This window comes from Mojavia sp., from assembly GCF_059505145.1.
Window position 1 is genome coordinate 1 of the sequence record NZ_JCACKA010000094.1, and the last position, 41,614, is coordinate 41,614.

The 41,614-nt window shown below is 44.6% G+C and carries 37 protein-coding genes and 3 pseudogenes; 16 read left to right on the forward strand and 24 right to left on the reverse strand.

Annotated elements, in window-relative coordinates; all coding sequences use genetic code 11:
• Positions 1-255: 255 nt before the first annotated feature.
• Entirely contained in the window at positions 256-780 is a 525-nt protein-coding gene (locus AC5JL8_RS26900) for a plasmid pRiA4b ORF-3 family protein (protein ID WP_495882746.1), read from the reverse strand.
• A gap of 283 nt (positions 781-1,063) precedes the next feature.
• On the opposite strand from AC5JL8_RS26900, the gene AC5JL8_RS26905 reads away from it, so the two are divergent.
• On the forward strand, positions 1,064-1,549 hold the full coding sequence (locus tag AC5JL8_RS26905; protein ID WP_495882747.1) for a cupin domain-containing protein: 486 nt from the start codon (positions 1,064-1,066) through the stop codon (positions 1,547-1,549).
• A 203-nt stretch (positions 1,550-1,752) separates the two neighbouring features.
• On the opposite strand, the gene AC5JL8_RS26910 is transcribed toward AC5JL8_RS26905, so the two are convergent.
• Positions 1,753-1,938 carry a hypothetical protein gene (locus AC5JL8_RS26910; RefSeq protein ID WP_495882748.1) on the reverse strand — a complete coding sequence of 62 codons (186 nt, stop codon included), beginning with the start codon at positions 1,936-1,938 and terminating at the stop codon, positions 1,753-1,755.
• A gap of 186 nt (positions 1,939-2,124) precedes the next feature.
• Between AC5JL8_RS26910 and AC5JL8_RS26915 the strand changes: the two genes are divergently transcribed.
• Complete coding sequence (locus tag AC5JL8_RS26915; RefSeq protein ID WP_495882749.1) at positions 2,125-3,720, forward strand: gamma-glutamyltransferase family protein; 1,596 nt, start codon at positions 2,125-2,127, stop codon at positions 3,718-3,720.
• Positions 3,721-4,139: 419 nt separating this feature from the next.
• On the opposite strand, the gene AC5JL8_RS26920 is transcribed toward AC5JL8_RS26915, so the two are convergent.
• Positions 4,140-4,595, reverse strand: a complete 456-nt coding sequence (locus AC5JL8_RS26920) for a hypothetical protein (protein ID WP_495882750.1) — start codon at positions 4,593-4,595, stop codon at positions 4,140-4,142.
• Positions 4,579-5,475: a hypothetical protein gene (locus AC5JL8_RS26925; RefSeq protein WP_495882751.1), complete on the reverse strand. Its 897-nt coding sequence runs from the start codon at positions 5,473-5,475 to the stop codon at positions 4,579-4,581. The genes AC5JL8_RS26920 and AC5JL8_RS26925 overlap by 17 nt, the downstream gene beginning before the upstream one ends.
• A gap of 178 nt (positions 5,476-5,653) precedes the next feature.
• On the opposite strand from AC5JL8_RS26925, the gene AC5JL8_RS26930 reads away from it, so the two are divergent.
• The 5 genes and pseudogenes from AC5JL8_RS26930 (at position 5,654) to AC5JL8_RS26950 (ending at position 11,450) form a co-directional block, all read left to right on the forward strand.
• On the forward strand, positions 5,654-7,360 hold the full coding sequence (locus AC5JL8_RS26930) for a PEP-utilizing enzyme (protein ID WP_495882752.1): 1,707 nt from the start codon (positions 5,654-5,656) through the stop codon (positions 7,358-7,360).
• Positions 7,360-8,175 (forward strand): PEP/pyruvate-binding domain-containing protein, encoded by an 816-nt coding sequence (locus AC5JL8_RS26935; RefSeq protein WP_495882781.1) that lies wholly within the window; start codon positions 7,360-7,362, stop codon positions 8,173-8,175. Before AC5JL8_RS26930 ends, AC5JL8_RS26935 begins: the two co-directional genes overlap by 1 nt.
• A 144-nt stretch (positions 8,176-8,319) precedes the next feature.
• Positions 8,320-9,723, forward strand: a complete 1,404-nt coding sequence (locus tag AC5JL8_RS26940) for a DHA2 family efflux MFS transporter permease subunit (protein WP_495882753.1) — start codon at positions 8,320-8,322, stop codon at positions 9,721-9,723.
• 431 nt (positions 9,724-10,154) lie between these two features.
• Positions 10,155-10,421, forward strand: a complete 267-nt coding sequence (locus AC5JL8_RS26945; RefSeq protein ID WP_495882754.1) for a hypothetical protein — start codon at positions 10,155-10,157, stop codon at positions 10,419-10,421.
• Positions 10,422-10,507: 86 nt separating this feature from the next.
• Positions 10,508-11,450: pseudogene (locus AC5JL8_RS26950) on the forward strand (IS5 family transposase).
• A gap of 110 nt (positions 11,451-11,560) precedes the next feature.
• Here the strand turns inward: AC5JL8_RS26950 and AC5JL8_RS26955 are convergent.
• Positions 11,561-12,607 (reverse strand): annotated as a pseudogene (locus tag AC5JL8_RS26955) (J domain-containing protein).
• A gap of 230 nt (positions 12,608-12,837) precedes the next feature.
• On the opposite strand from AC5JL8_RS26955, the pseudogene AC5JL8_RS26960 reads away from it, so the two are divergent.
• Both AC5JL8_RS26960 and AC5JL8_RS26965 read left to right on the forward strand, forming a co-directional pair.
• Positions 12,838-13,278: pseudogene (locus AC5JL8_RS26960) on the forward strand (sigma-70 family RNA polymerase sigma factor); the annotation flags it as partial.
• Between the two features lie 46 nt (positions 13,279-13,324).
• A complete protein-coding gene (locus tag AC5JL8_RS26965; protein ID WP_495882755.1) occupies positions 13,325-13,786 on the forward strand; it encodes a GNAT family N-acetyltransferase in 462 nt (153 codons plus the stop codon).
• Between the two features lie 312 nt (positions 13,787-14,098).
• Here the strand turns inward: AC5JL8_RS26965 and AC5JL8_RS26970 are convergent, their stop codons facing one another.
• The 3 genes from AC5JL8_RS26970 to AC5JL8_RS26980 all read right to left on the reverse strand — a co-directional run bounded on the left by AC5JL8_RS26970 (position 14,099) and on the right by AC5JL8_RS26980 (position 16,943).
• Positions 14,099-15,361, reverse strand: a complete 1,263-nt coding sequence (locus AC5JL8_RS26970) for a flavin monoamine oxidase family protein (protein WP_495882756.1) — start codon at positions 15,359-15,361, stop codon at positions 14,099-14,101.
• Positions 15,362-15,725: 364 nt separating this feature from the next.
• A complete protein-coding gene (locus tag AC5JL8_RS26975; protein ID WP_495882757.1) occupies positions 15,726-15,878 on the reverse strand; it encodes a hypothetical protein in 153 nt (50 codons plus the stop codon).
• Between the two features lie 90 nt (positions 15,879-15,968).
• Entirely contained in the window at positions 15,969-16,943 is a 975-nt protein-coding gene (locus AC5JL8_RS26980; protein ID WP_495882758.1) for a glutathione S-transferase family protein, read from the reverse strand.
• Between the two features lie 115 nt (positions 16,944-17,058).
• On the opposite strand from AC5JL8_RS26980, the gene AC5JL8_RS26985 reads away from it, so the two are divergent.
• Both AC5JL8_RS26985 and AC5JL8_RS26990 read left to right on the forward strand, forming a co-directional pair.
• The gene (locus AC5JL8_RS26985) at positions 17,059-17,217 is read left to right on the forward strand and encodes a hypothetical protein (RefSeq protein ID WP_495882759.1); all 159 of its coding nucleotides are present in this window, start codon (positions 17,059-17,061) and stop codon (positions 17,215-17,217) included.
• A 151-nt stretch (positions 17,218-17,368) separates the two neighbouring features.
• Positions 17,369-17,821 (forward strand): cupin domain-containing protein, encoded by a 453-nt coding sequence (locus tag AC5JL8_RS26990; protein WP_495882760.1) that lies wholly within the window; start codon positions 17,369-17,371, stop codon positions 17,819-17,821.
• 84 nt (positions 17,822-17,905) lie between these two features.
• Here AC5JL8_RS26990 and AC5JL8_RS26995 read toward each other — a convergent pair whose 3' ends face one another.
• Positions 17,906-18,817, reverse strand: a complete 912-nt coding sequence (locus AC5JL8_RS26995; protein ID WP_495882761.1) for a hypothetical protein — start codon at positions 18,815-18,817, stop codon at positions 17,906-17,908.
• Between the two features lie 671 nt (positions 18,818-19,488).
• Here AC5JL8_RS26995 and AC5JL8_RS27000 point away from each other — a divergent pair.
• Both AC5JL8_RS27000 and AC5JL8_RS27005 read left to right on the forward strand, forming a co-directional pair.
• On the forward strand, positions 19,489-19,653 hold the full coding sequence (locus AC5JL8_RS27000) for a hypothetical protein (protein ID WP_495882762.1): 165 nt from the start codon (positions 19,489-19,491) through the stop codon (positions 19,651-19,653).
• 147 nt (positions 19,654-19,800) lie between these two features.
• Complete coding sequence (locus tag AC5JL8_RS27005; RefSeq protein ID WP_495882782.1) at positions 19,801-21,684, forward strand: cytochrome-c peroxidase; 1,884 nt, start codon at positions 19,801-19,803, stop codon at positions 21,682-21,684.
• 508 nt (positions 21,685-22,192) lie between these two features.
• Here the strand turns inward: AC5JL8_RS27005 and AC5JL8_RS27010 are convergent.
• Complete coding sequence (locus AC5JL8_RS27010) at positions 22,193-22,363, reverse strand: hypothetical protein (protein WP_495882763.1); 171 nt, start codon at positions 22,361-22,363, stop codon at positions 22,193-22,195.
• A 129-nt stretch (positions 22,364-22,492) separates the two neighbouring features.
• Positions 22,493-24,091, reverse strand: a complete 1,599-nt coding sequence (locus tag AC5JL8_RS27015; protein WP_495882764.1) for a TrbI/VirB10 family protein — start codon at positions 24,089-24,091, stop codon at positions 22,493-22,495.
• Positions 24,092-24,359: 268 nt separating this feature from the next.
• Here AC5JL8_RS27015 and AC5JL8_RS27020 point away from each other — a divergent pair, with 268 nt between their 5' ends.
• On the forward strand, positions 24,360-24,527 hold the full coding sequence (locus AC5JL8_RS27020) for a transposase (protein WP_495882765.1): 168 nt from the start codon (positions 24,360-24,362) through the stop codon (positions 24,525-24,527).
• A gap of 1,057 nt (positions 24,528-25,584) precedes the next feature.
• On the opposite strand, the gene AC5JL8_RS27025 is transcribed toward AC5JL8_RS27020, so the two are convergent.
• From AC5JL8_RS27025 to AC5JL8_RS27080, 12 genes are all read right to left on the reverse strand, one after another.
• Complete coding sequence (locus AC5JL8_RS27025; protein WP_495882766.1) at positions 25,585-26,184, reverse strand: hypothetical protein; 600 nt, start codon at positions 26,182-26,184, stop codon at positions 25,585-25,587.
• 1,573 nt (positions 26,185-27,757) lie between these two features.
• On the reverse strand, positions 27,758-28,912 hold the full coding sequence (locus tag AC5JL8_RS27030; RefSeq protein ID WP_495882767.1) for an FAD-dependent oxidoreductase: 1,155 nt from the start codon (positions 28,910-28,912) through the stop codon (positions 27,758-27,760).
• Positions 28,906-29,043 (reverse strand): hypothetical protein, encoded by a 138-nt coding sequence (locus AC5JL8_RS27035; protein ID WP_495882768.1) that lies wholly within the window; start codon positions 29,041-29,043, stop codon positions 28,906-28,908. The genes AC5JL8_RS27030 and AC5JL8_RS27035 overlap by 7 nt, the downstream gene beginning before the upstream one ends.
• Positions 29,044-29,056: 13 nt before the next feature.
• Complete coding sequence (locus AC5JL8_RS27040) at positions 29,057-30,061, reverse strand: SDR family oxidoreductase (RefSeq protein WP_495882769.1); 1,005 nt, start codon at positions 30,059-30,061, stop codon at positions 29,057-29,059.
• Positions 30,062-30,222: 161 nt separating this feature from the next.
• Positions 30,223-30,366, reverse strand: a complete 144-nt coding sequence (locus tag AC5JL8_RS27045; RefSeq protein ID WP_495882770.1) for a hypothetical protein — start codon at positions 30,364-30,366, stop codon at positions 30,223-30,225.
• 42 nt (positions 30,367-30,408) lie between these two features.
• Entirely contained in the window at positions 30,409-31,158 is a 750-nt protein-coding gene (locus tag AC5JL8_RS27050; protein ID WP_495882771.1) for an SDR family oxidoreductase, read from the reverse strand.
• A gap of 2 nt (positions 31,159-31,160) precedes the next feature.
• Positions 31,161-31,295: a hypothetical protein gene (locus AC5JL8_RS27055; protein ID WP_495882772.1), complete on the reverse strand. Its 135-nt coding sequence runs from the start codon at positions 31,293-31,295 to the stop codon at positions 31,161-31,163.
• Between the two features lie 36 nt (positions 31,296-31,331).
• Positions 31,332-32,156 (reverse strand): alpha/beta fold hydrolase, encoded by an 825-nt coding sequence (locus AC5JL8_RS27060; RefSeq protein WP_495882773.1) that lies wholly within the window; start codon positions 32,154-32,156, stop codon positions 31,332-31,334.
• Positions 32,157-32,488: 332 nt separating this feature from the next.
• Positions 32,489-33,361 carry an NmrA/HSCARG family protein gene (locus AC5JL8_RS27065; protein ID WP_495882774.1) on the reverse strand — a complete coding sequence of 291 codons (873 nt, stop codon included), beginning with the start codon at positions 33,359-33,361 and terminating at the stop codon, positions 32,489-32,491.
• A 611-nt stretch (positions 33,362-33,972) separates the two neighbouring features.
• Positions 33,973-34,116: a hypothetical protein gene (locus AC5JL8_RS27070; protein WP_495882775.1), complete on the reverse strand. Its 144-nt coding sequence runs from the start codon at positions 34,114-34,116 to the stop codon at positions 33,973-33,975.
• Positions 34,117-34,175: 59 nt separating this feature from the next.
• A complete protein-coding gene (locus AC5JL8_RS27075; RefSeq protein ID WP_495882776.1) occupies positions 34,176-34,799 on the reverse strand; it encodes an NAD(P)-dependent oxidoreductase in 624 nt (207 codons plus the stop codon).
• Between the two features lie 235 nt (positions 34,800-35,034).
• Positions 35,035-35,547 carry a cupin domain-containing protein gene (locus AC5JL8_RS27080; protein WP_495882777.1) on the reverse strand — a complete coding sequence of 171 codons (513 nt, stop codon included), beginning with the start codon at positions 35,545-35,547 and terminating at the stop codon, positions 35,035-35,037.
• A 372-nt stretch (positions 35,548-35,919) separates the two neighbouring features.
• On the opposite strand from AC5JL8_RS27080, the gene AC5JL8_RS27085 reads away from it, so the two are divergent.
• Together AC5JL8_RS27085 and AC5JL8_RS27090 are read left to right on the forward strand one after the other, a co-directional pair.
• Positions 35,920-39,612 carry a WD40 repeat domain-containing protein gene (locus tag AC5JL8_RS27085; RefSeq protein ID WP_495882778.1) on the forward strand — a complete coding sequence of 1,231 codons (3,693 nt, stop codon included), beginning with the start codon at positions 35,920-35,922 and terminating at the stop codon, positions 39,610-39,612.
• Between the two features lie 259 nt (positions 39,613-39,871).
• Positions 39,872-40,834, forward strand: a complete 963-nt coding sequence (locus AC5JL8_RS27090) for an MBL fold metallo-hydrolase (protein ID WP_495882779.1) — start codon at positions 39,872-39,874, stop codon at positions 40,832-40,834.
• 488 nt (positions 40,835-41,322) lie between these two features.
• Here AC5JL8_RS27090 and AC5JL8_RS27095 read toward each other — a convergent pair.
• Positions 41,323-41,614: hypothetical protein (locus tag AC5JL8_RS27095; RefSeq protein WP_495882780.1), on the reverse strand; the 292-nt coding region annotated here is incomplete at its 5' end.

The window sequence follows — 41,614 nt, forward strand, 5'->3', positions numbered from 1 at the left end:
TCAGCACACATCCGTGATTCAAATTAATCTGCTTGCTAGTTGTCATAACTATTTATAATTCTTTGATTTCAAATGGCATACTGACTAATTAAACAACCCAGAGTTAGCTATGTAATGGCGAAAAGTTTCTTAACCAATATTTGGGTATTTTAGCGATTGATTATGATGTAGCGTCAGTGATTGCTGTCATTATATTTATATAATTAGTGCCTGACATTAATTCACAATTTTATTTTTCAAATAGCGCATTTTCTGTTATTCAAAATCAGCGTACTGAGGTGGACTAGCCCCGACTCGCTCTCGTATTTTAGGATATTTGCCTGATGGAACTGCGTCTGCAATGCTTTGGACATCAATCTGGTGCCACCAATCATCACCAAAATCAAACCAGTAACCAAAAGCATCATCAATCGATAAACCCAACGACGCAATTGTAGTACTGGCAACATCTCCTGTAGGTGCTGGTGACAAGTCGGAACTGGAAAATGCTGCTTTTAAGCAGTAACGTCTGGCATTTGGATCTTGTGGCCCCCTGCCCCCAACTTGAAATTCGTACATATGTTCATCTTGTCGGTCAAATGCTTTGAAGATGATTTTATGCAGTTGGGCTAAAGTATTGCTGCCCTTAATCTCAATTGTGCGAGACACCACAGGATTGTCTGCGGCAAATTCTTCTGTAATTGGCCCTTCAACTAAAAACACCTCTAGCACGTATAGCGCATCTGGAGAGGAGCTAACTGCTTTTTGGGAAATACTTTCTGATTTTTTCGTTTTAGCCATACTCATTAATTGGTGATAACTGACATAGAACAAGTTTTGTAGACAGATAATATTTCATAAGTTAACAAAACCATGCTAGTTAAACAAAAATCCAGTAAAATTCCTAAAAATTAACTATTTCCGACCGTAGTGTTCTTAATGCACCACATCTATTTTTTGTGACTGCTGTTCAGAACAATGAACATTTTGAGCTATTTACTACTCAATTACCAAGAAAAATATTCTGGAGCTTTAACAACCCAGAATTTATCTAACAAACTTGTTAAATCAATCCGATTTTTTGATGAAAAAACTGACAATCATTCTTCCATTAGCTGCGCTATCTTTTGGCAGTGTAGTTGCTAACAGCCAGATAACTCCTCCCTCACCCAATACTTACACTCAATCGGTGAAGCGTGAAGTTTTGGCTAGCGGTTATCCAACAGGAAATCAAAAGCAGATTCTTGAGCTTGTGCGCTATACCATCGCACCAAGAACAAAACTACCTACTCATACTCATCCAGGAATGCAGATTGAACGAGTAGAAGCGGGAACTCTAACTTATACTGTTGTTCAGGGAGAAGCTAAAGTAACTAAAGCTAATGGCAGTCAATTAATTCTGAAGACAGGAAAAACTATACATCTGACAGTGGGAGATTCTCTAGTTGAACCGGGTGGAATGGTTCACTATGGAGAAAACCAGACTCACAAACCAGTTATTCTCTTGTCGGCTTCTTTATTTGATGCTAATCAGCCAAAAACTATCTTAACTAATCCAGAAAAAAGATGAATGTGGTCATAAATTTTGGCTTAAAGTGCCATTCGCTTTGGAATCGGTTAATCAGTGTAGAAAATCCTGAACATTTAGACCAAACCAGCAAAACTTAAACAAAACCCAACCCTTCACTCCATCCATTCCACCTAATCGGGAGCCTGTGCCACCAATTGACCGAACATCTGCGGCTCTTGTTCTTCCACCTGCACCATCACACCCTATCGCTCACCACCCGTTAGGGTACTCAAAAACTCCTTGACCGCATCAACTCCAATTTCTACCTGTTCCATTAACCTCACAGTATAGGATTGAAACTGCTTCCACCATGAATGGGGTTTTCTTATCCGTCCATACCCCCCCCAATTATTACTTCCCTCCTTATTAATGGAGGTTGGACGAGGCAAAGGCTACATCCTTTTCTTTGAGTCGATAGTGCCGAATCCGTATGCCAATCTCAAAGGGCCGATGAGATCCTTAAATAATTCGGCATTGGGCCTATGTATATTTGTTCGTTAACACAACAGGATTTGGGAAAATGCTGTATTTTCTTACATAGACAGCCAAAATTTTGTCAAGTATTATCCACGAAAATGAGTTTTGGAAATCTTACCAACTATCCTTACCCTAGTAGCAGACGAGTGATTATGGGTAGTCGCGGAGCCGTCGCAGCTAGTCAACCGTTGGCAACTATAGCTGGTATGGAAATGTTATGGGCAGGAGGTAGTGCGGTTGATGCTGCTATAGCGACGGCGATCGCACTAACTGTAGTCGAACCTACGGCTAATGGCATTGGTGCTGATGCTTTTGCTTTAGTTTGGGATGGGAAATTGCATGGTTTAAATGGCTCTGGTAAAAGTCCACAAAAACTGAGTGTAGAAAAGTTTGCCGGATTAAATGCTGTACCAAAATACGATTGGCGTGCTGTAACTGTACCAGGTGCAGTTTGTGGATGGCGAAGTTTGTGGGAACGTTGGGGACGTTTACCTTTTGAGCAGTTGTTTGCCCCGGCAATTCGCTATGCCGAGTCAGGGTTCCCTGTATCACCGATGGTTTCACTAGCTTGGAAACGGCTGGAACAAAATTATCTTTCGCTTGTAGGTAAAGAATTTGACTTTTTTAAAGAGGTATTTTTCCCAAATCACAGAGCGCCGAATGCAGGAGAAATTTGGCATTCTCCTGCACACGCCCAAACCCTGCGAGAAATTGCAGCAACTGGTGGTGAAAGCTTTTATCGTGGGAACATCGCTCAACGTATCGCCGACTTTGCCGCAGATACTGGTGGATACCTAACTCTAGATGACTTGGCAGCTCATCAAGCCCAATGGGTACAACCAATATCCACGAACTATCGGGATTTGACAGTGTGGGAAATTCCACCTAACACCCAAGGGATTGCAACTTTAATCGGCTTAAATATCCTATCCGGCTTTGAATTGTCCCGTTATCAGCGAGAATCCGCACAAAGTTACCATTTACAAATCGAGGCGATGAAACTAGCTTTTGCTGACGTGCATAGGTACATCGCCGACGAGCCTTTTTTACAAGTACCGACAAAGGATCTTCTGTCCTTAGATTATGCGGACATGCGCCGTGCTTTGATTACAGAACAAGCACTAGCTGTAGCTCTGCCTGGATTACCAAAAGGTGGAACAGTGTATCTCGCCGCCGCCGATGGCGAATTAATAGTATCTTTGATTCAGTCTAATTTTACAGGCTTTGGTAGTGGCATTCTTCCCGCAGGTACTGGCATAGCTTTACAAAATAGAGGCTACGGATTTACCCTTGATTTACAGCATCCGAACCATTACGCCCCAAATAAGCGCCCTTTTCATACGATTATTCCTGGCTTCTTGACTCAAGCTCATCAACCAATTGGGGCATTTGGCGTGATGGGAGGAGCGATGCAACCACAAGGACATCTGCAAATAGTGGTGAATTTGGCTGATTATGGTTTAAATCCCCAAGCCGCTTTGGATGCTCCCCGATGGCAATTTGTTTCTGATTCTACAGTGTTATTAGAGCAAACTATATCCCAAAATATAGCTCAAGGACTAGCTCAACGCGGTCATCATGTACTACAAAATCCTGATGATTTCTTTGGTCGCGGTCAAATTATTTACAAGCAAAATCAAGTCTTAATTGCTGGTTCTGAGTCTCGTGCTGATGGTTTGGCTTTGGCTTGGTGAATTCTGCCCATCTCAAGCAATGCCATTGAGCTAAACTACTGACTTACACCCGTCCGCAAAGTGAACAGCTAAGAGCCATTGACCTATATATCCATGGAAACTTTCCTGCTTCCCTCTCGCCCCTAACCCCCTAATTGTCTAATTAGTATGCAAAGCAGATAAACTAAAAAAGGAATCTACGAGCAGCAAAAACAAGCGTGATAGTAAAGAAGCCACGTCATCGTCCACAAAGGAGTTTTCCTAACGCTCAACGTATAATTGTGGAATGTGAGCTTACTGAATGTATCCATTGTGGAACTCGCTGTCGCCGCGCCCATTCAAATCACGCACTGACATTGGTTGTCACGGTGTTGTTGCTCTTGCGCCAATAAACGCACAAGTTATTGCATCAATCCGGTGCGATCGCCCCAAACCCAAAACTAAGTCATCCATTCCACCCAATCGGGAGCTTCGGCCACCAACTGCCCAAACATCATAGGCTCCATCTCCTCAAAAGCCACCATCACCCCCCAACGCTCATCACTTGTGAGGGTGGAGAGCAACTCTTTGACTGATTCCACACCATCTTTCACTCGTTCCAAAGCCAACACCGCGTAAGATTTAACCTGCTGCCACCATGAATGGGTGGAGTTTTCTTGTCCGTCCAGACCCCTGCAATTATCATCTGTGGGGAATGTGGACAGTAATGTTGTGTCACTTACTTGTTTTTGTAATCCTATATTATTATTGACTGACACCAATTCCCGATTTAACCACCTAGAGAAAATCGTATCCCGCCCATCATCAGTCCCAACAAACTTATAAACGCACTCCCGCTTACCTCTCGGCCCCAACCGACCAACATACGACAAGCGCAAATCAATCTTGTCCAACAATTTCTGTGCGATTGCCTTCGGCAGTGCGCTCAAGCGCAATCGCCACAGGGGTCAGTTTCTCCGAAATAGTCACATGAAGATAATTCTTGATCAGAAACCGATGCTGTAGTGCAATCGCCTTAAACTCCTGCATCCGTTCATCCGAAGAACGCAACTTCTCGCCAGATGTGAGCAACTGCAACAGATTCAGTTCTTCTAACAACAACACAGAAGACATCATCTGCCCTTTGTTGAAGTCGGGTTTCCAAATGGCATTCTCCCCAGCTTCAGCCTGCGCCTTCGCCCGTTTGCCATCACGCTTAGTCAAGAATTCCCGCCCCAGCGTCAGATAGTAGTGCAGCCGCAGTTGGGGATACCAAGAGTCGTCATCTTTCTCGACCAAATCAGGTGTCACTTCAACTTCATAGCGTCGAGATAATTCAGCTTTACGCTGCTGATGTCGTTCGGCTGGGGTTTTCGAGCGTTGGTTTTGCAGTTTCTTCAGCTGGGCATCAGATATATCTTCAGAATTGGCGATTGCCTCCGGCAGTGCGCTCCGCGCAATCGCTTGAAGTTCTTGTGCATACAACTCCTTTGATGCAGCTTTTACTTCTTTGACAATTTCCCCACCCTCATCAGAATCTGCATCATCCGCATCGATAATGGTATACCCATCAGCCACCAATCCTTTCAGCACAAACTCCTGATAGCGCTTCATTTCGACGTTAATCACACAAGCGCGTTTACCCCAAGCTTGTAAAGATTCGGGTTGGAAATCCTGATCAATGTAGCTGTAATCCTGATTATCAGCCGCAGACAAAAGAGCAATGTTAGCCTGTGTCGCAACGTGCTGACTCCGCAATAATCCACCAATAGAAGTTGAACCATTCCCCAGCTTCAAGAGTTTATCCGAAGTTATTGAGAGGATATTGGTTAAAATAAGATTAACCTTTAACTAAGATTAGTTAAAGCGCTAAAAGATAAGGTACTTAACATTCGTCTATAGCAAAGCAATTAACTAAGTGAAATAGAAATCAAATCAATTTCACTAATTTTGCCAATTTTATTCACTCAAAGAAATGAACCAGCAGATAACAGTTGAATTAGAAAAATTTGTACCTCCGAGTCCTGGGGCGTGGGAATTGGAAAGTACTCATGTCCCTCGTCCGATCAGTCGTTGGTTAGCACCAATTTTTGTACCTGCTTATATGCGTGGTTTTAAGGCCACTGGCGCTGAATATGGGTCATTGGTGGACTATATAGAGGTAGTCACGATTAATGGCTTTATGTACATTTGTCCCCGGATTGTGGGAGTACCCAAAGGAGCCAAAGGAACGCCACCCTACTTGATTTATAAGCTGAGTAATTGGCTCAATCCAGAAGTTCGCAAGCGGATCAAAAGAGCTGGTGAAGTGTTTGAGAAAAAGCTGTGGCGGGAAGATGTCAAACTCTGGGATCAAGAATGTAAGCCTGCTTTGGCGAAGAAAAATTTAGCTCTGCAAGCAGTAGATCCTGAAAAACTGTCAACTGAAGACTTGATTAGCCATCTCAATGCTTGTAAACAGGCGATGAGTGAGGCGATTTATTACCACCATCGCTTTAATAACTGCGCTCTGACACCGCTAGGAGATTTTCTAGTTCATGCTCAAGAGTGGACAGGATTGCCCACTCACAAGTTGTTAGAGTTAATGCAAGGCTATAGTCCTGTCTCAGCTGGAGCGATGGCAGAATTAGAGCGATTAGCCCAAGTTGTTTGCCAGCACCCTGAAGCACTCGCTCAACTAAAGTCTGATCTGCAACCTGGGGAAATTTTGCGAACGCTACAACAATCATCATCAGAAATCGCCTCTGCTACTAATGATTATCTGGACTTAGCAGGAATGCGGGTGATTACAGGTTATGACGTAGCTGATTTGCGAGCAATCGAAGTGCCCGAAGTGCTGGTGAGAGCAATTCAAGAAGCGGTAGCCAGCGTGGATCATCATCAACAAGTTGCTCAAATGATTGCTGAAAAAACCAATCAAGTCCGCACGGCTGTTCCAGAACAACATCGTCAAGGCTTTGATGATCTTTTAGCAGAAGCTCGATATACCTACCGCATTCGGGATGAACGTGTTTATTTTAACGATGCTTGGACAACTGGGATTGCTCGTCAAGCAATTCTCGCTGCTGGGAAACGTTTAGCTGAAGCAGGAAAAATTTTTGCTCTTGATCATGCAGTAGATTTCACTAATGAAGAATTAACTGCCGCATTATTGGGTAAAGATGCCCCCTCTGCCGAACAAATTGCTCAATATGTCGAATACCGCACGACCAAAACCGTCGCCGATGTCCCCACTCACCTTGGTCATCCTCCCTCCCCACCACCACCACCGGAATGGCTACCACCGGATGGTGCGAGGATGACGCGGGCTGCCAATGCAGTTTTATCGAATATATTTGCTCCTCCCGCCCAACAAACACAAGTGCGAACTCTTAAAGGATTACCAGCTAGTCCTGGTCAATATGAGGGCATTGCTAGGTTGGTGCTAAATCCAGATGATATGGCAAAGGTACAACCTGGCGAGGTGGTAGTCGCGCGGATGACTGCCCCTGCTTATAATGTACTGTTGCCGATTATTAAAGGAATTATCACGGATCGGGGTGGTTTACTTTCCCATGCGGCAATCGTGGCGCGAGAGTATGGACTGCCGGCGGTAGTAGGCTGCATGGATGCGACGAAAATGATTCCGAATGGTGCACGCATCCAAATTGATGGGGCAAAAGGTGAGGTGAAAATTCTTTGATGATACCTGTTCCCTTAGTTGAAGCCTTTGAGCAAGCTTGGTTAGGTGGTAAAGCGGTACAACTAGGGGCGGCACTCCGTGGCGGTTTGCCTGTTCCCCCTGGTTTTGCTTTATCGGTGGATTTAGTAGATGCAATCGCTTCTGGCGACGAGTCAACTTATCAATTGGTGCTACCTTTATTACCGGAACTTGGCGGGGTGGTGGCTGTTCGTTCTTCGGCAGTAGGAGAAGATTCTGCTAGTGCCAGTTTTGCAGGCCAGCATTTAACTTGTTTAAATGTGCGATCTGACAGCCAATTACTCATAGCTATTAGGAAAGTTTGGGCATCTGGACGCAGTGAATCAGCTTTGGCTTACCGTCAACATTTAGGTATTTCCGAACCGCCCCAAGTCGCGGTTGTTGTTCAGCAATTAGTTCACCCTGATTGTGCAGGGGTGATGTTCACTCGCAATCCTGTGACCAATGCTGATGAAATAGTCATCGAGGCTGCGTGGGGATTAGGGGAAGCGATTGTCGCAGGATTAATTACACCCGATCGCTACCGCTTAAATCGTAATGGCCAAGTGTTAGAACAAACGCCTGGGTTTAAAGATTTAGCTATCCAACCATCTGCGGAAGGAGGAACTATCGAAGTTGAGGTAGATCCTGCCCAAATTGAGCAGTTGTGTTTGGATCAAGTTAATTTGCAAAAATTAGTAACTTTAGCTACTCAATGCGAACAGTATTTTCAGAAATCTTGGGATATTGAGTGGGCTTTTAAGGACGAAACTTTGTATTTATTACAATGTCGTCCGATTACTCGAAGTTTTGCTTAAATTCCTAATTTTGGGAGAGACCGGAAATACCTGTCTTTTTACTGAAATTTATATTCATTTTGCTCCTAACACCAATTTAAAAAAAGAATGCGACAGATACGCACTGCCAATCCTTGTTATATCTGGCTTCCTTAATTTTGAATTTTGAATTGTAATAACACTGTGGAAGAATTAAACCAAAAACAATCATGGGCTGAACGGGCATTACTACTAACAATCGGTCTAGGGGCGATGCTAGCACCCTTAAACTCGACCATGATTGCGGTAGCTTTACCTCGTTTAATTGCCACCTTTGATACTACTGTGACGGCGGCTAGTTGGCTGGTAACTACTTATTTAATTGCGATGGCTGCGCTACAACCAGTAGCAGGTAAATTAGGCGATCGCATCGGTAGGCGCGGCTTAATTTTAGGTGGTTTTATTTGCTTTGGGGTGGTATCAATCGGCGCGGCGGTAGCACCAAATTTACCGACATTAATTTTCTTTCGGTTGTTGCAAGCAATTTCTGGAGCGATCGCTATTCCTAATGGTACTGCTTTAGTGCGGGAAGTTGTTCCCGCCCATCGTCGGGCTACGAGTTTTGGGTTAATCAGTGCGTTGATATCTTTAGCTGCTGCAATTGGCCCTCCCTTGGGTGGTTTATTAGTGCAATTAGCTGGCTGGCAAGCGATTTTCTATATCAACATTCCCCTAGTTGTAGCCGCAGTTAGCTTAGGTTGGTGGACAATTCCGGCACATGGGGTAGAAAGTAGCAGGCAATCATTTGACTTCATCGGTGCGCTATTACTAGCAATGGCATTATCGGGAATTGCTGCCATTTTTACCCAAAGTCGCCATAGCTCTACCTTAGTGCCAAACTCGATTAACTTAATTTTAGTAGTAGGATTGATTATTGTATTCTTGTGGCATGAATTACGCCATCGCGATCCGGTGATTCAAATTCGTTTCTTCCGGCATCGAGTCTTTGCTGCGGCGAATGGGGCAGTTGGTTTAAGTAACTTAGCAATGTATGTCACTATTCTTGCCTTACCTCAGCTATTAACTCAACAGGGTGGTTGGAATGACTTTCAAGTGGGATTGGTACTTTCTGCTCTCTCTGGAACCTTAATCATCAGTTCACCTTTTGGTGGCCGCTTGGCAGATCAATTTGGTCGTCGTTGGCCGACAGTTGCCGGTTTAGCTTTATTAACTATTGGTTTTGTACCATTAGCTATTACTGCCGGAAAAATCAGCCTTTTACCTTTAATTGTTTGCTTGGCAATAGCTGGGACGGGGCTAGGTGTTTCTATGACTGGGTTGCAAACATCGGCTATTGAAGCATTACCACCACAAGAAGCTGGGGTTGCGGCTGGAGTATTCTCAACAAGTCGTTACTTGGGTAGTATTGTGGGATCGAGTTTACTTGCTAGTTTACTTAAGTCAGCCTCAGGTGAAGATAGTAGATTTGGGGCGGTATTTTTATTAGTAGCGAGCGCTGCTTTCGTTTCATTTTTAGTTAGTTTTGGTTTACAAAGCAGAGTAGTTCTAGCTAATCACCAAGAAAGCTAAACTTTGCCTAAACCTTAAAAGGGTGGTTACCAAGTTACGGTTACTGTTGGCGAATGTAGTATATGACTGTAACTTCAAGTATTACGTAGTCAAAATCCTACAATTAAAATCGTTTGAATTTCCTCATACTTGTAGTTTCCTCATACTTGTAGCTTTGATAAACCAGTTTCGCAGAATAGCGCTTTCCGCCCCTCACGGGGATCTGGGCGATTATCTATAAATTTTTGTAGTTCTGTAGTTCTGCGATTGCCCTTGTAAATGCTGGTTTATCATTGTTAGCTCTTAGACAGATTTTACCTCCGTATTATCTCTTAGGCTTTTTCAAAAATTAAATATGATTCTATAAAATCTTATGTTATGTCTTTAACACTAAGCTCTTCCAACTAAAGAGAACACTCGGTCATCTAGAACCCAAGAAGCAAGGTGGGACAATGAAAGGTAAATTGGATGAGTACGGTAGTGAATTAGCCGAAATGGTTAAAAGCCATCCAGACGCAACTTTATCAGAATACTGCGAGTATTTTGGAGAAAAGAATAAAGTTGTTGTGGCAGCACTTAACCCAGAAGAATCTATCGCATACCTTCGCTTAACTAGCATCAAGGACGAATCAGTTTTAGTGGTCACACACTTGAAAGACCCAATCATGGATGAGGTCGTCAATGTCCATAACAACGATGATATAACCCTTTTTAGGTAGTCAACAGCCAAGAGGCGTTGTTGCGTGAATAGGCAAAATGGTAAATTTTACCTATCACCAATGTTTTCTAGCCGCCTAGCCCAACGATGAAGACGAAAGCCCAGTATAAAGTTAAAAATTGGAACGCTTACGATGCAGCATTAAAGCTTCGAGGCAGTATAACCTTCTGGGTAAACGAAGAGATAATAGAGCAGTGGCGCAACCAGCAGAAAACTGGGAAAAAAGGAGCATCGAATTATTATAGTGACGTGGCGATCGCCACTATGGGAACAGTTCAATCGGTGTTTCATTTACCAGGGCGACAAGCAGAGGGGTTTTTAGAATCGCTGTTCACGCTCATGGGAATTGAGCTAGAAGTCCCAGACCATTCAACGCTATCTCGTCATTTAAGCAAGTTGTCGGTGAAACTACCTGTAGTGCCAAAAGATGAGGCTGTCCATGTAGTAGTGGATTCAACGCTTTGTGAAAGTGTATGGTGAAGGTGAATGGAAAGTCCGCACACATGGAGTAGGTAAAAGACGCACATGGCGCAAGTTGCATTTAGGAGTTGATGAGGGGAGTGGCGAAATCCTGGGTGCAGTGGTGACTACTAATGATATGGCTGATTGCGAGGTACTGCCTGACATATTGGAGCAGATTGATCAACCGATAGAGCAAGTGTCCGGGGATGGTGGCTATGACACAAAAGGTTGTTATGACACCATTTCACAACACGGGGCGAGAGCGATAATTCCACCACGCAGCAACGCCAAAATTCAACTTCCCTCAAACACTCAAGCACTGCCGTATCCCAGGGATGAGAATCTGCGTCGAATACATCAAGTTGGACGCAAGCAATGGAAACTTGAGAGCGGGTATCATCGCCGTTCTTTGTCTGAGACTGCTATATTTCGGCTCAAGATCATTTTTGGTGGCAAGTTAAGACGACGCTTTTTTGACAATCAAGCTGTCGAGTTATTTTTACAATGTGCTGCCCTGAATCGCATGATCCAGTTAGGTAAGCCTGACTCTTATAAAGTCGAAGGCTAATTCCTATCCTGACTTCGGATTGGAGTGTCCTTTTTTCCTTTCATGCAACAAAGCCATTCGCAATTAATAAAGGCAATTTGTACAAGGGTTTGTTAATCAACAAGTTCTGTTTAGATTAATTCTAATAACATCTGTTCTAAAATATCTTGCAGTAGTTCTTCCTCAGAGGGATGCAGAGAAACTGGGCCAGCAAGAAATTCTTGAATAGTCAGTTTCTGCTGTTGAAAATCTTTGACAAAATCCCGAATTTGAGAAACAGCTTGAATTTGAGATTCGATTGCTTCAACCATTCCGGCTACAGCATCAATACCTTGTTTTGCTGCTTTGCGGGAACTAGCAACCATTGCTCCTTCTGGAGTATTTTTTGCTTTACGGAGTTCCTGTTTTAAATTTTCATATTGAGCCAAAAGGATTTGATTTTGCTGTTCTATATGGCGACATTTGCGAGTTAAATCATCTTCATTATTGAGATCGACAGCTTCCCCAACTTGTTGACGAGATTCAATTTCTAGCAACCTTGCCAAATCTCCTTCTTGGTAGGCAATATTTATCTCCTGCATAATTTGGGTATGATATTTTTGTGTTTCGCTATCAGGTGCCTTATCGGGGTGAAAGATTTCAGCTAACCGCAAAAATGTGGAGCGAATTTTTTGTTGTGTCTCGGTTCTAGCCCCAGCCCCAAGTGAGGTAGTATCAGGTGCTTGCCACTGTTGATTTTGATGAGGATTTTCGGGAGCTTGAGCGGAGAAATCTTATTCTGTAGGGTCAAACTCTTCGTTTGGCTCTGCGTGAAATTGGCTTGCGTCGGGTTTGATGCTGATAATTCCGGCAAACTGTAGTTGACGATAAACTGCTTGTATCTTTTTGAGAGTTTGTTTACCAAATTTTCTAGTAGTAAAGATAGTTTCAAACAAAGCGTGAATTTCTTGGTCGAGTTGGGCGATTTTTTGGAAGCTCTTAGTAGTTTGATGTACTACATCTGTGGCTAAAGAACGCGTCCTTTCGACAAAGTTATTTAGTTCAGTCCGCTTTTTCTTAATCTGCTTGAGGATGGATTGGTGTTGTTTTTCTAAAAATTCTAAACGCAGATGTAATTCGGAAAGAGCCAGTCCGGTTGCAACCGTAGAAGGGGATGAAGATGTGGTGGTTCGAGGCATAGAAAATTTATGCTGTTTCCAAGGTGAAAAGAATGATAAAGATACAAGCATCTCATTGATAATACACGAATAGATAAATCTTGGAACTAGGGCGGGTTATTGGGTAAAAGTTTCACTCTTAGAACAAGAGCGCTCGCTACATAAAAATCTAGTCCTGAGATGAGATTTTTATCAGCGTATTTGATTTATAATTTTGAATTCGTCTAATTTGGGAGAAGCTCAAAAGTTGTATGTTCAGCCTAAGTTCCGATCTGGTGCGCGTCTATCTGCAAGAAATTGGTCAGTTTCCGTTATTAACCTCTGACCAAGAAATAAATTATGGCAGACAGGTACAACAATTGATTGCCGTCGAGCAGCAACAGCAGCAGTTAAGTCAACAATTGAATCGCCAACCCACACCCTTTGAACTAGCCAATTTTGTCAATAAAAGCGAAATTGAAGTAAATCAAATCTTCCAGCAAGGTCAGCGAGCCAAGCAAAAGATGATTACCGCTAACCTGCGGTTGGTGGTGTCCATCGCTAAAAAATACCAGCGTCGCAATCTGGAATTTTTGGATTTGGTTCAAGAAGGAGCAATTGGTTTACAAAGAGGGATAGAGAAGTTTGACCCCAATCGAGGCTACAAATTGTCAACTTACGCCTACTGGTGGATTAGCCAAGCAATCTCCAGAGTGAATGGTGTAGCCTGCTATTTTGATTTTAATAATCTAGAGGTAGATGATGAACATTAATTATCACAAAGCCGCACTTTGCGATCTAAATCTTGTTTTGGAACTGGTTGAGGAGTTTCATGAAACCGAAAACTTACCATTTGATAAAAATAGCGATCGCCATGTACTCATACAATTTTTGAGTAATGACTTTTTTGGACAAACATGGCTGATTAGGCAAGAGAATGAGGTCATTGGTTATATTGTTTTGACGCTAGGGTACAGCCTAGAATACAGAGGTAGAGATGCTTTTATAGATGAATTTTATCTTCGTCCAAAGCATCGAGGACAAGGGATTGGTACGCAGACTTTGATGTTTGCAGAGGAGATTTGCTATAGTCTAGGAGTTCAAGCCCTTCATCTAGAGGTTGATTTTGAAAATCCAAAAGCCCAACGCCTTTATCATCGAATTGGCTATCAAAAACATGAGCGTTTTCTAATGACAAAGCTCCTGAATGGAGAAGCTTAAAGAAGAATTCAGCTATTTACCAATTCTGGAGCAGAGCCGGAATTTCCGAAGCTCAGGTCAGAATCAATTTATTTGCTTTTCCGGTCAAAATAGTTTGAGCAGCTAAAGATTCCGCATTCAAATATTTATGATTATATTTTGTTTACATTTAATTTCCGCTTGAGAAGGCTCCCTACTCCGTCAAAACTAATTATCAACATAACTATGCTAAAGTTTGGCTCAGGGATAGCCTGTCCAGAAACAACTTGAAGAGAAGATTTGTAATTGGATATCGAATGAGTAATTGTCGAGTTGAGGGATCATATAAATCAATTACTCCCGGAAAGCTAAAATTTGGTCTGCGGCTCGCTGTCCACTACGAATAGCTCCTTCCATATATCCACAATATTCAACCTCAGCCGTATGTTCTCCTGCAAAAATGACTCGTCCAGCAAAGTACGGTAACTTAGAACGCCAGTTTTTCAAGTCACCAGGGGCAAAGTAGCAGTAAGATCCCCGTGACCAAGGATCTGCACCCCAGTCATGGGTTGCGCTAGCACTCGCACTAGGGGCATTTGGATAAAGTGTGGATATTGTTTTTTGTGCTAACTCAACGTCAAATTCAGTTACATTTCGGCTTGGTTTACCACTACTTGTATAAGCAAGAATTCCCGCTTCACCTGGCTGGGTTAAAGTAGATTCCCAGATAGTTTGATAAGGTGTGTCTGTCACTAGTATGCCAAAACTGGATGGTTGCCAAAAACGCTTGGGGTACTGAAGTAAGGTTTTAACTGAGACCCCATAAGGTAAGTAGGAGATCGCTTCTCGTTGTGCCTGTGTTAGCCCAACTTCAATAGATAAATGCCGCAATACACTCCAGGGAACTGTGACCACAATCGAGTCACTCAATACTTCAACTTGTTGTCCTTGGAGAGTTTTAAGACTTACGCTCAAGGCTTGTTGTTTCTGCCCAATCCGCACTATTGGTGTGTTTAGATGAATGCGCTCACCTAAAAAACGAGCAAATGCGCTAGTTAGTTGAGTATTGCCACCGCGAATCCGAAGAGTCCGATCGCCAGAAGTACCACTGTAAGCAAAAAAGCCAGCTCCTATTGCATCTGGATCTGCTGTATACAGCCCATAGGATTGCTGACTAATCACTTTGTGGGCAAATGGAGTAATCGAATTTGCTGCCAACCACTGGGCTAATGTTTGCTCAGGGTCGGCACGCTGTTCTAATAATTGGTCTAACTGCTCATACGCATCATTTAAAGAAACTTGCTGTTGAGAAGAAAGCGTTTTTTGAGTCGAGAAAATTCCATCTATGTAATAGCCAAGGTCATCTGGAAATTTCAAGGCAGGCTCAAGTGTGAGGTTGAATTGAGCGGCATAAGACATTAGTGCTGTGTGATCTTCATCGACAAACTCTGCGCCCAATTCACCATGTTGCTCGGCTTCCAAGAATACAGTTTTTACTCGCCCGCCTACTCGATTGCGGGCTTCAAATACTTGCACATCAAACCCAGCACGAGTCAGTTCATAAGCAGCTGTTAGCCCTGCCAAACCAGCCCCAACTATAATTACACGTTCGCTCATTAGCACTCGTTCAACTACTGCATACCATCAGCTAAAATAAGCCAATTGTTTTCAAGTTTTAAGCATTAGCCTAAAATTTTGTCTTGGTGGCTTAATTCCTGCCCATAATCGCATACTAGGTTAACTGTCTCTTCTATCTACTGGAGTGTTATTCGACTAGAAGCATTTCACCGAGTCAGCCTTGTAAACGCAGAACTGAAACGAGCGTTTTTCTCACGTATACAAAAAACCTACACCTGGGTAGCAAAGGTAACACCAACTATCCAGTCTCCGAATATCAATTCCAAAACGCTTGACCATACATCATTTTATCAAATTTTCAAACTGCACAATGGGGGTACGAATGCCGTTTTCAGATCGAAAATTACCCTACCCACTCCACCCAATCGGGAGCTACAGCCACCAATTGACCAAACATCTGTGGTTGGTTTTCTTCTATCTCCACCATCACTCCGGGGAATTCATCACTCGTGAGGCGGGAGAGAAACTCTTTGACAGATGAATTATTTAGGCTCATCTAAAAAGAAATTACTTTGCGCTTGCAAACAAATTTTCACTGTGTATTTGACGGTAACTACAAGTGTTAAAGATGAGTATAAAAGCGTGACTAAGCGTTTTTGAAGCGAGCGCGATCGTGTATTTCATCAAAGTCAATGATTGGCCCCTTCGGTACAATTTGATTTGGATTGATCTCAGTCATACTCATGTAATAAGCACGCTTTGTATAGTCTAGATTGCATGTTACTTTAAACCCAGGATGCTGATATAAATCCTTGAGATAATTCCAGAGGTTGGGATAGTCGAGAATGCGCCGCAAATTACACTTAAAGTGACCATAGTATACCGAATCAAAGCGATACAGGGTAGTAAACATACAAATATCGGCTTCCGTCAGTTGATGACCACATAGATATCGCTGTTTGCTCAAAACAGTTTCCCAATAATCTAAATTCTCGAATAGTTCAGTGACTGCATCCTCATAAGCTGCTTGCTTAGTTGCAAAACCACAGCGATAGACACCAGCATTAATTGGCAGATAAATCGCATTGATCGTTTCATCAATCTGACGTTGTAAGTTGCGTGGGTATAAGTCTAATTTCTGTGTTGCTATAGAAGCAAACTCCACGTCAAACATCCGAATGATTTCAAGAGATTCATTGTTGACAATTGTTTGAGTTTGCTTATCCCACAACACCGGAACCGTAACTCGTCCCGTATATAGCGGTTCGGCTTTGAGATAAATTTCTTGCAAATATTGAGCGTGATTTACCCAGTCAGGGATGGCTCCAGGCGCTTGAGTAAACATCCATCCCTTGTCACTCATAATTGGATCGACAATAGAGATCGAGATCGCATCATTCAAGCCTTTAAGTTCTCGCATGATTAAGGTGCGATGTGCCCACGGACAAGCCAAGGAAACGTAGAGGTGATAGCGTCCTGCTTCCGCCTTAAACCCACTGTTTCCATCGGCACTTACGCGTTTGTGAAATGTTGTTGGTCTCGGTTTACCATTAAAATCTAATTCAGTGTTATCAGTGTGATCAGTTGTCCATTGCCCTTGGATCATCATTCCTGATGGCATAATTCCTTCCTAGCCCTACAAAAGAGCTAAATACAAAATTTATTGATTGAGAAATTTGGAAAATTACTTCAGGCTGATTCTTTTGTATTTCTGAAATTGATAAAGTTCTTAAAACTTGTTGACAAAAACGGCTGACAGTCAAGGAAATGAGTCTAAAGTTCCTGACTCTCGTGCGATCGCTCCTCAACGGGTGCAACTCACCCCAATCACTTCCCCCAATCGAGAGCCATCGCCACCAATTGACGAAATATCTGCGGCTGGGTCTGTGAAATAGTCATCTCACTAATGCGAAATTAAAAACATATCTACTGGACATTCGGAAATAGTCTTATTTGAATGGGTAGTATGTTGTATCGCTGTTGATTCAACTGATTTTCATGCAATTGAGAAGCCCAGTTGTACCAAATCATCTCACAAAGGACTTTATGATTAAAAATATATCTATCAATTCTCCTGCTCCCCATGAATCTTTCAAGCAAAAGCCAACCGACGAGGTAGTTATTGTGCGCCCAGATGCCGCAACACTGGCTGGCGAACGGTTATCGCATTTTGTTGGGATCAGTGGAAATACAACGGGTGCGAAGGGAATTTCCATGAATCTCGTGATTATTCCTCCTGGAGGAATTGCCGAGCCACACTTTCACCCAGATCATGAAACGGCAATTTATATTCTCAAGGGTCGGGTTGAAGTCTTTTATGGGCAAGGACTAAAGCAATGCCAAGTGTGTGAAACAGGGGATTTCGTTTTTACTCCCCCAGGTGTTCCGCATCAACCTCGGAATCTGAGTGCAATAGAACCCGTTTATGTACTAGCTGCTCGCAACGATCCAAACGAACAGGAGGAAGCCGTACTCTACGAGCCGATGTTGGATAGTTAATAGTTAAGTCTGCTTTAGTGTTCGTCTGCTCAAGGGGCGCAAGAGAACTGCTACAAAGCAAAAGTAAAGCAATTTTTTAACTTTTTACCCCATCCATTGCACCCAATCGGGAGCCACAGCCACCAATTGACCAAACATCACAGGCTCTTGCTCTTCCATCTCTACCATCACCCCCCATCGCTCGTCACTTGTCAGGGAACTCAAAAACTCTTTGACTGCATCAACCCCAATTTTTACCTGTTCCATGAACATTGCAGTATAGGATTTAACCTGCTGCCACCAAGAATCACTTCCGCTCTCATCGCCGTCCATACCCCCCAATAAGAAAGAGCAGGGGGAGCAGGGGGAGAGGTGCAGCGGGGGGAGAGAAAAGTCGTTTAACAACTCTCTTTCTTCCCCAGCCTCCCCAGCTTCCCCAGCTTCAAGTGCCGCGTCCATACCCCCCTGATTATTACTTCCATCTTCATTAATGGGGGGTGTGGACGGAGCGTTGATGCCATAAATAGTCTGCATTATAGCCGTATAAGCCGCGTGTTTCTCCTGTTCTGTCTGCCGCCTCCTTTGTTTCTCCTCTCGCTGTCGTTGGCGATACTCCAAAACCCGCTTTGCAAAAGCAACATCATCAGTATTCAGTCGATAGTACCGAACCCGTTTGCCATCCTCAACGGGACGACGGAACTCAGTTGATAATCCAAGTTGTAAAAGATACTGGCTCAAAATCCATGCGGGAGATTCATCAGGTGGAATGGTCAAATTGAGAATACCTTTGATATGCGCTACATTCCGTTTAGAGAAATCTGCCAATGCTTCAATCATCGCCTCATCCCCTTTAATCTCAACCCCATCCATCAAGTTTGTCAAGACCGCCCTCAATCCCAGCCGATGACGCATTAACCAAGACGTAGAATGATTGCCCCAGTCAGTACATATAGGTAGGCGAGGTGCGTACCGCCCAGCTTCGCTAACGCGTTCCGACTTATCTCGTTCGGTCACCACATCCGGCGGCGTAACAAATTCTCATCCATGCTCCGAGGTGATAGCTTTCCCGGGTAAGCTATATCTATTCTTTAACTAATAAATATTAATAAATGCTGAAGTCAAAGCTTCGTCAGGGTACAACAAATATTTTCATGGAAAGCTGAGAATTGCTCAAGTTCACTAAGTAGAATAAATCTAATGCATACAGCTAATATCAGTTTAAAGTAAAGTTATTTACTTTTATATCTTTATTCCCATCAAGCATAAAAATAACTGTTGAAGTTGAGCAAAACAATTTCAAGAGCGCAGTGATACTTTTCCTGTCAACGTAGGTCTACGCGTAGCTTGCTTAGACATTAAAGTACATCGCTAAGGCTGCTCCCGCTCGCAATTTGCAATTAAATACACTTCCATCCACTTGAATATTTGGATAATTTGTGGATTTCAAGCCGCCACTAATCTTTGATTCAGTGGTCTTCAATCGGTGGTGAGTTCAAGCTCCCTAAAATTGTAACGGCAAATTGTTTTGACACTAGCAGATAACAAAATTTTGAATGAAGTAAAAAAGTCTCTGAGCCAAATTTCTTCATTTGGTAAACCTGTATTTCATCAAAGTGGAATAAGTGTAGCTGATGTTTTGAAAATTTTGCTCAAGCTTTACACAACATTAAATATAAGGATGAATTCGTATGAGTAAACTGATAGTTCCTCCCAATATTATTGGTACAAATCAGTGCGAGCGCAATCAAAGGAGGCGAAACAATCCCAAACCATTACTATTGGTTCATTTGGCAGTACTTTTATTGCTATCTAAAGGACTACTGAGTCTTTCTAAGTCAGCCTCAAACTCATAGTTTCCATAAGTATAGCGAGGTATTATGATTCACTCAAATAGCGCATTAGTAATATTAATCTTGCTGATTTCAATGCTCTTTTGGATTTATTTAAAGTATAAAACCAGAAGAATATCAAGATATTCACGCCCTCTGGCAATTTTGGTCATGGTTTCTCTGGCGATCGCTGGTGGAGGTATCGTATCCGCGCAAGTAACACCCAACCCGGCTCCCCTAAATAACATAACCAGTTTACCACCGGTTACACCAGCAGACGCAACCCCGGCAAACCCACCACTCTTGACAGCAGTGGCTCAACCAAGCAATCTCACAGACTTTGTTGACGACCAGACAGCCCTACTCAAACTAGGAAAAGCCCTATTCTGGGATATGCAACTTGGTAGTGATGGCATTCAGTCCTGTGCTAGTTGTCACTTTCATGCGGGAGTTGATAACAGATCAAAGAATCAAATCAGTCCTGGTGTTTTGGCATCACTCAAAGATATAACTTTTCAGGTAGGTGGTGGTGCAAACTATCAACTCACACCAGCAGATTTTCCATTTCACAAACTGGCAGATCCTAACTCTCGAAAGAGTACAGTTATTTCTGACACTAACGATGTCGCCTCATCCCAAGGTGTGTTTTACAGTGTTATTAAGAACACTGTTCCAGGTCAAGCAGTGGATTCGACTACATCTGAGCCAGATCCAGATGGCTTTCAAGTCAATGGAATTAATGTGCGCCGAGTTGAGCCGCGTAATACCCCAACGGTAATTAATGCAATCTTCAACAAACTCCAGTTTTGGGATGGTCGCGCCAAAGAAACCTTCAATGGGGTGAATATAAATGGAGCAGCAGACCCTAGTGCTAAAGTTTACAAAGCTATCAAACAAAACCAACTAACTGCTGTTTCCGTTTCGCTCAACAATTCCTCTTTAGCTTCCCTAGTAACTGGGCCACTATTGAGTCCATTTGAGACATCTGCTAATGGTCGTACCTTACCTGAAGTCGGTGCTAAGTTTCTGCGAAAAAAAGGTCAGAAGATCAAAAGCCTCAGACCTTTGGGTAAACAACTTGTACATCAGCAAGACAGTGTTTTAGGAGCTGAGAGTCGATTCCCTCAGCCCGGTCTGAAAACCGCATCCTATGATCAGCTGATTCGGAAAGCCTTTAAGAAGGAATGGTGGAAGTCAAAGTCAATCATTCAAGTTGAGACTAATGGAACACCAACAATCCTCGCTAAAAATGATGATGTTAATGAGAGTGAGGAAGGACAAACTTTACCTGCAAATCAGTTTTCGCTCAGGGATTGGAACTTCTCTTTATTCTCTGGGTTAGCAATGCAAAAGTATATGTCTACTCTTGTGTCTGACAAGACACCTTTTGATCAATTCCAAGCGGGAAATACCAATGCTCTCACCGCTCAGGAAAAAAGCGGTCTGGCTGTATTTGTCAATAATCCAGCTAATGGCGGCGGTAATTGTAACTTCTGCCATACGATTCCAGAATTCACCAGCGCTTCGCTGAGAAGAACCGCAGGAGTAGCTTCAACTGATTCAAGTGACCCGCTGATTAATAATTTTACTAACGGCTTCATTCCTAACTACGGTGTCAGACCTGCCTTAGATGACCCAGGAGCCGGAAACACTACCACATCACTGTTCAAAACACCTGCCCTGCGTAACATTGGCTTGACAGCACCGTATATGCATAACGGTGGGATGGCAACTCTAGAGCAAGTAGTAGACTTTTACAATCGTGGTCGAGGTGATGACGGTGGTGGTGTAACACCGTTGAACTTAACCGATGCTCAAAAAGCTGATTTGGTCGCTTTCTTAAGAAACGGACTTACGGATCGGCGAGTTCTCCTTGAACAAGAACCTTTTGATCATCCGCAATTGTTCATCCCTAATGGACATCCGGGCAATCAAAGTTCAGTGACTGCCAGTGGCAATACTAATGGAACTGCTACAGCTACAGATCAGCTAGTGGAAATACCCGCAGTTGGTCGTAATGGCGTTACTACTCCCCAGCCAAATTTCTTAGAGTAATACCATTTGTATTGGACTTTGGACAGAACGATTGGTCAGTAAAATGTTACTTGGTTTGATATCGAATGGCACTAAGAAAAGCTCAAAGCCATACAGGATAAGCGCTACAGATTCTAAAGCCATTAAACATTGTCGGGACGGGGCAGGCGATTGTTCTTGATGAAGTGTTGCGATCACTAATGAAGTTTGTTCCTGGTTACGCCAGGAGGGTTGTTGGGATGCCTGTGGCAGTAAAGTATGCTATGCCTAACTCTAGACAGTGCAAAGATGTACGGGTTGTCCAAAAAATTTTTAGGTAGGAAAAGTTTACTCGTTCATGAAATACTTTCAAAAAGACGAGCAAGCAAACATCATAAATACTACTGTGACACGACGAGTACAAATCGAATGGCACTAAGTTTAGTTACTTGTTGAGGCAAGTTGGGGGAGCGGGGGGAGCAGGGGGTGCTGGGGGAGACAAAAAAATAAGTGTATTCTTGGGTTTTATAGTATTAAGAGTTACTAAAAATTACTCTTTACTTCCCCAGCCTCCCCAGCTCCCCCAGCTTATCTTCGTGACATTCGGGGCAATGGCTATCATTTGCCCATATTTCTCTCCTTCCATCTCCTCAAACTCCAGCATCACGCCCCAACGTTCATCACTCGTTAGGGTACTAAGGAACTCTTTGACCGATTCCACTCCATACTCCAGCCTCTGAATCGCTAACTGGGCATAATATTTACTGTACGTTCGCTGATTTTTGAAGGGAGAAAGAAATTAAAACTCAACTGCAAAAGCGAATGGGTGATCGCAGAACTTTTCGGTCTACTAAAATTGCATGGATTGATTGACATAGATGTCAACTGCTGTGCCGGCTGGTAAAAACCAAACGTTAGTTCGTTGAGTTATCTGAGAGATTGCTTGTTGATTACGTTGGGCAATTTGAGGAACTACAGTGTTCATACCACCTTCAAAAACTCCAGCCAAGATATTGCGTTGAGGGTTGGTATTGCTAACGATAGTACTAGAACCACTTGTAGTAACAACTTGGGACTCAGTACGGTTAATTAACTCTGCTGCTTTGCCAAGACCACCTAAAACAAATAGTCCTAGATCCATACTGGCAATAGATGACCCCCGATCAGGAAATTGGTTTGCGGTTAGAGGTTTACCTTGGGGAGCACGAATCATCAGCGTATTTCGTGGTATGTCCCTTTGTGTGAGTTTGCCTTGAGCTTGCAAAATAACTTTGATTACGTCTAGCTGTACCAAGCCTTGATCCGAAACAGAACTCATTTGAGTTAATAATTCAGTATTGGCAGGGACAGCGATCGCACCATCTACAGATTTTAATGGTTCTTGCAAACGCACTACAAATACATTTGTGTTATTGCCATTTGCGGATTTAGACGTTTCTCCAAATACAGCTGTCGCCAACACAGCTTTAGCATGGCTGCCGACAGCTAGAGATTTTGGACTCTGCTGTGCTACTTGGTTCGCTCTAGAAGTTTGCTGCTTTGGTAGTTGTTCTGGGTTGGGATTTGTTATCTGTTGTTCCCCCTGTCCATTGTTTGTCTCTTGCTGAGAAGTTACATTTATATTAGGTTGCTCAGTAACACTCACCTGTCCATAGCTACCTAACTTTGCTAACCTTGCCAAATCTTGGAGTGGGTTTGATGTAGGTCGTGGAGTTACATCAACTAATGGTTGAGTTTGTAGTTGAACAATTATTGGTTGGGGTGGTGGTGAAGATTGAGCAAAAGATTGTTGAGGATAGGGATATCTAACAATGCGCTCAACTGTGACTGTTCGAGGTACGTAAACTGTTGACATCGGTGTTGGTGTTTTTTGTACCACTGTTCTTTTAGATCGAGAAGCATCAAGCTGTGAGTTTTGTTGAGCTGCTAACTCAGAAGGCGACATCAGTTTCCCGCTTCTAATTTGTTGTTGTGCTAATTTCACAGCCACTGCTTGTTCACTCAGGGCTAATTTTGTTTTTAAAGTCTCTACTTTTTCCTCTAAATCTGATTCTCTGGATTGCTGTTTTGTTGGCGATTGTATTTCTAGAGAAACAACATTATTGTTTTTTGGTTTTTGATCATTACTACTCATCAACTGTGATAAGAACCCGCCAGTAAATAAAACTATAACTAAAGTAGCAGTACCTACCAAGCCTAACTTACCAAAGGCATTAGATGAGAATGATTGTTTAGTCTTCTCTTCTATTGGTTGAGATGATAATGGCTGCAAATTAGCTGATTCTTCTAATACTTCAGCATCAGCAGATAAAGATTCTTCTTCCAAACCAACTAATTTTGCCATTCTTAATTCCCAATCTTTATAATTTACTTCTAATGGATAGTTGTCAGATTGGTGATTAGCTAAATTCTGTGGAGGAGTCCCTGAAAAAATTGAATTTTGAGCCATAATATTTAAAAATTAATGGGAATTTTTTTACATCATTTTTCTTATAAGCTGCATATTTTTTAGATTGGGGGTCGAGCGGTACCAAGGCGGTAAGCAGCTAATGTTGATGACCGTACTCCGGTACCAGAGATGACACAAGATATTGTGGGTAACCTCTTTGGTGATAGAGGTTAGATTTCACACAAACTTTTTGGGGAGCCTTACGAGCGAAGCTTGCAGCTAATCATAAAATTCAAAAAGAAGATGAAAAAGTGAGTTGGTTCCCTTGATGGATAAAATCTTGCTCCGTAAGCGAGTTGTAATTGAGTCGGTCAATGACCAACTTAAGAACATTTGCTGCTTTGAGCACTCAAGGCATGGGAGTGTACTTAACTTTATGGTTAATCTTTTCGCTGGACTAGTTGCTTACACCTACCAAGAGAAAAACCTACTTTAAATATTATTTTAAAGGTTTACCTATTTTCCTGGCTGCTGTTTTTTAGTTTCGTCGAACTCAGGTAAATTTAGGATTTATATTAATTTATCAGTAGATTTCACATTATTAAGAGATGGTGTTGGGAAAAATATCTGCTTAATGCTTCGACTAGACATTTGCTAAATTTCTATTAAATAAAAAACTTACGCATTGACAGAAAAATGAGAATCTAAATTCAAGTCCACTTTCTATTTTAGGTGTTATAGAATGAAGTTGCGAGCACTTGAAGAAACAAATTTAGTTCAACTTCATACCAGTTTTCAATTAACTCTTCCGCTTCCCTTAATTCTAGTTGTAGCAAAAATTGATTAACACTATCTCATGGGATAGACCTTTTAAAATCTTAGTAGTACTCAAAATGTAATGATGGAGAAGTTGAGTTTCTTGGCGTTCTCCTCCCATGCCTGCCTGTCCCCTTAGACTTATCCCTCTTTTGTCAAAGTGCGAACATTAATAAACTTCTTTGCTACGCAACGCTGGCGCGAACGTCACTACACCCCACACCCTACACCCAAAAGCCTTATAAATAAAGGATTTAGCGTTATATTAGTGCCATTCGTCTAAAACCCTGTTGCATCGCAGTAACACCCCTTAGCAGCCCCCACAGCCTCATTTAGTGTTTGGGGAGTGTCGGATGTGTTAAGGGCTGGTGTATTTATATCTATATTATTAGTGCCTGACACCAAACAATTCGCAGTGACGCTCCTTCGTCGTTAAGGTTTTGCTAACGCAATTATAGATAACTGCGATTTGCTTCCTTATTAATTGCGAATTGGTTTGATGCTTCATCCCGACTGAACCAATGTCCGAAAATCACATCACACTCCTCATCGGCTGGAACAAACCGATAAACGCACTCCCACTTTCCCCAAGGGCCCCAACCGACCGATGTCAGACAACTTCAAATCAATCTTGTCGAGTAGTTTCTGGATAGGAAAAAATTGAGGAGAAGGGTCAGTACGAATCCGTGAGCTATTCTAACCCTGAGCAACATTTTGAAGATAACGGAATTTGTTCTCTATTCTGAAATAGTTCTGGGTGAATAACGACGGGCATCTAACGTCACGAAGTCAAAGTTGGTCTGGGCACCAGCTGATTTCAAACGTATCTCTAGAGGTTGCCCTACAGGAACGCTACTAGGGCTGATGTATGTAAGAGTTAACCTCTCGAATTTACCTGGGCTTGGAACTGGGATATTAGTCTGATTGGCAGAGGCGAGTACAGTGTTGCCAGCACGCAACTCAATAGTAAAGCCGGGAAAGGTTGTAAAATCCAATCTTCGTCCTACGGATATGCCCAAGGTGTATATCGTGTTCGGAGCTAAGGTAGTTGGAAGTGTTTGATATACAGTCGCACCATTGCTGTAGAGCGTTTGGATTCCATCAAGTACAGAATTAAATGAGTTAGAAGAAGGGTTAAATACTCCCGGATTGCCAGTATTAATTACTGACCAACCAGTTATGTTTGCAATATTAAAAGACCCATTAAAAACAGAAGGAGACTCAAAACTAGGATTGCTGATCGCAATTGGTTCAGCATGAACCGAAGGCATTCCAACAGTGAGTAAAGTGGTTACTGCTGCCCCAGCAAGAGGAAACAACAAATTATTGACTTGCATAAAATACACCTTTAAATGTTGATCTGTAAACAGTCCAAGCAGTATGAGAAAAAATCTGTGTACTAATCGATAACGCTCTGAAGTGGTTATTGAATATTACATAAATTGAGGTTAGGGAACTCCAAAAAATAAATTATCCAATTTCACTCTTTCAAAGCGGCTTTCCCTTGCCCTGCTCCCCTTCGGGCGAATCATACGCTGCGTGAGTGCCAATCCCCCTACCCTGACGGGAAGCCGCTCCGCGTACGTGACGGAGACCGCCCTTCAGGTTCGCTACTTTGCCATCGTGACGGGAACCACCAAGACGGCAAGTGGACTCACCAAGACAGGGGCTGGTCTCAATTGCTCCCTGGCATAAGAGCGATGGGATATTTTTTTACTTGGAAGCCCCTTAGATTCTATTTTTTTTGGCAGGTTTTCGCATAGGGGCACATTTGGAGGGAGCAACAACTTAATCAGAATTTAAGTTGTATTAAACCTTGGAACGACATAGGTTTCGGTAATTTTTAACTTCTATTGGAAGTTAAAACGCTTAATTGGCAGCTATATATGTGGCTATTTTGGTTAGGTAACTCCCAATAATCTCTATAACTAAGGACGAATGGCACGCTTGAAAAGGGAAAATCGCCCTCGACAGCAGGGGTGCGCTTGTGCGCTTGTGCAGGGGGGAAAGAAGAAGTTTTAAGCATACGAATGGATATTTAGAAATTCCCCTCTGCGCCCTGCCCCCCGAAGTTTGCTTGGAGGGAAACCAACGCCACTTGCTCCACTTGGGGAGCCACCCCCGCAAGCGGCTGCTTGACTTGAGGGGAGTGGCGTGAAACCCCTACGTACCCGTCAGTGGCTCCTCCTGGCAACTTCTCTTCCTACTCCTCTGTAATCTTTACGCTGCATACCCTTCAGCTTAACTTAGTGCCATTCAACTAAGGACAGCTTAGACATAGCAGAAGGAGGCTTTTCCAAATGTATCAGGTTATTAAATGTATTTCTGCTGTATTTGAGTTTTAAAACCTAGTATACAGTGCTCCTCTATTTCTGACAACTGAAAAAAAACATTTCATTTATATAAGCAATATTGAGGATAATTGAATTGATTCAGAACTGACCAGAAGAGGACAAAGGGAGGGAGAGATCAGGGTAAGGGGAGGCAAGCAGACAATGCTATTTAAACTTTTCCCTTTGTCCTATTACTCCTGTGGCAAGTCATGTGCGGTAACGCCCAAGGGTTCAAAGCCCGCACTGAATCGGGAGATTTAGTGGCTTGTAATCATGTGGGCACGCAATGGAGTTGTGATTGCTTTCCAAGTCGTCCCCCTAACTTCTTGCCCCCGTCGATGCTGCACAGTTAGCATCTTCAACTGCTGTAAGTAGCATTATTAACAAAACATTTGTCACTTTGCTTGCAGTTTATTTACGCAATGACTATTACTGTTATAGCTACTTCGGTCTATCAGGGCAGATAGATAATTTTTGTAATGTTGTTATTTATTAGCACTCATTTTTCCTCAGAGAAACTTGGGTGCTTTTACTGACTGTGGAAACAGCTAGACGAACACTGCCAAAACCCAACAAATTACCCCATCCACTCCACCCAATCGGGAGCATCTGCCACCAACTGGCCAAATTTAAGAGGCTCAACCTCATCAAACTCCAACATCACGCCCCAACGCTCGTCGCTCGTTAGCGTACTGAGGAATTCTTTAACCGATTCCACCCCATACTCCACCCTCTGAATCACTAATTGGGCATAATATTTAACCTGCTGCCACCAAGAATCACAGGGGTTTTCGTGTCCGTCCAGACCCCCCCGATTATTACTTCCATCTTCATTAATGGGGGGGGTGGACGGAGGGTTGATGCTATACATAGCCTGCATCCTAGCCGCATGAGCTGCCTGATGTTCCCGTTCCTCCTGCCGTCTTCGCTCCTTTGACTCACGCTGCCTTTGACGGTACTCCAAAACCTTCTGAGCAAACACCACATCATCAGTATTCAGTCGATAATACCGAACCCGTTGTCCATTCTCAACAGGCCGCCTCGACTCAGCAGACAACCCAAGTTGTAAAAGATACTGGCTTAAAATCCATACTGGGGTTTCATCAAGTGGGATAGTCAAGTTGAGAATACCCTTGATATGCGGGACATTCCGCTTGGAGAAATCTGCCAATGCTTCAATCATTGGTTCATCTCCCTTAATCTCAACGCCATCGATTAAATCCGTCAACACCGCCCTCAACCCCAACCGATGACGCATAAGCCAGGATGTAGAATAATTACCCCAGTCTGTACAAATGGGCAGGCGATGAACCAGATTTTCTTCAGTCAAAGTGTGATTGATGGAAACAGCAGCGATCGTCCCACTCGCGACTGCTACGGCGATCTGTGAATAAGGGCTAGACACATCGCCCACCGCATAGAGTCCAGGAATCAAGGTTTGCTTAGTTTCATCCACTTGTACAATGTCATCGCTGCCAAGTTTACAACCTAACTTTGTGGCTAGATGGCTGTGCTGATGCGATCGAGGGCGCAGCAATATACCGCGACGGGGCAGCACTTTATTGTTCGTAAAGACGATCCCTGTTAGTTTGTCGTCTTGATGTTCGAGTCGAGCAATTTTTTCTTTACGTAGCTGAACCCCCCAATTTGATAACTGCTGTCGTTGCTCATGAGCTAATTCGGCAGAACCATCTGAACACAACACTAAATCGCGGCTCCAGCCGGTCAGCATGAATTTGAGTTGGCAGTAAGAAAAAATTGAAACCTACCATCGAGTGGGTTAGGCGATCGCAACCGCATGGAGCCAACGCTACAGAGGTTAATTAGCCTGGAACCAATCGTCATGCCATGTTCGGACACCATGACAACACGGTTTTTAGCCTGAAATGCCCCCCAGCATGGCAATCAATCCGCAGGCAGCAACTATTGTGATCGCGCCCCACTTAAACGGCGGGTTTCTATCTAGCCAATCCGTGAAGCTGGGTACACTCAAATTGCCAAAGTCACCCTCTACGGTGTCGTAACCAGAGATTGGGGCATATAGGTTGTCGGGTGCATCTGCCAATTTTGGCTCACCAGTCAGTTGAGCGGTAAAGCCAACCCGAAGAAATAAGCGATCAACAATCGACGGGGCAATGCGTTGCAGCATCTCTAATATTCGCCCCATATCACCCACAACAAAGTCACGAGTAGGATGTTGGGCCACATATAAAATGGCATCGGCAACGGTGCTGGGTTTGTTGTAAGGTGGTAACCCAGCAGGCGCTACTCCCAGCTTTGTCCGAATTTTGTTGAAAATGGGGGTATTCGTGATGGCGGGCATCACATTCGTAACGCTGATTGGCTGTTTTTGGTGCTGCAATTCAATTCGCAGGGAGTCTAAAAAGCCTGACATACCATGCTTGGAAGCTGCATACGCACTTTGCAAGGGAAACGGAACTCTCGCCGCTAACGAGGAAACATGAATGAGTGCGCCGCCGCCTTGTTTGAGGTGCGGTAGAGCCACCATTGCGCCATAGGCCTGTCCATTCAGGTTGACATCAATGACTCTTCTAAATTCTTCCGGTGTTATTTGGTCAAACGGTGCAACGATGCTGGTTCCAGACAGATGTACCCAGGTATCGAGTCGTCCGTAAGTGGCAATGGTCTGATCGGCGATCGCTTTCACCTGTTCAAATTCGCTGACATCGGCAATGACGGCGATCGCTTCTCCACCCAACTGCTTAATCTCCTCCACCAACGTTGCCAACCCCGACTCGCTACGAGCAGCAACAACAACCTTTGCGCCTTTTTTGGCAAACCGCAGGGCTGTTTCTCTGCCAATTCCACTAGAAGCGCCAACGATGGCGACTACTTGCTGACTGATCGGCTTTAATTTCATGGGTTCTACTCCTAAACTTGAATCTCTTTGAATACAGTCCCCAATGCTTGCGGCGAATAATTGCCAATGCTTACACCGGGGTTCATCCCTCTGAGAAAGATGTCTCACAGCAGCGTCTAGTGTCAGTCCTTGAGGAACGATAGAAGGTCGTTGTTGAGTTGTTACTTGTGCGTGTCGGTTAAACCGTGGGGTGCGCCTGGATAGATTTTTAAAGTGGCATTCTTCACAAGTTTGGCCGCAGCGAGAGGATCAGATGTTGGCGGTTTCAGGGTTTGGGTCAACAGATTTGGCGGAAACTGCTCCACGCCTCCTCGACGAGATAGTAGCCCTGATTTTGATTATCTTGATCAGCTCGCTGTGAATCCGCCATCTACGACCAGAGGTTGGCCAGTAATGTAGCTGGCAGCATCAGAGCAGAGAAAAACCACGGCTTGAGCGATTTCTTCTGCCTGACCCATGCGTCCCATTGGCACCATAGACGCTAAAGCATTTGCCGTGCTGCCCAACCTGTCATCCGTCATCTCAGTCGCAATCAAGCCAGGATTAATCGCATTGATCCGAATACCCTGTTTGGCATAGTCGAGCGCTGCCCCTCGTGTCAGCCCCATTACCGTATGTTTACTCGCGCTGTAAATAGATACCCCTGGAAACGAAACTAAACCTCCGACTGAAGAGTTATTGACAATCACTCCAGATCCTTGAGACAGCATTTGCCCAATCTCATGTTTCATACACAAAAAGAGTCCCCGCACGTTAATTGCCATGAGTTTGTCAAAGTCTTCGATCAATTGTTCATGCAGGGGTTTTGGAGGTAGATCAATCCCTGCATTATTGAAGGCACAATCGAGGCGTCCGTAAGTCTCAATTGTCTTCTGCACTAACGCTTTGATATCTTCCTCACTCGATACATCTGAACGTACAAATAAACATTCAGCGCCAGCATGACGAATCATTGCAGCGGTTGCCTCTCCTTCTAGGTCGCGTCTGCCTGAAAAAACAACCTTTGCACCTGCGGTTCCCAGTGCCAAAGCGGTCGCTTTACCGATTCCTGACGTGCCTCCAGTGACTAAAGCGACTTTGTTCTCAAGTGTGATCATTCTTACCTCTGCTTTAAAGTTGATACGAGTGAAGGATTAAACGTTCCAGTTTCTCGTGGCGATCGCTGAATCTCTTTGTTGAATACAGTCCCCAATGCTGGCGACGAATGATTGCCAATGCTTACACCGGGGTTCATCCCTCTGAGAAAGATGTCTCACATCAACGTCTGGTATCAGTCTTTGAGGAACGATAAAAGGTCGTTGTTGAGTTGTTCCTTGTGCGTATCGGTTAAACCGTGGGGTGCGCCTGGATAGATTTTCAGAGTGACATTCTTCACCAGTTTGGCGGCGGTGATCGCGGCAGCACCGATTGGCACGATCTGATCATCATCGCCGTGGATGATCAGCGTCGGCACGTCGAACTTTTTGAGATCCTGGGTAAAGTCCGTTTCAGAGAATGCCTTGATGCAGTCGAAGGCGTTTTTGTGACCCGCCTGCATTCCCTGAAGCCAGAAGCAGTCGATCATACCTTGGGAGACTTTAGCACCCGGACGGTTGAAGCCGAAGAATGGGCCGCTAGCAAGATCCTTGTAGAGTTGCGATCGGTCAGCAAGAGAACCAGTGCGAAGCCCGTCAAACACGTCGATCGGCAGTCCGTCAGGATTATTCTCTGTCTTCAGCATCAGCGGCGGAACGGCAGAGATTAGCGCGGCTTTGGCAACTCTTGCTGTGCCGTGGCGACCGATATAGCGAGCAACTTCACCGCCACCCGTCGAGAATCCAAATAACGCCGCCTCTTTGAGATCCAGGCTTTCGATTAGCTCTGCGAGATCGTCGGCATAGGTATTCATCTCGTTGCCGTTCCAGGGTTGGCTTGATCGCCCATGTCCTCGGCGATCATGAGCGACCGCCCGAAACCCGTGGTTTGCTAAAAACAGCATTTGAGCTTCCCAACTATCAGAATTCAGAGGCCAACCGTGGCTGAAGACAACGGGTTGTCCTGTACCCCAATCTTTGTAGTAAATCTGTGTGCCATCTTGCGTTGTGATTGTGCTCATGAGATTTCTCCTAAATCGGTATGGGTTAGATTCAAGGTGAGCGAAGTTGCTGACTCGACATTTACCTCGTTGTTCTCATTCTTCAACAGACATTCGATTTAGCCCACGCAAGTTCCTTGAGTTAAAGCTGCAACTTATCGTCAAGCGTGGTATTCTTCAGGAAAAAATACCCTGATCCAGTGGTTTGCAATTCGTACAAAAGGATGCAGCCCGTTATAAAAAAGATTCGCTTTGCCCTAAAATCGGCAATTTACTTGTGGATGCCAATGCCAAGAAATCGTCTCTTATATTTAGTGGTATTCAAAGAATCATCGACCCGACATCGGACGCGATCACGGTTGGTTTTGCCAGTCGTGGTCGCGTAAATAAGATTCAAAGTCGGTTGGAGCAGGAAAATCACGTTTCAACTGTGCTAAATCCGCTGCGTAGCCGACGTTCTCAAACCAGCGATACATGATAGTCAATTCCTCTCCAATTTGCTGCTCAAACGCTTCAAACGGAATTTGTTGGTATTTGACGGTTTTTCCTAAAACACGGCTGAACGCAGCAGCGATTTCCGGCATGGTCATGTCCACACTGGCAAGTTCAATTTCGCCCTTCATGAAGTCTGCGGGGCGATCAAATACATCAGCGACCATCTCCCCGTAATCTTCTTCAGAAAGCTGCTGCAACTTCGTCTCAGGACTCAATGGCTGAAAGAGCGTTCCAGTTTCAACCATCGGGCGCATCATGTTGTAATTGTAGAAGAAGAAAACGGGTCGCAGGATTGTGTAGGGCAACTTGCTCGCTCGGATGTATTCTTCAACTTGAAACTTGCTGTCGAAATGCGGAATGCCCGTGTTGCGTTCGGCGCTACCCACCGAACTGTAGACGAAGTGCTGGATGCCCGCCGATGAAGCCGCGTCTGCAACCGCTTTGCCCTGACGGATTTCGGTGTCTAATCCATCTTGAAATATCTGTAGCGAAAAAACGCCGTAGGCACCTTGCAAAGCGCGATCAAGGGAAGCGCGATCGTTGAGATCCCCGACTACGAGTTCTGCGCCTGCTTGCTCAAGGGCAACAGATGCAGGCTTGTTTGGGTCACGCACCAAGGCGCGAACCTTGAAATTGCCGCGTTGCAAAAGATGACGGGCGATCGCGCTTCCCTGATTGCCTGTAGCTCCTGTGACTAAGATAAGTCGTTCTGCGTTGATTGACTGTGGCATGGGATTCCTCCTGAATCGGTATGGGTTGGGTTCAAGGCAACGATTGCGCTGACTCGACATTTACCTTGTTGTTCTCATTCTTCAACAGACATTCGATTTAGTCCACGCAAGTTCCTTGAGTTAAAGCTGCAACTTATCGTCAAGCGTCGTATTCTTCAGGAAAAAAGGCACTGATTCAGTAGTTTGCAATTCGTACAAAAGGATGCAGCCCGGAATGGCACTAAGAAAAGCTGGGGAGGCTGGGGGAGTAAAGAGGAAAACTTGTATTGATCAATACTGAAATAGCGTTGAATTCACTTATTTCTTTGTCTCCCCCAGCACAAGAGCGCTCAAGAACAGCTTGCCTCAACAAATAACTAAACTTAGTGCCATTCGATGCAGCCCGTTATAAAAAAGATTCGCTTTGCCCTAAAATCGGCTATTTACTTATGGATGCCAATGCCAAGAAATCCAAGCGCAGTATTGTCGTAATTGGGGTGAAATCAAGGCAATTATCAACCTTTCACTTCAAAAGGTATAAAATAAATGAACTTTTAGCATAATCACAAGCCACTTTTATTTTTGCTTCTAGCTCAGCCTTGTCACGGACAGGTTTAGTAAGAAAAACAGTATTAGATAAAGAAATTGTCTGTACCGCTCCAGGTGATGACTAATTCATTCGCTTCTAAAACTTCTCCTTTAGGACATACGCTGGCAAAGTAACTCCAAGCATTAATAAATTGTTGATTTGATGCAAAAGTCTCAAATTTTGACATGACTTATAGCTCCTTATCGCTAGTCGGGTAAGAGGGAACATGTCAATGAGCACGTCATGTTAGCTGTTGGCAATCGTAACGGCTCGATTCACATGCGTGTCCGTGGTCAACTGCTCTATGACGAACGCGGCCAGATCGGCGCGGGTTATCTGTCGGCCCTTCTCTACGCCTACGAGCACACGCACGGAGCCGACAGCTGGCTGGTCGTTTAACACGGTGGGGCGAACTAGCACATATGGGACTCCTGCCTGTGCGATCTCCCGTTCCATGGCGGCCTTATCCGCCGTAGATCCACGCAGGAATGTGGGCAGCAGCAGCAGCCGGAACGGTAGTGTTGCGTGCGCCGTGCTGTCCCCCACACCCAGAGTCGAGATCGCGATAATCCGGCGTGTGCCGTGCTTCTTTGCGGCTGCGACGACGGCGCGGGCAACCCGTTGTTCGATCTCCGTCTTCCGCCACGGCGTCTTGCCGCCGACTGTATCGATCACAGCGTCCTGGCCGGCTGTCGCGTGGAACATCGTCACTTGGTCGCTTGCATCCCCAGTGAGAACGCGAACGTTAGGCGGGGCGTTGTATTGAGCACTATCGCGCATGAAGACCGTCACACTGTGGCCAGCAGCAACGGCCTGCTTCACCACCTGTCTTCCTGTCTTGCCCGCTGCTCCGATCACTAAGACATTCATCGTGGTACCTCTTTGGGATATATCGCAAAACTAGGTCATTCTCTAAAAGCCAGCCAGTGCGATCGCAAAGCCGCCAGCAACTGTAACTAGTAATGAGGAATTGCAGAATAAACTCAAGAATCAGAAAGCATTGAGTTGTACAAATTAAACGTACTGCTTTCTTATATCTTCTGACCTGATAAGTTTTGAAGTGCTTGCAGGTTGAGTAACTACGCTAACTTCTCCCTGTGCAGTTTTATTCACAGGAAAATTTTATCCCATAGTTCGTCGAAGCGATTTCAACGGCTTTTTCGATGTCGGCGGGACTAGGGGGGCGGTTTTGATTGCGCTCTTGTTCAGGGTTCATTGGCAGGTTCACTAGCTGACCTACTTCTGCAAAAAACTGCTCAGGCCCAGAAGGTGTAGCTATCACCAACACTTTTGCAGGCTTTGACCCGACGTTCTTGAAACCGTGGCGCAAACCTTTAGGAAAGGAGAGGTAGGTTCCTTGAGTTGCGACAGTAGTTTGTTCGTCAAACTGGTACTCAACCTCACCCTCAAGAATATAGTGCGATTCAGCCGCTTGGTCGTGACTGTGGGGTGGTGTAGTGCTTTGCGGTTGCATCACTATCTCGTATAACGAATAGGTTCCGCCCGTATCTTCTCCCACAGCGAGAAAGGTGTATAAGTCACCCAGCACTAAATATGTGGAACCCTTACCAGGCTGAACTAATGTAGCTTTGGCATTGACAGAGATTGTTTCGTTCATGGCTTTTCTCCTAAATAGCTTATGGCGTAAACTGTTGCGACATGAACTCAGTTTGCAAAACTTCTCCAAATTGCACCACTCAATATCCGCCAGTTAAGCGCCTAGTTAAGGCGATCAGTTAGGCTAGTGCCAACGCTCCTAACGTCGGTATCGGCGAAGCTATGCCGTTGGCGCAGCCTCTCATAGAGAAGGCTTTACGCTGGTGCCGTTTCCATTTAGCCCACGCAAGTTCCTTGAGTTAAAGCCGCAACTTATCGTCAAGCGTGGTATTCTTCAGGAAAAAGACCCTGATTCAGTGGTTTGCAATTCGCACAAAAGGATGCAGCTCGTTATAAAAAAGACTCGCTTTGCCCTAAAATCGGCAATTTGCTTATGGATGCCAATGCCAAAAAATCCAAGCGCAGTAGAGTTGCCTCGGCACGAGTCCGAGGAGTCATTGTGTCGCCTCATGGATGGCAGCGATTTCAAGCGGCAAAACAGCAGGCAGAATCGGAGGAAACCTGGGGTAAGCGGTTCACGCAGGAGGATCTCAACGAACGCACAGGACTATCACTCAATACCCTCGCCCGAATCCTTAATCGCGAACTTGGTGTCGATCGGCAGTCGCTAGAGATCCTTTTTCAAGCATTTGGGCTGGAACTCACAAAGGATGATTATGCACCCCCTGTCGCAGCCTCTAAAACGTTAGAGTCGCAGCGAGAAGATCCGCAACAAGACTGGGATAACGCGGTTGATGCTAGGGTGTTTTATGGTCGTGAAACCGAATTGGCGCAACTTTGGCAGTGGATAGTGACCCAACGTTGTCGCGTGGTTGGGTTGCTGGGGATTGGCGGGATTGGCAAAAGTACGATCGCCGTTAAAGCAGCGCTACAGATGCAGTTTGAGTTTGAGGTTGTGGTATGGCGATCGCTGGCGAATGCTCCCTCGTTCGACAAACTCCTGACCAGCCTGCTGAAATTTTTGATGCCACTTCAGGGAGATGATCCGATCATCCCGGCAACACTGGATGAAAAGCTTGTCTTATTGATGCAGTATTTGCGATCGCAGCGGTGTCTGTTGATTTTAGATAACGCTGAAACCATTTTGCATAGTGAACAAGTTGGTCTGTGGCAATCTGGGTATGAAGCTTACGGGCAATTTTTAAGAACGCTGGGCGAAACGCCCCATCAAAGCTGTTGCTTGCTGACCAGTCGCGAAAAGCCACGGGAAATCGCGTTGATGGAAGGCGAGCAGAGCGTAGTGCGATCGCTGGTTCTGGGTGGACTCACGCCCGATGATGGACGCGCCATTTTTCGGCAAAAAGGAGCGTTTACAGGTTCACTTGCCCAGTGGCAAATCCTGATCAATCACTATGGCGGCAATCCTCTGGCGCTGAAGTTAGTGGCAGCCGCAACGCAAGATTTGTTCAACGGCAGCGTTGCAGAGGTTCTAACCTATCTTGAGCAGGGCATTTTTGTCTTTGAAGACATCCGCGATCTGCTCGCTCGCCAATTCAATCGCCTATCGGTAGAGGAACAGAAAATTCTCTACTGGTTTGCTATTCACCGAGAGCCGATGGCGATTGCAGAGATTCGTCAAAACGTTATCGGTGCAGCCTCGCAACAAACTGTTCCCCAACAAGTAAATTCGCTGCTTCGGCGATCGCTACTCGAAAAAACAGATGGATTATTTTTCTTGCAGCCCGTTGTAATGGAGTATGTCACAGAACGGTTGATACAACAGGTCTGTACAGAATTTACAACTCGACAGCTTGATGTATGGCAAAGTCATTCATTGATTCGGGTGCAGGCAAAAGACTATATCCGAGAGATGCAATTACGATTCATCGTACAGCCTGTAATGGAATGGCTTTTATCGTCTTATCGAAATGTGTCAGAAGTTGAAGATAGAGCAAGGCTGCTCCTGGCACAACAGCGACAACAGCCAGAATATGGAGCAGGATATGCAGCAGGGAATTTGATCAATCTGCTGGTGCAGCTCAAAGTAGATTTGCAGGGTTCCGATTTTTCTTTCCTCGTGGTGCGGCAAGCCGACCTAAGACAGATTAATTTGGCGGGAGTCAATTTTCAAAATGCGAATTTAGCAACATCCCTTTTTTCTGAAACCTTGGGGATTGCAACATCAGTCGATATTAGCCCCGATGGTCAATGTTTTGCCGTGGCTGATATAAGCGGGATGGTGTATCTGTGGAATGTCACATCCCATGAACTCCTCGCTACTTTTGAGGGACATAGCGGTGGGGTTTGGGCTGTTGCATTTAGTCCCGATGGCACGACGTTGGCGAGTGGCGGTAATGATGCTGTGGTGCGGTTATGGAATGTGCAAAGTGGTGAGTGCTTGCAGGTTTTGGCCGGGCACACGGGGCGAATTTGGTCTTTAAGCTTTAGCGCTAATCGTCAATGGTTAGCCAGTGCTAGTGATGATCAAACCGTGAGAGTGTGGAGTTTACAAGGTGACTGCTTGCACGTTTTAAAAGGACACACCAAAAATGTTTATTCCGTTCACTTCTCGCCCAACTATCCAACTTTAGCCAGCGGCAGTAACGATACCTCGATTCGGATTTGGGATGTTGAGAGTGGAAAATGCTTAAATGTGTTGCAAGGGCATTCTTCTGGCGTTCGCTGTGTGCGTTACAGTCCAGATGGTCAATGGTTGGCAAGTGGCGATCTTGATGGCTGTATCCAACTATGGAGTCATCCATCTAATTCAAAAACGCATTCCCCCAATCCTGAATTCAAACCGCTTCGAGGGCATATCAACTGGGTTCGAGGCATTGTATTTAGTCCAGAGGGTAGCACTTTAGTGAGTAGCAGTGATGATGAAACCCTTCGGATTTGGAATGTGCAAGACAGACACTGTATGAATATTCTGGCCGAGCATACTGGCGCTACTCTGGCCATCGCCATGAGTGCAGACGGTAAGCTATTGATCAGTGCTAGCCAAGACCGAACGGTACGCTTGTGGCAGATGCCAAGCGGACAAAGCATCAAAACGTTGAGCGGCTATACGACCGATGGAAAACACTCCTTGAGTTTTAGTCCCATCCCATTGGCAGCATCTCAAAAGCAGAATGACTCTACCCCTGCGGGAACCGAGCCAGCCACTATGAGCCACCTGCTTGCCAGTAGTAGTAGCCAAGCGGGAACGATTCACTTATGGCAGTGGCAGGTTGATGGCAATCCACTCAGCTTGCTTCCCTGGAAAACCCTCTATAGAGAAACCAGCCGAGTTTCAAATTTAAGCTTTAGCCCAGATGGTCAATTGATCGCCACCAATGGGCAAGATGGCTCAATTTTTCTATTGGATGTGCAAACAGGACAGGGCGATCGCTGGATCGCTCATGATGCCCCCGTAATAGCGGTGCTTTTTAACCCTAAAGGGCAAACCCTGGGAAGTAGTAGTTATGACCAGACAGTACGCCTGTGGAATGTGCAAACTCGTCAATGCTTGCAAGTGCTACGGGGTCATCGGGGTAGCATTCAGGCGATCGCTTTTGATCCCAAAGGGCAAACGCTGGCAAGTGGCAGTTCTGACCAAACCATTCGCCTTTGGGATGTGCAGACAGGAGATTGCCTGCGGATGATAGAAGGGAACGGGGGTGGGCTTTACACGCTAGCATTTCATCCAACCGAGCCGATTCTGGCGAGCGGCAGCTTTGACCAAACCATCCGGTTGTGGAATGTGCAAACCGGAGCGTGTCTGCGAATATTACGAGGGCATACCAGTGCCGCGTATACTCTCGCCATTAGCCCTGATGGTCAACTATTGGCAAGTGGCAGTGACGATCAAACCGTGCGCTTATGGAATCTGCAAACGGGAGAATGCCTTCATGTCATGTCCGGACATGTCAGCTGGATCAGGTCAGTCATCTTTAGCTCTGACGGTCAAATTGTATTCAGTGGCAGTGACGATCGCACCATAAAACTGTGGGATGTCGCAACGGGACGCTGTATCAAAACGGTGAAAGGCGATCGGCTGTATGAAGGTATGAATATTCAAGGTGCCACAGGATTGACCAATGCTCAAAAAGCAACATTGAGAGCATTAGGAGCAATTTCACGGTGAAGCGATTGTTTACGGCACTACTGTTCTCACAGCATTTTGTAAAAAGCGATTGCCTACGGCACAGCAAAGCTGATCGCCTTAACTCAAAGATTAAATTGCGGATCTTGAGTCGTGAAATGTGGGGCTATTTTGCAAACTGAATCCATGTCGAAACCACTGCTTAGAAGAAATTTCAGCCATGATCGTTCACTGGAGTTTAGACTAAAAATCAGCACTTTGAAAATCATACTTAGAGAAATGAAGATTTAGAGGATACACCATGTTTTTTAGAGCAATTTTAGCTGTTATAACCACAGTACTGATTATTATAATCTCGTATATTTCTTCGGGGATGGCTACAGGTCAAACTCTAAAAGCTCAAGTACCTGGTGTTTACTCTTTTCGGTTAGGCGAATTCACGATTACGGCACTTAGTGATGGTACAGTACCGCAAGATCTTAATCAGGTTTTAACTAATACGAACTCAGCAGAGATCGAGCGTCTCCTCCATAGAGACTTCCGCACGAACCCTGTTGAAACCTCAATCAATGCGTTTCTTATCGATACCGGAGATAAACAGGTATTGGTAGATACTGGAGCAGGACAATTGTTCGGCCCAAAGCTCGGTGGCAAGTTACAAGTGTCCTTGACAGCAGCGGGCTATGCACCAGAAGAGATCGACATAATTCTCCTTACCCATATCCATAGCGATCATAGCGGCGGTCTGGTCGAAAATGAGCGACTGATGTTTCCTACTGCCACAGTTTACGCTGGCAAGCCTGATGTCGATTTATGGCTCGAACCCGCGAATGCCGAGCGATTGCATCTCGACCGCAGATATTTCGATGAAGCAACCAAAACAGTCAAACCCTACCTCGATGCAGGCAAGCTGAAATCGTTTTCTGGCGAGATAGCTATCTTACCAGGAATCACTGCGCGTCCCACGCCTGGACACACGCCGGGACACAGCTTTTATGTAGTTGAAAGCGGGGGCGAGAGCATTGAGTTTTGGGGTGATATTCTTCACTTCGGCTCGATTCAATTTCCAAATCCTAAAATCACAGTTGCCTATGATGTCAATTCAAATGCCGCAGCAAAGCAACGAGCGAAACAGTTTACCCGTGCAGAAAAATCACGCCGCCTAGTCGCAGCTGCACATTTGTCTTTTCCAGGAGTGGGACACATCCGTGCAGAGAATAAGGGTTATACCTGGATACCTATGGATTATCACTGGCGCGATTAAGGAGTTCAGACGGGATAGGCTTTGTTGCATGAAACAAAAAAACACACACCAACTCTGCCAGGAATTGGTAATTAATCTTCCACTTTATAACTGTCTGGTTTGCCCAACTGGATCATAGGATTAAGCGCAGCACATTGCAGAAATAACTCAACAGCTTGATTATCACCCAAAGCGTCGTCTTAGCTTACCCCCAAAAATAATTTTGAGCCGAAACATAGCTGTTTGGGACAAACAACGTCGATGATATCTGCTTTCTTGCGACCAAAAGCTGGGGATCAATTTGATGTATCCGACGCAAATTTTCCAACCTAGTTCCTGTTTACACTGCCGATAATCCCAATTTTCATAGTTTGAGCAGCTGCTTTGAACATCATACTTACTATATCAGGCACGCTTGGAAACAATCTTTACCTGACTCAAGAGTATTGATAAGGAATAATTTAGGATGGCAAATTGAAGGAAATTGCTCGCCTCTCCATCTTTGTGAGTCACCCCATCCACTCCACCCAATCGGGAGCAGCTGCAACCAACTGGCCAAATTTAAGAGGCTCAACCTCATCAAACTCCACCATCACGCCCCATCTTTCGTCACTCGTCAGCGTACTGAGGAATTCTTTGACCGATTCAACTCCATAATCTACCCTTTGAATCACTAACTGAGCATAATACTTAACACGCTTCCACCAAGAATCACTTAGGCTATCTTGTCCGTCCATACCCCCCCGATTATTACTTCCATCTTCATTAATGGGGGGGTTGGACGGAGCGGAATTAGGCAGG

What these genes read in the sequence shown, in the direction of transcription:
- AC5JL8_RS26970 (WP_495882756.1), bottom strand. Translation starts at nt 15,361, where the DNA reads ATGAGCGAACGTGTAATTATAGTTGGGGCTGGTTTGGCAGGGCTAACA.
- AC5JL8_RS26975 (WP_495882757.1), bottom strand. Translation starts at nt 15,878, where the DNA reads ATGAGCCTAAATAATTCATCTGTCAAAGAGTTTCTCTCCCGCCTCACG.
- AC5JL8_RS27015 (WP_495882764.1), bottom strand. Translation starts at nt 24,091, where the DNA reads ATGGCTCAAAATTCAATTTTTTCAGGGACTCCTCCACAGAATTTAGCT.
- AC5JL8_RS26990 (WP_495882760.1), top strand. Translation starts at nt 17,369, where the DNA reads ATGATTAAAAATATATCTATCAATTCTCCTGCTCCCCATGAATCTTTC.
- AC5JL8_RS26915 (WP_495882749.1), top strand. Translation starts at nt 2,125, where the DNA reads ATGAGTTTTGGAAATCTTACCAACTATCCTTACCCTAGTAGCAGACGA.
- AC5JL8_RS27020 (WP_495882765.1), top strand. Translation starts at nt 24,360, where the DNA reads ATGGATAAAATCTTGCTCCGTAAGCGAGTTGTAATTGAGTCGGTCAAT.
- AC5JL8_RS27090 (WP_495882779.1), top strand. Translation starts at nt 39,872, where the DNA reads ATGTTTTTTAGAGCAATTTTAGCTGTTATAACCACAGTACTGATTATT.
- AC5JL8_RS26905 (WP_495882747.1), top strand. Translation starts at nt 1,064, where the DNA reads ATGAAAAAACTGACAATCATTCTTCCATTAGCTGCGCTATCTTTTGGC.
- AC5JL8_RS27060 (WP_495882773.1), bottom strand. Translation starts at nt 32,156, where the DNA reads ATGAGCACAATCACAACGCAAGATGGCACACAGATTTACTACAAAGAT.
- AC5JL8_RS26900 (WP_495882746.1), bottom strand. Translation starts at nt 780, where the DNA reads ATGGCTAAAACGAAAAAATCAGAAAGTATTTCCCAAAAAGCAGTTAGC.
- AC5JL8_RS27065 (WP_495882774.1), bottom strand. Translation starts at nt 33,361, where the DNA reads ATGCCACAGTCAATCAACGCAGAACGACTTATCTTAGTCACAGGAGCT.
- AC5JL8_RS27030 (WP_495882767.1), bottom strand. Translation starts at nt 28,912, where the DNA reads ATGCTGACCGGCTGGAGCCGCGATTTAGTGTTGTGTTCAGATGGTTCT.
- AC5JL8_RS26930 (WP_495882752.1), top strand. Translation starts at nt 5,654, where the DNA reads ATGAACCAGCAGATAACAGTTGAATTAGAAAAATTTGTACCTCCGAGT.
- AC5JL8_RS27000 (WP_495882762.1), top strand. Translation starts at nt 19,489, where the DNA reads ATGAGTAAACTGATAGTTCCTCCCAATATTATTGGTACAAATCAGTGC.
- AC5JL8_RS27055 (WP_495882772.1), bottom strand. Translation starts at nt 31,295, where the DNA reads ATGAACCCCGGTGTAAGCATTGGCAATCATTCGTCGCCAGCATTGGGG.
- AC5JL8_RS27080 (WP_495882777.1), bottom strand. Translation starts at nt 35,547, where the DNA reads ATGAACGAAACAATCTCTGTCAATGCCAAAGCTACATTAGTTCAGCCT.
- AC5JL8_RS26980 (WP_495882758.1), bottom strand. Translation starts at nt 16,943, where the DNA reads ATGCCATCAGGAATGATGATCCAAGGGCAATGGACAACTGATCACACT.
- AC5JL8_RS27035 (WP_495882768.1), bottom strand. Translation starts at nt 29,043, where the DNA reads ATGGTGTCCGAACATGGCATGACGATTGGTTCCAGGCTAATTAACCTC.
- AC5JL8_RS26965 (WP_495882755.1), top strand. Translation starts at nt 13,325, where the DNA reads ATGATGAACATTAATTATCACAAAGCCGCACTTTGCGATCTAAATCTT.
- AC5JL8_RS27050 (WP_495882771.1), bottom strand. Translation starts at nt 31,158, where the DNA reads ATGATCACACTTGAGAACAAAGTCGCTTTAGTCACTGGAGGCACGTCA.
- AC5JL8_RS27075 (WP_495882776.1), bottom strand. Translation starts at nt 34,799, where the DNA reads ATGAATGTCTTAGTGATCGGAGCAGCGGGCAAGACAGGAAGACAGGTG.
- AC5JL8_RS27005 (WP_495882782.1), top strand. Translation starts at nt 19,801, where the DNA reads ATGGTTTCTCTGGCGATCGCTGGTGGAGGTATCGTATCCGCGCAAGTA.
- AC5JL8_RS27025 (WP_495882766.1), bottom strand. Translation starts at nt 26,184, where the DNA reads ATGCAAGTCAATAATTTGTTGTTTCCTCTTGCTGGGGCAGCAGTAACC.
- AC5JL8_RS26945 (WP_495882754.1), top strand. Translation starts at nt 10,155, where the DNA reads ATGAAAGGTAAATTGGATGAGTACGGTAGTGAATTAGCCGAAATGGTT.
- AC5JL8_RS27070 (WP_495882775.1), bottom strand. Translation starts at nt 34,116, where the DNA reads ATGTCAAAATTTGAGACTTTTGCATCAAATCAACAATTTATTAATGCT.
- AC5JL8_RS27085 (WP_495882778.1), top strand. Translation starts at nt 35,920, where the DNA reads ATGGATGCCAATGCCAAAAAATCCAAGCGCAGTAGAGTTGCCTCGGCA.
- AC5JL8_RS27040 (WP_495882769.1), bottom strand. Translation starts at nt 30,061, where the DNA reads ATGAAATTAAAGCCGATCAGTCAGCAAGTAGTCGCCATCGTTGGCGCT.
- AC5JL8_RS26935 (WP_495882781.1), top strand. Translation starts at nt 7,360, where the DNA reads ATGATACCTGTTCCCTTAGTTGAAGCCTTTGAGCAAGCTTGGTTAGGT.